Annotated in this window: 37 protein-coding genes and 2 tRNA genes; 17 read left to right on the plus strand and 22 right to left on the minus strand. The window is 41.7% G+C overall.

The window, feature by feature from the left end; genetic code table 11:
• Positions 1–33: 33 nt before the first annotated feature.
• From B3C94_RS00775 to B3C94_RS00790, 4 genes are all read right to left on the minus strand, one after another.
• Positions 34–846: a M48 family metallopeptidase gene (locus B3C94_RS00775; RefSeq protein WP_293897491.1), complete on the minus strand. Its 813-nt coding sequence runs from the start codon at positions 844–846 to the stop codon at positions 34–36.
• A gap of 127 nt (positions 847–973) precedes the next feature.
• Complete coding sequence (gene plsY / locus B3C94_RS00780; protein ID WP_293897493.1) at positions 974–1624, minus strand: glycerol-3-phosphate 1-O-acyltransferase PlsY; 651 nt, start codon at positions 1622–1624, stop codon at positions 974–976.
• Between the two features lie 15 nt (positions 1625–1639).
• Positions 1640–2497, minus strand: a complete 858-nt coding sequence (nadC, locus tag B3C94_RS00785) for a carboxylating nicotinate-nucleotide diphosphorylase (RefSeq protein ID WP_293897495.1) — start codon at positions 2495–2497, stop codon at positions 1640–1642.
• Positions 2498–2574: 77 nt separating this feature from the next.
• The gene (locus B3C94_RS00790; protein ID WP_293897497.1) at positions 2575–3033 is read right to left on the minus strand and encodes a DUF4783 domain-containing protein; all 459 of its coding nucleotides are present in this window, start codon (positions 3031–3033) and stop codon (positions 2575–2577) included.
• Positions 3034–3206: 173 nt separating this feature from the next.
• Here B3C94_RS00790 and gpmI point away from each other — a divergent pair, with 173 nt between their 5' ends.
• Entirely contained in the window at positions 3207–4739 is a 1533-nt protein-coding gene (gene gpmI, locus B3C94_RS00795) for a 2,3-bisphosphoglycerate-independent phosphoglycerate mutase (RefSeq protein WP_293897498.1), read from the plus strand.
• Complete coding sequence (locus B3C94_RS00800; protein WP_293897499.1) at positions 4720–5307, plus strand: hypothetical protein; 588 nt, start codon at positions 4720–4722, stop codon at positions 5305–5307. The genes gpmI and B3C94_RS00800 overlap by 20 nt, the downstream gene beginning before the upstream one ends.
• A 256-nt stretch (positions 5308–5563) precedes the next feature.
• On the opposite strand, the gene B3C94_RS00805 is transcribed toward B3C94_RS00800, so the two are convergent.
• Positions 5564–5719, minus strand: coding sequence for a hypothetical protein (locus tag B3C94_RS00805; protein WP_293897500.1), 156 nt, complete (start codon positions 5717–5719; stop codon positions 5564–5566).
• A 325-nt stretch (positions 5720–6044) separates the two neighbouring features.
• Between B3C94_RS00805 and B3C94_RS00810 the strand changes: the two genes are divergently transcribed.
• Complete coding sequence (locus B3C94_RS00810) at positions 6045–8339, plus strand: TonB-dependent receptor (protein ID WP_293897501.1); 2295 nt, start codon at positions 6045–6047, stop codon at positions 8337–8339.
• A gap of 42 nt (positions 8340–8381) precedes the next feature.
• Here B3C94_RS00810 and B3C94_RS00815 read toward each other — a convergent pair whose 3' ends face one another.
• The gene (locus tag B3C94_RS00815; protein WP_293897502.1) at positions 8382–8936 is read right to left on the minus strand and encodes a ferritin; all 555 of its coding nucleotides are present in this window, start codon (positions 8934–8936) and stop codon (positions 8382–8384) included.
• 194 nt (positions 8937–9130) lie between these two features.
• Complete coding sequence (locus tag B3C94_RS00820; RefSeq protein WP_293897504.1) at positions 9131–9787, minus strand: tetratricopeptide repeat protein; 657 nt, start codon at positions 9785–9787, stop codon at positions 9131–9133.
• Between the two features lie 343 nt (positions 9788–10130).
• On the opposite strand from B3C94_RS00820, the gene lon reads away from it, so the two are divergent.
• Complete coding sequence (gene lon, locus B3C94_RS00825; protein ID WP_293897506.1) at positions 10131–12608, plus strand: endopeptidase La; 2478 nt, start codon at positions 10131–10133, stop codon at positions 12606–12608.
• A 190-nt stretch (positions 12609–12798) separates the two neighbouring features.
• Here lon and dctA read toward each other — a convergent pair whose 3' ends face one another.
• From dctA to B3C94_RS00865, 8 genes are all read right to left on the minus strand, one after another.
• Positions 12799–14061, minus strand: coding sequence for a C4-dicarboxylate transporter DctA (gene dctA / locus B3C94_RS00830; RefSeq protein WP_293897508.1), 1263 nt, complete (start codon positions 14059–14061; stop codon positions 12799–12801).
• A 133-nt stretch (positions 14062–14194) separates the two neighbouring features.
• Positions 14195–16105 (minus strand): class II glutamine amidotransferase, encoded by a 1911-nt coding sequence (locus B3C94_RS00835; protein ID WP_293897510.1) that lies wholly within the window; start codon positions 16103–16105, stop codon positions 14195–14197.
• 120 nt (positions 16106–16225) lie between these two features.
• A complete protein-coding gene (locus B3C94_RS00840; RefSeq protein WP_293897512.1) occupies positions 16226–18103 on the minus strand; it encodes an Nramp family divalent metal transporter in 1878 nt (625 codons plus the stop codon).
• Positions 18104–18187: 84 nt separating this feature from the next.
• Entirely contained in the window at positions 18188–18790 is a 603-nt protein-coding gene (locus B3C94_RS00845) for a 2'-5' RNA ligase family protein (RefSeq protein ID WP_293897514.1), read from the minus strand.
• Positions 18791–18879: 89 nt separating this feature from the next.
• The gene (locus tag B3C94_RS00850; protein ID WP_293897516.1) at positions 18880–20835 is read right to left on the minus strand and encodes a gamma-glutamyltransferase family protein; all 1956 of its coding nucleotides are present in this window, start codon (positions 20833–20835) and stop codon (positions 18880–18882) included.
• Between the two features lie 121 nt (positions 20836–20956).
• Positions 20957–22633 (minus strand): sodium/sugar symporter, encoded by a 1677-nt coding sequence (locus B3C94_RS00855; protein ID WP_293897518.1) that lies wholly within the window; start codon positions 22631–22633, stop codon positions 20957–20959.
• 51 nt (positions 22634–22684) lie between these two features.
• Entirely contained in the window at positions 22685–24013 is a 1329-nt protein-coding gene (gene xylA, locus B3C94_RS00860) for a xylose isomerase (protein WP_293897520.1), read from the minus strand.
• A 1-nt stretch (position 24014) separates the two neighbouring features.
• Positions 24015–25499, minus strand: a complete 1485-nt coding sequence (locus tag B3C94_RS00865; protein WP_293897522.1) for a xylulokinase — start codon at positions 25497–25499, stop codon at positions 24015–24017.
• Between the two features lie 121 nt (positions 25500–25620).
• Between B3C94_RS00865 and B3C94_RS00870 the strand changes: the two genes are divergently transcribed.
• From B3C94_RS00870 to B3C94_RS00885, 4 genes are read left to right on the plus strand one after another with little or no spacing between them, the layout of a single operon-like run.
• A complete protein-coding gene (locus B3C94_RS00870; protein ID WP_293897524.1) occupies positions 25621–26643 on the plus strand; it encodes a LacI family DNA-binding transcriptional regulator in 1023 nt (340 codons plus the stop codon).
• A 27-nt stretch (positions 26644–26670) separates the two neighbouring features.
• Positions 26671–27228, plus strand: coding sequence for a hypothetical protein (locus tag B3C94_RS00875; protein ID WP_293897526.1), 558 nt, complete (start codon positions 26671–26673; stop codon positions 27226–27228).
• A 1-nt stretch (position 27229) separates the two neighbouring features.
• Positions 27230–27703, plus strand: coding sequence for a hypothetical protein (locus B3C94_RS00880; RefSeq protein WP_293897528.1), 474 nt, complete (start codon positions 27230–27232; stop codon positions 27701–27703).
• 13 nt (positions 27704–27716) lie between these two features.
• Positions 27717–28739 carry a WD40/YVTN/BNR-like repeat-containing protein gene (locus tag B3C94_RS00885; protein ID WP_293897530.1) on the plus strand — a complete coding sequence of 341 codons (1023 nt, stop codon included), beginning with the start codon at positions 27717–27719 and terminating at the stop codon, positions 28737–28739.
• Positions 28740–28837: 98 nt separating this feature from the next.
• On the opposite strand, the gene B3C94_RS00890 is transcribed toward B3C94_RS00885, so the two are convergent.
• Positions 28838–30913 carry a Na+/H+ antiporter gene (locus tag B3C94_RS00890; RefSeq protein ID WP_293897532.1) on the minus strand — a complete coding sequence of 692 codons (2076 nt, stop codon included), beginning with the start codon at positions 30911–30913 and terminating at the stop codon, positions 28838–28840.
• An 88-nt stretch (positions 30914–31001) separates the two neighbouring features.
• Positions 31002–32384 carry a phosphoglucosamine mutase gene (gene glmM, locus B3C94_RS00895; RefSeq protein WP_293897534.1) on the minus strand — a complete coding sequence of 461 codons (1383 nt, stop codon included), beginning with the start codon at positions 32382–32384 and terminating at the stop codon, positions 31002–31004.
• Between the two features lie 200 nt (positions 32385–32584).
• On the opposite strand from glmM, the gene B3C94_RS00900 reads away from it, so the two are divergent.
• The gene (locus B3C94_RS00900) at positions 32585–33166 is read left to right on the plus strand and encodes a phosphatase PAP2 family protein (RefSeq protein WP_293897536.1); all 582 of its coding nucleotides are present in this window, start codon (positions 32585–32587) and stop codon (positions 33164–33166) included.
• Positions 33166–33975 carry a ZIP family metal transporter gene (locus tag B3C94_RS00905; protein WP_293897538.1) on the plus strand — a complete coding sequence of 270 codons (810 nt, stop codon included), beginning with the start codon at positions 33166–33168 and terminating at the stop codon, positions 33973–33975. The genes B3C94_RS00900 and B3C94_RS00905 overlap by 1 nt, the downstream gene beginning before the upstream one ends.
• Before the next feature lie 5 nt (positions 33976–33980).
• Here the strand turns inward: B3C94_RS00905 and B3C94_RS00910 are convergent, their stop codons facing one another.
• Complete coding sequence (locus tag B3C94_RS00910) at positions 33981–34430, minus strand: MarR family winged helix-turn-helix transcriptional regulator (RefSeq protein WP_293897540.1); 450 nt, start codon at positions 34428–34430, stop codon at positions 33981–33983.
• A 129-nt stretch (positions 34431–34559) separates the two neighbouring features.
• Between B3C94_RS00910 and B3C94_RS00915 the strand changes: the two genes are divergently transcribed.
• The 4 genes from B3C94_RS00915 (at position 34560) to B3C94_RS00930 (ending at position 38878) form a co-directional block, all read left to right on the plus strand.
• Complete coding sequence (locus tag B3C94_RS00915; protein WP_286770105.1) at positions 34560–34799, plus strand: FeoA family protein; 240 nt, start codon at positions 34560–34562, stop codon at positions 34797–34799.
• On the plus strand, positions 34799–36901 hold the full coding sequence (feoB, locus tag B3C94_RS00920; protein ID WP_293897545.1) for a ferrous iron transport protein B: 2103 nt from the start codon (positions 34799–34801) through the stop codon (positions 36899–36901). The genes B3C94_RS00915 and feoB overlap by 1 nt, the downstream gene beginning before the upstream one ends.
• A 7-nt stretch (positions 36902–36908) precedes the next feature.
• A complete protein-coding gene (locus tag B3C94_RS00925; RefSeq protein WP_293897547.1) occupies positions 36909–37070 on the plus strand; it encodes a FeoB-associated Cys-rich membrane protein in 162 nt (53 codons plus the stop codon).
• Positions 37071–37288: 218 nt separating this feature from the next.
• Positions 37289–38878: an amino acid permease gene (locus B3C94_RS00930; RefSeq protein WP_293897549.1), complete on the plus strand. Its 1590-nt coding sequence runs from the start codon at positions 37289–37291 to the stop codon at positions 38876–38878.
• A gap of 127 nt (positions 38879–39005) precedes the next feature.
• Here the strand turns inward: B3C94_RS00930 and B3C94_RS00935 are convergent, their stop codons facing one another.
• The 3 genes from B3C94_RS00935 to B3C94_RS00945 are packed head-to-tail and all read right to left on the minus strand — an operon-like array spanning position 39006 to position 40431.
• A complete protein-coding gene (locus tag B3C94_RS00935) occupies positions 39006–40070 on the minus strand; it encodes a PA0069 family radical SAM protein (protein ID WP_293897551.1) in 1065 nt (354 codons plus the stop codon).
• 44 nt (positions 40071–40114) lie between these two features.
• Positions 40115–40285 (minus strand): hypothetical protein, encoded by a 171-nt coding sequence (locus B3C94_RS00940; protein ID WP_293897553.1) that lies wholly within the window; start codon positions 40283–40285, stop codon positions 40115–40117.
• A 2-nt stretch (positions 40286–40287) separates the two neighbouring features.
• Positions 40288–40431: a hypothetical protein gene (locus B3C94_RS00945; protein WP_293897555.1), complete on the minus strand. Its 144-nt coding sequence runs from the start codon at positions 40429–40431 to the stop codon at positions 40288–40290.
• Positions 40432–40774: 343 nt separating this feature from the next.
• Between B3C94_RS00945 and B3C94_RS00950 the strand changes: the two genes are divergently transcribed.
• Positions 40775–41518, plus strand: coding sequence for a hypothetical protein (locus tag B3C94_RS00950; protein ID WP_293897557.1), 744 nt, complete (start codon positions 40775–40777; stop codon positions 41516–41518).
• Positions 41519–41591: 73 nt separating this feature from the next.
• Here B3C94_RS00950 and mnmA read toward each other — a convergent pair whose 3' ends face one another.
• Complete coding sequence (mnmA, locus tag B3C94_RS00955; protein ID WP_209577862.1) at positions 41592–42683, minus strand: tRNA 2-thiouridine(34) synthase MnmA; 1092 nt, start codon at positions 42681–42683, stop codon at positions 41592–41594.
• A gap of 187 nt (positions 42684–42870) precedes the next feature.
• Here mnmA and B3C94_RS00960 point away from each other — a divergent pair.
• Both B3C94_RS00960 and B3C94_RS00965 read left to right on the plus strand, forming a co-directional pair.
• Positions 42871–42943, plus strand: a tRNA-Phe gene (locus tag B3C94_RS00960).
• Between the two features lie 42 nt (positions 42944–42985).
• A tRNA-Phe gene (locus B3C94_RS00965) sits at positions 42986–43058 on the plus strand.
• Positions 43059–43190 lie beyond the last annotated feature (132 nt).

Genomic DNA, 43190 nt, shown 5'->3' on the forward strand with positions numbered 1-43190 from the left:
GGCAGACGACTCTTTTTCTTTCGTATGGACTATCTATTTTTTATAATATTTCATTGCATTGGGAATCAATTTCTGAATATCCGCAATCCTTCGTTCGTCACTCGGGTGGGTACTCAAAAACTCAGGCTGCCCTTTTTGGCTACCGGATGCCATACGTTTCCAGAAATCGACCGCTTCGTTTGGATTGTAACCAGCCAAAGCCATAATGATCAAACCTGCAGCATCTGCATCTGATTCATCACTTCTCGAGAATTTCAATTGTGCTAAATTACCGCCCAAACCATAAAGATTGTTAAAAACACCAAGTGTACTATTCCCAGAAACCCCTGCGGCTGATCCTAAAATCTGTCCTCCTAGCTGTAAAGCGATCTGATTCGATGCCTGAGCAACAGAGTGCTCCTCAATAGCATGCGCGATCTCGTGGCCCATAACCGTTGCCAAACCTGCTTCTGTACGTGTTACTGGTAATATTCCGGTATATACCGCAACTTTACCGCCTGGCATACACCATGCATTGACATCATCGCTTTTTACAAGATTAAACTCCCAGTTGAAATTAAATTGATTTGCGCGGCCCGTGCTTTGCAAATATTGGTTAACCGCAGTAGCCAGCTTATTGCCAACACGTTTGACCATTGCAGCATCTGCAGTTCCGGTTACTACTTTTGCGCTATTCTTCGATAAAAAATCTTTATAAGCCAATGCAGCTTGTTGGTTCACTTGATCAGCACTGACCAATTTTAAATATTTTTTCCCGGTAACAGCTGAAGTTGCGCAACCTGACAGCCCCGATGCCAGTGCCACGCACGCTAATACCATAGCCGAATACTTAAACATTCCGTTCATATGTATATATTTTCTTTCAATGGCCATATGGAATATCCAAACGATGATTTGCAGCTCTACAGCTCTTCCAACATGGATATTTCACAATAAATTATTAAACACGCTTTAGAGAATGCAATTATTGTGCCTATTCTTTTTCCTTAGCCTTTTTCTTAAAGAGATAAATTTTGGATTCATGCCCCTTCAATAATCGCTCAATATTCTTTTGATGGGTAATTAACAATAGGATACAGATGGCTATTCCGTAAAGCAAAACAGAAGGTATCGTTGTTTTAAAAATAAATGCCAAACTAAAGGGAAATGCAAATCCTGCAGAAATGGAACCCAACGACACATAATGTGTGGTCAGTAAAATAATGACAAACACGGATACACAGACCAAAGCAGCGGGTGTATGGATCGCGAGAATCATACCACATAGTGTTGCTACCCCTTTTCCCCCTCTAAATCCGGCAAATACGGGAAATAAATGTCCCAGTACCGCGATAACACCTAACGCCAACTGAAAATTGACAAATTGTACGTCGCTTGTATTTTGCCCCAGCTCTATTAAATAGGCCAGGTTTGTTGCTGTCCACCCCTTAAATATATCGACAAACATTACGATCGATCCCGCTTTGGGGCCCAACACGCGAAAGGTGTTAGTTGCTCCAGCATTACCGCTTCCATACTCACGAACATCTACTCCATAAAATGCTTGCCCCAACCAAACTGCTGTCGGTATGGAACCAAACAAATAAGCTAGTAATACTGCAGTTACTAAATAAATCGATATCATTAATTAAATCAGTTCTTATATTAATTTGGCCTTTAGACTAAGATCCAAGCTCTTGACACTATGTGTTAAAGCGCCTACTGATATATAGTCTACCCCGGCCTCCGCATATGACCTAATGGTGTCAAAAGTTATCCCCCCAGAAGCCTCTGTCTTGAATCGATGGTCAATAATCTGAACAGCTTTGGCTACATCCTGCGGCGAAAAATTATCTAACATGATCCGGTCCACTTCGCCAAAGTTAAGAACTTCATCAAGCTCCGCAAAATTTCGGACTTCTATTTCTATCTCTATTGGCTTATTTAGGTTCTTTCTGTAATCATTTGCACGCGTTAAAGCCTGTACGATCCCGCCGCTATAGTCCACATGATTATCCTTGATTAAGATCATATCAAAAAGACCAAAACGATGGTTGGTCCCCCCACCTATCCGCACAGCTTCCTTCTCCAGCACACGCAATAAGGGTGTCGTTTTGCGTGTATCTAATACCGCTGTATTTGTCCCAGCCAAAAGATCTACATATTTTCGGGTAGTCGTCGCAATACCGCTCATGCGCTGCATTACATTCAATACCAAACGTTCAGCCAATAAAATACTCTGAATATTCCCTTTAACATAAAACGCAATATCCCCCACTTTAACCTGGCTTCCATCTTGGATAAATACCTCGCAGGACAACGTATCGTCAACATAAGCAATAATCGCCTGCGCCACTTCTACCCCTGCCAAAATACCGTTATCCTTAACAATCAATTTTGCTTCCCCCTGTGCTCCTTTCTCAATTGTAGAAAGTGATGTATGATCGCCATCTCCCAAATCCTCCGCAACTGCCTGCTTGACAAATTGGGCCAGATATTCCTTGATTTCCTTCTCCATAAATACTATTTATTGGGCTAAGATGTGGAATAATTTTTTAATCGAAAAATAGATTGATAAAAAAAGCGCCGTCAATATTAATTTTTATCGATTCGTAGCTCTTCAATAGAATGGTTATTATTTCCCACGCCTATCTTAATAAAGACACGGTAGTTGGCTTGTTCTGTTGCTAATGTAAAGGTAAAATATTGATAGCCATTGTTCGCGTTACTGGCTTGCATCAATTTAACGGTCTTGGGTTTATGCTGATTAAAAAATGTCCCCAGCATAATTTCAGATTGATATTTTGTATAGACGCCATTCTCACCCAAAATAGACAGGGTTAAATTTGAACTAAAATATTTGGCCATATTTTTCGCACTCCCTTCTTTTAGATACGATTTCAGTTCCTCCGATATACTTCCCAAAGAATCATCATCACCCGATAAAGTTACCTCCACTCCCGTATTCGCTTCTCTTAAAAAATGCCCAAAGGCCGCAGTGCTTACAAAAAGACTATTAATAAGTATAAATGCGCAATAGCTCAAAAATTTCATATAGCTCAACATATTATAGAACAGGCTCTATCATCCATATCAATCATTAGGTAGTTCCGATTTTTTACCGAACATAAATTATGCCACAAACCTATAAAATTATTGGAGATTAACAAGGGAAGTTTTTAAGATGCGTTGATAGATTCTAAAATTAAGATTATCTTTGTTATACGATGAATAAGAAAAAAGTTGCACTCATGATCCTAGATGGACTAGGATATGGAAAACATGATAAATCAAATGCAGTTGAAGCTGCAAACACTCCATTTTTAGATCATTTATTAGAAGCATACCCCAATTCAAGCTTAGAGGCTTCCGGTGAAGCGGTCGGCCTACCTGCTGGACAGATGGGTAACTCTGAAGTCGGCCACATGAATCTTGGTGCTGGACGGATAGTCTACCAAGAGTTGGGACGTATTCACAAAGCGGTAAATGATGGCGTATTCAACACAGATCCAATTATTCAAGATGCATTTAAATATGCCTTAGAAAATAATAAGAAGGTACATCTTATCGGATTGCTTTCCGATGGTGGTGTACACGCACATACAAAGCACTTAAAAGGCCTATGTGATGCTGCAAAACATGCTGGCTTGACAAGTGACCAGGTATTTGTACATGCATTTTTAGATGGCCGTGATACAGATCCAAACTCTGGTATTGGCTATGTCAGGGATCTACAAGACTATTTAAAAACGACAACGGGCACTTTTGCCTCTGCAATAGGCCGATATTATGCCATGGACCGCGACAACAGATGGGAACGTGTGAAATTAGCATACGATCTTTTAGTAAAAGCGGAAGGTGAAAAATCCACTGACCTGGTTGCCGCTATCCAAAAATCATACGACGAAGGTGTAACCGATGAGTTTGTGAAACCAATTGCATTGGTAGACACCAACGGTACTCCGGTAGCAACAATCCAAGAAGGTGATGTGGTCTTCTGTTATAACTTCAGAACAGATCGTGGCCGCGAGATTACCATCGCTTTAACACAAAAGGCTTTTCCAGAATATGATCTACAACCCTTGGATCTATATTATGTGACTATGACATCTTACGATGAAACATTCCAAAATGTCAGGGTGGTCTTCCAAAAAGATAACTTGACCAATACCCTGGGTGAAGTGTTGGAAGCAAATCATAAAACGCAAACGCGCATCGCCGAAACAGAGAAATATCCGCACGTGACATTTTTCTTTTCAGGAGGTCGTGAACAGCAATTTGAAGGTGAAAACCGCCTGTTGGTTCCATCTCCAAAAGTAGCGACCTACGATCTTCAACCGGAGATGTCTGCTCAAGGAATTACTGAAGCTATCGTCAACGATATGGAAACACTTCAACCTGATTTTATCTGCCTGAATTTTGCGAATCCTGACATGGTAGGTCACACGGGTGTTTTTGAGGCTGTTATAAAAGCAGTGGAAACTGTTGATCAATGTACAAAAACGGTTGTTGAGACAGGCCTTAAAAATGGTTACTCCTTTATTATTTTGGCCGACCACGGTAACTCCGAGTTTATGGTCAATGAAGATGGATCGCCAAATACGGCACATACAACCAATTTGGTTCCATGTATCTTGATTGACGATCATTATAAGAAAATAGCAGATGGTAAATTAGGTGATATTGCCCCAACCGTCTTACAGCTTTTAGGCGTCAATATCCCCGTTGAAATGACAGGAAATGTATTGGTATCAGAATAATAATTTACTTATAAATAGTGGCAGAGCACTTTCCCTTGTTATGGGCAGTGCGCTGCTTTTTTGGAGCTGTGGATCGCCCTCTGCTACAAAAAGCCCTCAAAAATCTTCAGACATATTTTCTGTTGATTCGTTCTTTACGGCCGAAGTCAGCCGCCTTCAGCAGCTCAACCCTGCCGTGCTGAAATCAGTCAAGAAAGATGGCGAAAAAGAAGAACGCGAACTAAAAATTGGAAGCTGGAAAAATGAACTATCGGCTTTTCAATCGGCCGACATCAGTAAAAACTTTGACCCCTCATTATATGAAGTCAAAGCTATCGACTGCGTGACAGAATTTACAGCTAAAAAGAAAGATCTGCAAATACAGAAACTACGAATCGAATTTGACAGAAACGAAAAGGTGAAGCACATCCATATCGACAAAAAAATTGCAAACACCTTGTACGATAGCCAAGAAAAATTAGATTACTACAGCGACTCGCTCTATCGGATTGTCAAATTGCAAGACGTCCAAGGCTTAGACGCCAACCAATATGAAATTGTAGGGAAGTTTATTTCTTCAAAAAAATAAACAACCTAATCAGCCCCATACACAAAGCCCTCGAGAATATTATTCATTTCGAGGGCTTTTGTTGTAAATCCATTTTATCTTTTAAGCGAACATTTGTGCAATGTCACAATAATAATAAATGCAACTCAATTGCTTTATATTTTATTTTGCTTATATTTGCCCAATTACAAAAATAACGCAAAGGACAAATAGGTTTAAACGTAGTGATTTCGGCGTGAAAGGTATCTCATTGAACAAACTGGCAGCTTTAGTGCTTTTAATGACCTTCCTCATAGGTCAGTTCATTGTGTATACCCATGCGCATCCGCAAACCGCTCTCAGCATTGTTGACAGTCATGCAAAAAAGCATCATGCAGATCATCCCAAGTGTTCCATTTGTGATCAAAACTCGCACCCTCAGATTGTTTTTCATTTTACTTTAGATGAGTTAATTCTTCCAGCACGCCAAATTGAATTTGGCTTATTTATTACGGGAGACCAAAGCATCAGAGCGTTGCTCTCAGGCAATCGTGGTCCCCCCACCTGTTAATTTTTACGCTGATTCAATAGCGCTGATGCGATTTGCACAACGCTATTGCCACAAAACGACTTCAATAAGAGTTTTAAGCATTCAACAATCATTGATCCATGCCATGAATTATTTAATTGCTAGGCCAAAGACTGGTACTTTAGGGTTCCACTTAGCAATGTAATTTATGTCATCCTTCACATTACATACGTAGAAATTATTCATACAGATGAAAATTAAAATTATAGGCTGCATTTTTATGCTTGTCTCCTATTTCTCTATACTTCCGGCCCTTGCTGCAACGATAAGCGGCAAGGTAACGGATGCCAAAACAAATCTTCCAATTGCTGGCGCAACGATCTCGTTGCAGCAGCTTCGTTCAAGCACATCATCCGACCAACAGGGCCACTACACCTTTAAATCACTTCCCTCAAGTGGACGTTACCTCGTTGAAGTTCGCTTTTTAGGCTATCAGTCCATTGTTAAGTCCGTCGATTTAACGTCAGAAAATATTACTGTTGATTTTTCTCTGACAGAAAGTATTATTGAAACCAATGAGGTTGTCGTTACGGGTACACTGGTCACTTCGCAGAGCCGTCGCAACAGCACTTCCGTTGCTGTAATATCCAAGGATGAACTACAGGGCAATGCAACAAACCTGATCGATGCGCTTGCTCGACAAGTCCCCGGACTGAGCCAGATCACCACAGGACAAGGTATTTCAAAACCTGTGATACGGGGCCTTGGCTATAACCGTGTCGTTACAGTGAGTGATGGGGTCAAACAAATGGGACAGCAATGGGGTGACGAACATGGTATTGAGATCGATCAAAATCAACCGGATCGTGTAGAAGTCCTTCGCGGTGCTGCATCGCTGATGTACGGATCTGATGCTATCGGTGGAGTCATCAATGTACTTGAGCCAAACGTTCCGACTGCAGGTCAAATAAAAGGTGAAATACTGAGCAGCTACTCTACTAACAACGGATTGACCAATAGCTCGGTCATGCTGACGGGTAATGAAAATGGATTTGTATGGCGTGGCCGCGGTTCTTACCAGAATGCCTATTCTTATAAGACCCCAGCAGGCCGATATGGCAATAGTGGCTTTAACAACAGCAATTTCAGTGGTATGCTGGGCCTAAATAAGCAGTGGGGCTATTCACATCTTAATTTTTCGTACTTAAAAAATAATATCGGTTTTTACGATGCCGAACCGGGTGATCCCCTTTACATCAATTCGAAAAGTCGTACGCTTGATTTTCCAAAACAGGACATCCGCCACTATAAGCTGGCTCTTAACAATAACTTTGTCGTTGGATCGGGCAATTTAAAAATCGATCTTGGCTATCAAAAAAATCAACGTCGGGAGCTTGAAGAAGCGACACCTTCCTTATTCTTCGATCTGAATACCTATTCACTTGATGCAAAATATTCTTTAAGTGAAAAAAATGGCTGGCAACATGTATTTGGCATTAGCGCTAGCCAAGAACACAGCGTAAATAAGGGGGTAGAATTCCTGATTCCGGCCTATGATCAGCTGGAGCTGGGTGCTTTCGGATATGCAAAGAAAAGCTGGGGGGAAAACACATTTAACGTTGGACTGCGCTATGACTACGTCAACAACAAGGGCAAGCAGCTCTTTATTGAAAACGAGGAGCAGTTCGCTGGTTTCAAAAATAGTTTCAGCAATGTCAGCGGGGCACTTGGATACACGCATATCTTCAGCGAAGACCTCAATTTCAAAGCAAATGCCGGTTCGGCCTTTAGAGCGCCCAATCCTGCCGAACTTGGTTCGAACGGTGTGCATGAAGGAACCTACCGCTATGAGGTCGGCAATGAAAACCTCAAACCCGAAAGAAGTTATCAAGCGGATGCTACCCTGGAGTTTGGACATAGCATCGTTACTGGAAGTATCGGAATCTATGAAAACTATATCCACAACTTTATCTACGCCTCAACCACAAAGGGCGATACCAAAACTGTCGTAGGTGAGGATGGCGATTCACATACTTACGATGTATACCGCTATGGTCAGGTCAATGCCAATCTATATGGTGTCGAAGGAAGTCTCAATTTTCATTTGCTAAACTGGATTCACCTGGACAATACATTCAGTTATACCCATGCACAGAACAATACATACGACAGACCGCTGGCATTAATTCCTGCCGGAGTCGTGCACAACACTTTACGTCTTGAACCTAAGATTACGGGATTAAATGCGTTCTACGTTTCTGTGGGTCTAGACAATTATTTCAAACAGAACCGCATCGACGAAACCTTTGAAACTCCGGCAGATTCCTACACCTTATTGAATGCTGGAATCGGTACAACCTTACATCTTGGATCCCAGCAATTAAAAGTATTTGCAGCCGCGTCCAATTTGACCAACAAACGTTATTACGATGCACTGAGCAGATTACGCCCGGGACGTCTTTCACAGGAAGATCCCAATTTTGGCGTCTACAATATGGGAAGAAACATCACTTTCGGTGTTTACCTTCCTTTTAGCATAAAGTAAATTAAAAAGGCGGAATTTTAAAGATTCCGCCTTTTTTAGCTATTATTTGGGGTCATCTGCTGTTGCCTCTCTTGCCAACGGCACGTCATCAGGCATTGCTTCCAAAGAGGAATCCAAAGCAAATAAGGATTCATCCGAAGCACGGTCGCCACCGGCAATTTTCAACTTGTCGATCAATTCCAATGCTAATTTCTCTTCTTCGATCTGTTCTTTGACAAACCACTGTGCAAAGTTCCAGGTTGCCCAGTCCTTTTCAGCCATTGCCAAATTGACAATATTATAGATTGCTTCTGTATTATCTACTTCGTGTCTAAAAACACGGTTGAAACACTCTGTTAAAGATTGTGGATCTGCTGGAGGCTGTGCAATGGCCTCTATTCTTGGCCGGCCACCCCGCTCCAGAATATAGCCCATAATCTTCGTCATGTGGTTACGCTCTTCCTGCGCATGCCGATACAGAAAGTTCGCGATTCCACCATAGCCCTGATCGTCTGCCCATATACCCAATGCCAAATATATCTGAGCTGCCTCAGCTTCTTTCGTCATTTGCTTGATTAAAGTTTCTTGCATGTCTTTTGACAATCGATTCGTTTCCATATGTCATCTGTTTGATTTAGTAAAGAACATCATTATCGGGCATTTCGTTTTGAAATTTATCGAACTAAAAATGGGCAAATCGCTGCGGTCGTAAGGCGGCAGTCCCTCGTTTTATCAGGCAAGTCCTTTGTTTTATATCGCAAAAAAAAAGGGAAAACCAGCTGGAATTCCCTTTTCTATGTTTAATAGTGATACTATTTTAAGTTATCTCTATATACTTTTGCTTTTTTGATTTCCGTTTGGATATCTTTCTTGGATGCATCAAAACTTAACACTTTTTCATAATCCTTGATCGCATTATTGTAAGCGTCAGTTGCCATCGCCTTATTGTAATTAGGCGTACCTTCTGTTCCGATTAAAATACCTAAGTCACGACTAGCAATCGCTCTATTTTGATAAAATTTAGCGTCACTTGGGTTGATAGTGATTGCTTTTGAATAATCCTCAATAGCCACTTTCAACAACTGTTCTTTGTTCGCAACGGATGTTTTGTTTGTTGCCTGAACAGCAAGATTGTTTGTTGCTTTCGCTTTAAAGTATAAAGCATTGGCATTTTTACCGTTTAATGCAACTACTTTTCCAAATGTTTCAGCTGATTTTTTATAATCACCATTTTGAAACTGAGAGTATCCCAACATATATAATACATCCGGATCTTTCCCTTCCTGCGGTAGGGCTTTGGTCAAGTATGACTCTGCATTCTTGAAATCACCATCCAAAAGAGCTTTTTGCCCCATTCTCACATTAGCGTTGCTATGCTCAGCCTGTTTTGGTTGTTGTGCATTTGCGCTTAAAGCGACTAAAGCAAAAACCCCTGTAAACAAACCCAATTTAAATGATTTTAAATTCATATCTAAATAGTTACGTTTTTATATTCTCTCTTTAATGATCACAACCGATCAATTTCATATCTGTGAAAAAGCTTCTGACACTGTCTCTTGTCATGATAAAGATGCCCTTAGCGTTGTTTCACAATCCAATATTACAATTATTATGCCTATTTCTCTAACAAATGGCAGATAAATTTTATTTAACCTGCCTTTTTTTCCTATTCTAGGAAATAGATTTGTAATTTTGCTCACTTTTAGCAATTGGCACTCCCCTTGCAATATAGGGGAAACAATAATAGAAGCTTAAAATTTGAGCGTCAGCCGTCAACATGTCAGCGACTGCCAAATACACAAAATAAATACTATGAGCAAATTCGAAACTTTTGATTTCAGTCAAGCAATTCCAATCGTTGCAGAGGATACCGAATTCTTCCCCTTACTCACCCAAGAGGATGAAGATAATATGGCGAATGCTGAAATTCCAGAAGCATTGTCTATTTTGCCTTTACGTAATACCGTATTATTTCCCGGTGTTGTCATTCCGATTACCGTAGGTAGAGATAAATCAATCAAACTGGTCAAAGAAGCCTATAAAGGCAGCAAGACTATCGGTGTTGTTTCTCAAAAGGACATGACAGTAGAGGACCCAGGATTTGAAGAACTAAACAAAGTGGGCACCGTTGCCCATATCATCAAAGTACTTCAAATGCCTGATGGTAATACCACCGTCATCATCCAGGGAAAACAACGATTCAACTTGTTGGAAATTGTCGATACAGAGCCTTATTTAAAGGCGCGTGTGGAGAAATTCAACGAAGCGAAGCCGAAGATGACCAAGCACTTTAAGGCGACAATTTCGACCTTAAAAGAAATGGCGCTGCAGATCATCCAACTTTCGCCAAACTTACCGAGTGAAGCTGGTATCGCGATTAAAAATATTGAAAGCCCTTCGTTTCTGATCAATTTCATTTCGTCGAATATCAATGTTGAAATGACCAAAAAGCAGGAACTGCTTCAAATACCTAAAGTAGAGAACCGGGCCAAACTTTTACTGGAACTGTTGACCACAGAAATCCAGATGCTGGAATTAAAACACCAGATACAAAATAAAGTACGTGTGGACCTCGACAAGCAGCAACGCGACTATTTCTTGAACCAACAGCTTAAAACTATTCAGGAAGAATTGGGCGGGAATACCCCCGACCTTGAATTGGAAGAGCTTAAAAAACGTGGTAAAACAAAGAAATGGAGTGTTGAAGTAGAAAAACATTTCAACAAAGAACTCGAAAAGCTCTCTCGTATCAATCCAGCAGCGGCAGATTACTCGGTGCAGCTCAATTACCTTGAGCTCCTACTCGATCTGCCTTGGAATGAAACAACAAAAGACAATTTTGATTTAAACAAAGCACAAAAAGTGCTCGATAAGGATCATTACGGGCTTGAGAAAGTAAAAAAACGTATCATTGAGTACCTTGCCGTATTGAAATTAAAAAATGATATGAAAGCCCCAATCCTTTGTTTGGTAGGCCCTCCGGGAGTCGGTAAGACTTCTTTGGGAAGATCTATTGCCAAAGCGTTGGGCCGTAAATATACCCGTATGGCTTTGGGTGGTGTACGCGACGAAGCTGAAATAAGAGGGCATCGCAAAACGTACATCGGCGCAATGCCGGGCCGTATCATTCAATCCCTGAAAAAAGCAGGCGCAGCAAATCCTGTTTTCATCCTGGATGAAATCGATAAAATGAGCGCTGACTTCAAGGGTGATCCTTCTTCTGCCCTGTTGGAAGTATTGGATCCGGAACAAAACACGCATTTCTATGATCACTATGTAGAAATGGAATTTGATCTTTCCAAGGTGATGTTTATCGCAACAGCCAACTCACTAAGTTCTATTCAGCCAGCTTTATTGGATAGAATGGAAATTATCGAAGTGAATGGCTATACTATCGAGGAGAAAATCGAAATCGCAAAAAAACACCTTTTGCCAAAACAGCGCGAAATGCATGGAATGGCAGCTAAAGATGTGGCCCTGAAGGGCAAGATCATCGAAAAGATCATCGAGGATTACACACGCGAATCTGGTGTACGGGGACTGGAAAAGAAAATCGGTTCGGTCGTACGTGGCATCGCAACGCGTATTGTTATGGAAAAAGATTACAACCCGAGTATCAATGAACAGGATCTGCTGGACATTTTGGGTGCACCGATCTTTGATAAAGACATTTACGAAAACAACAATGTTGCCGGCGTCGTTACAGGTTTAGCCTGGACTTCTGTAGGTGGCGATATTCTATTTATAGAATCTTCTTTGAGCCCTGGAAAAGGACGTCTGAGCCTGACCGGTAATCTTGGGGAAGTTATGAAGGAATCGGCATCGATTGCATTGGCCTACCTGAAAGCCCACGCTTCGGATTTTGGCATTGACTACCGTGTGTTTGACCATTGGGACATCCATATCCACGTTCCCGCAGGAGCTATCCCAAAAGATGGCCCTTCGGCTGGTATAACGATGCTTACAGCATTGACATCGTTATTTACACAACGTAAAGTGAAGGAGAAATTAGCCATGACCGGTGAAATCACCTTACGTGGAAAAGTATTACCTGTAGGCGGTATCAAGGAAAAAATTCTTGCTGCTAAACGTGCTAACATCAAAGATATTATCCTTTGTAAATCCAATGAAAAGGATATCCTCGAGATCAAAGAAGATTACATCAAAGACATGGAGTTTCACTACGTGACTGAAATGTCGCAAGTGATCAAACTCGCATTGTTGGAAGAAAAAGTCATTGGCGCCATTGATCTGGCACAGAATATAGAAAACACAAAAAAGGAAAGCTAACAGCTACCCGAAACGTTCTAAATGACAAAGGGGCTATCCAAAAAAAGTTGGGTAGCCCCTTTTTTATACAGTTTCATATGTCTTCCCTCATCCTTATCAGCTGGTCCCTAACGGTTTGAGTTGTCTTTTTGCGTCCTTCCTTTCGTTTTGAAACTAAGCGTCTTTTAGCCTGAGCTTCTGATAACGCATATCAGCGTTTAGACCCCAACTTTTCATGCAATAGCTCCTCGTCCAGGCTGTTTTCATATTTGGAGATCACCAATGTCGCCGCCGAATTTCCGATCAAATTTGTAATCGCCCTTGCTTCACTCATAAAACGGTCCACACCAAAGATCAAAGCAACGGATTCTACGGGTACATGTCCGACAACGGGCAATGTCGCGGCAAGGGTAACAAAACCGCTTCCCGTGACACCGGCAGCGCCTTTGGAAGTCAGCAGCAATACCAGCAGCAAGGTAATCTCCTGCTCCAGGCTAAGGTGCATATTCAGCGCCTGTGAAATAAATACCGCTGCCATGGTCAAATAAATACTTGTCCCGTCCAGATTGAAGGAATAGCCTGTAGGGATAACTAAGCCTACCACAGGTTTGGCACAGCCTGCATCTTCCATCTTCTGCATAATGCCCGGCAGTGCAGATTCTGAAGAGGAAGTCCCCAATACAATCAAAATTTCCTCCTTGATATATTTTAAAAACTTAAAAACATTGACCTTAAGATAAAAATGCAAGACTGCTCCAATTACAATGATCACAAAAATAAAACAGGTCAGGTAAAAACTCAGCATGAGCATGCCCAGTTTAGATAAAGCCTGGATGCCAAACTTGCCAATCGTAAAACCCATGGCGCCCATTGCCCCTAAAGGAGCTAGGTACATAATCATTTTGATAATGGAAAAGAGGACCTTTAGAAAAGACTGCAATACGTTGAGTACAGGTTCAGAAGCTTTCTGCCCTATCTTTGTCATACCGATCCCAAAAAGAACTGCAAAGACAAGCACCTGTAGCATATTGTCCGAAGCCACCGCCGCAATCACATTATCTGGGATGATCCCGATGATAAAATCCATAAAACTGTGGGGTTCCTTGGATTCTGAAATATAGTGTGATACCGAAGACACGTCTAGACTCGCAGGATCGGCATTCATACCGGTGCCCGGCTGTATCAGATTAACAAACACCAGACCGATGATTAGCGCGATCGTTGTCATGATCTCAAAATAGATAATGGAAGTCAGGCCGATTTTACCAACTTTTTTTGTATCCTGCATACCAGCGATGCCAATCACGATAGAACTGAAAATCAATGGCGCAATAACCATCTTGATCAGTTTAATAAAAGCATCTCCCAGTGGCTTTAGCTTGACCGCAAAGTCAGGATAATAAATCCCGCAAATAATCCCTATTAGTATCCCCAATACAACTTGAAAATAGAGGCTTTTAAAAATATGTTTCATGATCGGTTTATTTACTGACAGCAATTCCCTTTGCTATTCATCGGTTTTTTAATTTAGGATTCAGCCTTTTCTGAGTACGAATATAAAAAAAAGGGATGCATAAATGCATCCCTTCTTATGATATTTTCTAAACTTAATTGCTGAAATATGCTCTCACATTCTTTCCTTCAATCCAGTTCATATAAGCTTTATTGACAATTTTGTTTCCTCCAGGTGTAGGATAGTCACCCGAGAAGTACCAATCACCTTTATGTGCTGGACAAGCTTTATGCAGATTATCCAATGTCTGATAAATGACTTCAAGCTCTGCTTTCAGGTGGTGAGGTCTTACAATACGAGCAATTTCCTCCGAGATCTCCTCATCCGTAAAAGGTGCATAGATGGCTTTGACATAATTTTCGATATCGTTGACATCCTGGGTCATTGATAACACACATTTTTGATAAACTTCATCGATTATATGTGCCATACCACGTTGTTTCAACAGGTTAATTGCTGCTTCGAAGGCCACAAATTCGCCCATGCGTGACATATCAATACCGTAACAATCCGGGTAACGAATCTGAGGAGCAGATGAAACAATCACGATTTTTTTCGGATTCAAACGATCCAAAATTGTTAGAATACTTTGTTTCAATGTTGTTCCCCGAACGATTGAGTCATCAATAGCAACAATGGTATCTTCATGATCCTTGACAATACCGTAAGTCGTATCATATACGTGCTGTACCATATCTGTACGGTCTGCATCCTGCGTAATAAATGTGCGCAATTTTGCATCCTTCACGTTGAGTTTTTCAAAACGAGGTTTAATACTCAGGATTTCATCCAATTCTTCATCAGAAATTTTTTCTGAGCGATTCAACAAAGTCTCCTTTTGAAAATCCCGAACATAAGCATTGATACCGTCCATGAGGCCATAGTAAGATACTTCGGCTGTATTTGGGATAAACGAGAATACAGTATTTTTGATGTTATTTTTGACAGATTCCAATACCTGAGGTACCAGTAACCTACCTAATTCCTTACGTTCTTGGTAGATATCAGCATCCGATCCACGCGAAAAGTAAATCCGTTCGAAAGAACAAGAACGTTGCTCGACGGGCTGTCTAAACATCTCTTCGGTTACTGTACCATCTTTTTTCGCAATCAGGGCATGGCCAGGTTTAATTTCCTTCACAGCACCGATAGGAATATTGAATGCCGTCTGGATAACAGGTCTTTCCGATGCCACCACTAGGATCTCCTCATCCTGATAATAAAACGCCGGACGAATACCTGCTGGATCACGCATAACAAAAGCATCACCATGACCAAAGATACCTGCGATGGTATAACCGCCATCCCAAGTTTTGGCCGAACGCTTCAATATCTTGGTAACATCAATATTTTTAGCGATCAAAGAACTGATCTCAATATTAGAATGACCTTCTTTTTTGAACTGATCGAAAAGCTCTTGGTTTTCATCATCCAGGAAGTGGCCAATTTTTTCCAAAACGGTTACTGTATCCGCTTTTTCTTTTGGATGTTGCCCCAACTCATATAATTGTTGCAACAATTCATCCACATTGGTCATGTTGAAGTTACCCGCTACCACCAAATTACGAGACATCCAGTTGTTTTGTCTCAAAAATGGGTGACAGCTTTCGATACTGTTCTTTCCATGCGTTCCATAGCGCAAATGTCCTAAAAGTACTTCTCCGGTAAAACTTACATTATCTTTTAACCATTGTGTATCTTTTGATTCCTCCGGAAACGCTTTCTGAACAGAAGCGAATTTTTTCTGCACATATTCGAATATATCTGCCACAGCAGTCGAGCCCATAGCTCTGTAACGCGAAATGTAACGATTTCCAGGTTTAACATCAAATTTAATGGTGGCAATTCCAGCCCCGTCTTGTCCACGGTTGTGCTGTTTTTCCATTAATAGGTACAATTTGTTGATGCCATAAAATGGCGTACCATATTTTTCCTGATAATAAGATAAGGGTTTTAACAGGCGAATTAGTGCGATTCCGCACTCGTGTTTAATAGCGTCGCTCATATCTTGATTTGATGTCGCAAAAATAAGAATTATTTAGCACTTACCGATCCCTACCCTCACTTTTTCCGTAATAAAATTACAGTGAATAGACAGTGGCTCTTTGCGATAGCGCCTTAAAGCTTATTGAGCAATAAAAACAGGTACCTTCACTGCATGCCGCAGCTTGTTGACCGTCTCACCGAAAACAAAATCCTTCACGCCGCTATGCCCATGGCTCCCAACAACCAGGAGATCGGCCTCATATTTCTCACAGACCTCAGCAATGCTCTTGATCCGGTTATTGTAACCCAATTCATATTCCGTTTGATGTCCTTGCGACAATAGAAAATCAGCATATAATTTTAAACGCTCCAGATCCTGACGTGATTCAAAATCATCTGTCGACTCCCCGGTATATTTGACGGATGCACTTTCCACGATATGGACAACCACAAATCTGGTATCTTCATGCGAAAGCTGCAGGGCATATTGAATGACTTTCTGGTCAGAATTTGAAAAATCTAAGGCAATTACAACTTTCTTAAAGGAGCCTTTATGTTCAAAATGCAATGCTTCAAATGGTGGATGGACCTCCAGTTCAATGGGTTTCGATTTCAATAGAAATGGATATAATACCGTCATCACCAGCAAAGCGAACAAACCAACTGCGCCTAATATCAGCAACACCGTTACCAAAATATTATTTGCTTCTCCAATCCAACCGACCACTTCGTCGTAGACCAATTTAAAATTCAGCACCGCGATAATGGCCGCTATCAACCAAGCAAATGCCTTTGTTAATGGTTTGATTGCAAAAACGCCCATCTTGACTTTATCGCTCACAAAATGGATCAACGGAATAACGGCGAAGGCAAGCTGCATGCTCAAGATCACCTGACTAAAGATCAGCAGTTGTCCAACACGGCCTTCACCCGAAATCAGAATCACCAATACAGCCGGAATAATAGCCAATAGCCGGGTTATAATCCTTCGTAGTGTCGGACTAATCCGCAATCTAAGATAGCCTTCCATCACAATCTGTCCGGCGAGGGTACCGGTCACCGTTGAGCTCTGTCCCGCAAGAATCAATGCCACCGCAAACAGCTTGGATGCCCATTCAGTCCCCAGCAGGTTGCCCAGTAGATGATAAGCATCTTCGAGTTCGGCTACATCGTGCATTCCATTCTTATGAAAAACAGATGCTGCAAGGATCAATATCGCGGCATTCACCAAAAATGCCAGATTCAGGGCAATAGCACTATCCCAAAAGTTGTATTTGAGTGATTTTCGGATAGAAACCTCATTTCGGTCAATTTTCCGTGTCTGAACCAGGGCCGAATGCAGATACAGATTGTGCGGCATCACGGTCGCTCCTATAATTCCGATGGCGATATACAGGGCGGCGCTATTGGGGATACTAGGTATAAATCCTGTGGCCACCTCCGCAAAATCGGGTTTCGCCAGAAACATTTCTACCATAAAACACATGCCGATAAGGGCGATCAGTCCGATGATAAAAAGCTCCATTTTTCGCATCCCCAGCTTCTGAAGATAGAGCAGCAGGAAGGTATCTGCAAAACTAATCATGACGCCCCAGAGCAGATCGATACCGAAAAGTAGATTAAGACCGATGGCCATCCCCAGTACCTCGGCCAGGTCACAGGCAGCAATCGCAATTTCAGCGAGCACATACAGCACAAAATTCATCCGTTTAGGATACGTTTCACGGTTACATTGTGCAAGATCTTTACCACGTACAATACCAAGGCGTGCACATAGATTCTGCAGCACTAAGGCCATGATGTTACTCATCAACAAAACCCAGATCAGGGCATATCCAAATTGGCTTCCGCCGGCAAGGTCCGTAGCCCAGTTGCCCGGATCCATATACCCGACACTAATGAGATAAGCAGGACCAAAGAAACTAAGTATCTTTTTGAATTTGGATTTTCCTTGATTGACATCGACACTTTCGTGGATATCAGATAGTGATTTATGATGGGATTCGTCGTAATGCATAAGTTGCTGTAAGTACAATATCGTCAATTGTCAGCCTTAAAGATAAAAAGCTTTACATTATTTGGCAATTTAAACCCGATATAATTAGAATTTAAATGCCAGCTGGCCAGAATTTTCCTTTGACTGATTGCCAAATTGTATAAAATCGATGATCTCATATTGACCTAAGTCAGGTTTAAACTGCCGCACATGAACACCCTTGCACATAAAATTCAGATCGACCGACCGCAATTGTTCTTTTGCGATCTCAAGACGTTCTGGCTCCAGCTGTCGCCCAATTGAAATATGGGGTTCATCGCTGATATCCATCAGATCAAACTGCGACAACGTATGTACCACCTTTCTCGCACGATCTTTCAGATAACTTCGGGCATGTACTGTCGGCGCTATATAGAAAGCACCGCCTGCGAAAGAGGAGAAATGATCAAAATAAACATACTGGCTGCGTTCGTAGGCCAAAGCTTCCCGCAAAGCCTCAACAGCCGAAGCCAGTTTATACTCATCTGCTTCAAAAGCACATATGGTCACATGGGCCTTGGAATTGCAGCTGGGGTACCAACCTTTGTTTTTGTCAGGAAACAGTTCAGCCAATGACGCACGTAATCGCCGCTTCAAGCCATCTACCAAAACAATACCAGCTTCATCAGGTTGAAAAACAAACGAATATTTATTGACACTATCCTCCATAACAAAAATCAGTTTTCGATCAGTAGGTAAGATAACAAATACAGCGGAGATAACAAAACCCAATTCCTGCGTTTAGTCCGTAGCAGAGGCTACCATCCGATTCCATAATCTTCACCATTATTGCTACTGCCGCCCCAGAGCGTATGATGCTGCTGATCGAAATAAATGGCATTGATCGGTCCACTGGTACGATCTCCTAACTGTATGCTATAGCCCATTTTTTTCAGCTGCTCAATAACAGTAGGTGCTGTATTTTTATCGAGCAGCAGGCTACCTGATCGGGGTTTTCGGTCGTCGATTTTCGTTCCCCCCAAAGATAGCCAAAGCTGATTGCTATTGATGTTGGCTGCTTCACTGGCCTGCTGGGGTGTCATGCCAAATTCGACCATATTCAAGAAAAACTGCAGTAAATTCTGATCTTGTGTATCTCCGCCTTGCACAGCAAAAGAAAGGTAAGGTTTTCCGTCTTTCAAAGCCATCGAAGGGGTGAGTGTAACTCGCGGCCGTTTACCCGGCTCAACCACATTGAAGGGATTTATCAATGAATCCAACACAAAGCTCTGTAAGCGCTGGCTCATACCTACTCCGGTATTCCCCGCAATACAAGCAGGCAACCAGCCACCACTCGGTGTAATCGAAACGACCCATCCTTCTTCATCGGCTGCTTCAACACTTGTCGTCCCCCGAAGGAGCCGATCGACATAAGCACTATCCACCGCTAAAGATGCCAAAAGAGCTGCCTTCGGCAATTCCATTAAAGAAGAACTTGAACGGGCATCATGTTTAGGAACAAAATCATTTTTCAGTTCCGTATTTGGCGTAAACTCCTGCTTACGCTGCTCCAGCAGCGACAGATACGGGTTCCGTTTACCTTCATAGGGATAAGGGTCTCCGGGAAGTACATTCGGGTTATTTTGCTGAAGATCAATTGTTGCGGCACGCGCCTTGGCATAGGATTCGTTTAAAAGACCTCGAATAGGCGTTTTGGGCTTTCCGTAGGGATCGCCATAATAAAAATCCCGATCGGCAAAGGCCAAGTTCATGACCTGATAGAGTGTGTGAATATAGGAAGCGGAATTATAGCCCATTGCCTTTAGGTCAAAGTTTTTCAACATTTGCAGGCTCTGCAGCATGGCTGGACCTTGAGTCCATTCCTGCAATTTATACACATCAACACCTTTGTAATTCATATGCAAAGGCTCCTCTTCAATAGGCTTCCAGTTGGCCAGGTCTGCTTTTGTAATCAAACCGCCTTGCTCTTGACTACCGCGCACAAATTCATCGGCAATGTCGCCTTTGTAAAAGCGGTCATAAGCAGCCATAATTGCCGCTTTTCGATCTTTGCCAGAAGCAAGAGCCTGCTTTTCGGCTTCAACCAGCTTGGATAATGTCCGAAGCAAATCCTGCTGTACAAAAAGCTCACCCGCTTCGGGTGCTTCCCAGGATTTACCTGCATGCACTAAAAACACCTTTTTGCTGTAGGGCCATTCCTTTATACGGTCTTTGCCCCGCTCAATACTTGTTGCTGTTTGGGCATCCATGGGATAACCTGCAGCCATTTCAAGAGCAGGTGCCAGTACCTCAGCCAAGCTTTTGGTTCCATATTGGGCCAGCATATAACATAATCCGCCGGGTGTACCCGGAGTGACAGCCGCTAAAGGACCATATTCAGGGGGGAATTCATAACCTTTTGACTTAAAAAAATCGACTGTCGCTCCAGTTGGTGCTACTCCCAGCGCATTGATGGCAATGACCTTCTTTAATTTCGGATGGTAAATTAAAGCTTGGGTCTCACCGCCCCAGCTCAGGACATCCCACATTGTACAAGTTGCTGCGAGCATCGCGCAAGCGGCATCCACCGCGTTGCCGCCCTGCTGGAACAGCTGGGCACCCGCAGTTGCCGCCAGGGGTTTACCTGTAATGGCCATCCAATGTTTACCATGTAAGGGCGGTTTTTGGGTGCGCTGAGCTGAACTCAGCATGGGTATACAAGTCGTAAGCAATCCAAACAGCGTAATCAGTAGCGAGGGGCATCTTCTTTTCATAGCAGCAATCTTTCGTTAAGCAATTGTTTTAGTAAAACCAAGATAGGTATTTTTAAAACAAACAAAAAACTCCTATCAACCGAGATTGATAGGAGTTTTTAAAATCTTATTTACTATTGGATTACCAATAAATAGAATATAAGGCTGTAACCAATAACGCTACAATCAATGCGATGACCAAAAACGCCCGGTGTGGTTTAAACATCGTGGTATCAACTTCCAATCCAGCTGGCACAACACCACGCTTATTGTCGATCATACTGATGAGAATCATACCGATAATACAAATCACGAAAACAAATCCCATTCTATCCAAAAATGGTATCTCGTAGACTCCGGTTGTCGGATTTGGAACGGAGAAACCTGTCGATGACAAGAAAGAAAGATCGACCCAATCCGGTAATTTTTTGAAGATAATGGAGAAAATAAAACCACCAATTGTTGCAAATAAAGCCGCATTTGAAGTTGCTTTCTTCCAGAAGAATCCTAAAATGAACATGGCAAAAATACCTGGAGACACAAAGCCTGTATACTCCTGAATATATTGGAAACCACCTTTTTTATCAATTCCCAAATGTGGTGCAATCAGCACGCCCAAAATCATGGCAACAACAACGGTAAGCTTACCAATATTGACCAATTTTTTGTCTGATGCTTCGGTATTGAATACTTTCTTATAAATATCCAAGGAGAAGATTGTTGCGATACTATTTGCTTTACCGGCCAAAGAAGCGACTACCGCAGCTGTTAATGCTGCAAACGACAAGCCCTTTAAACCTGCTGGCAATAAATTCAATAAAACTGGATACGCATGGTCTGGATTCACCTCACCATGTTGCATCATTTCATTTTGGAACAAACCATCTTTCCACATCACGTACGCTGCAATACCCGGCAATACTACGATGATAGGCATTAACAACTTTAGAAAGGCAGCAAACAAAATTCCGTTTCGCGCTGTTTTCAAATCTGCTCCTAATGCACGCTGTGTGATATATTGATTACATCCCCAGTAATTTAAGTTGACGATCCACATCCCTCCAATCAATACGGTCAATCCTGGTAAATCAAGATAATTCTCGTTTTTACGATCCAGAATCATATGGAAATGATCGGAAGCTTTCTCGGTCATTAAGTGATAGCCTTCCAGTACCCCGGAGCCACCATAGTGCTCCGAAACAAGATTTAAGGCCAGATAAGTTGTCGCCAAACCACCAAGAACCAAAAAGAAAACCTGAATAATATCCGTATACCCAATTACCTTCATACCGCCCAGCGTAATGATAACAGCAAAAATCGCTATAGCATACATACACGCTTCCAGGCTGATACCAGAAATACTGCTTACCGCAATGGCGCCCAAATAAAGAATGGATGTCAAGTTGACCACCACATAAAGCAGCAACCAGAAAACGGCCATGATCATCGCAACAGTTCCATTGTAACGTTTATGAAGAAACTGTGGCATGGTAAAGATCTTATTCTTTAAATATACCGGTATAAAAAATACCGCAACGACAATCAGCGTGATGGCAGCCATCCACTCATAAGTTGCAATAGCCAATCCCATCTTAAATCCGGAACCGCTCATACCGATAAATTGCTCAGCAGAAATATTGGATGCGATAAGTGATGCTCCAATAGCCCACCAGGTCAATGAACCCTCAGCCAGAAAATAATCTTTGGAACCGACAGATTCAGATTTCTTTCGATAATATACCCATAATCCGTAACCTGCTACAATAACAAAGTAGATCAGGAAAACGATGTAATCTTTTGTGCTTAAATAATTATTCATGTATTGGTAATTGGTTTAATTTGATCGCCTAATATAGAAATATTTTTAGAACTATATATATCTATTGACCAAATTTTCTAAATACTCCTGTTTACCACTGATGGTTTTAGGCTCACCCAATTCCACTGCTAAATCCCTTAAGTTTTCCAAAGTTAATTTACGATCTTCAAACGATGCGCCATGACCCGCGTCAAACGAAGCATAACGGTCTGTCCGAATTTTTTTGTAGTCCGAGTCCTGCAGGATACGATCTGCCGTAATTAGAGCGCGTGCAAAAAGATCCATCCCCCCAATATGTGCATAAAACAGATCTTCAGGATCTGTGGAATTCCGGCGGATTTTGGCATCAAAGTTCACACCGCCCCCTTGGAAACCACCACCTTCTAAAATAATCAACATGGCTTCGGTCAATTCATTGATGTCATTCGGAAATTGATCCGTATCCCATCCATTTTGATAATCACCGCGGTTAGCATCGATGGAGCCCAATTTACCGGCATCGACAGCAACCTGCAGCTCGTGCTGGAACGTATGGCCGGCCAATGTAGCGTGGTTTACCTCCAGGTTTAGTTTAAAATCTTCCAAAAGATCATACTGACGAAGGAAGCCGAGCACGGTAGCGGCATCATAATCGTACTGGTGTTTTGTAGGCTCGCATGGTTTAGGCTCGATAAAGAACGTTCCTTTAAAGCCGTTTTTACGGGCATAATCCTTGGCCATATGTAAAAACTGTGCGAGATGCTCCTGTTCACGTTTCATATTGGTGTTTAAGAGGCTCATATACCCTTCTCTTCCGCCCCAGAACACATAGTTTTCACCACCAAGAGCAATCGTTGCATCCAATGCGGCCTTCACCTGAGCACCACCATGTGCAAGGACATGAAAATCTGGATTGGTCGCCGCCCCGTTCATATAGCGCTTATGGCTAAACAGATTGGCTGTCCCCCAAAGCAATTTGATTCCGCTCGCCTGTTGTTTTTCCTTCGCATAATCAACAATAGTTGAGAGACGTTTTTCATTTTCGAGGACATTATCTGAATAATCGACCAAATCTACATCATGGAAGCAGTAATAAGGTATATTCAATTTACTGATAAATTCGAATGCCGCATCCATTTTATCTTTTGCCCTTGTAATTACGTCGCTGCTTTCGTCCCATGGAAATTGATGTGTCGGTCCACCAAATGGATCAGATCCATTGCCATTAAATGAATGCCAATATGAACAGGCAAATTTGAAATACTCTTCCATTGTTTTTCCAGCAACAATCTGCTGCGGATTGTAATAACGGAAAGCCAATGGATTTGTACTGTCTTTTCCTTCGAACTGAATCTGGCCAACGCCTTTGAAAAATTCTTTTTTCCCTTTGATAATATTCATCTTATTTTTTATTTATATTTTTATTTAACAATTCTTTCCACTGCTGATAATGCTCTTCATACTGCGCTACAAATTGAGGTTCAACCGTGTACACGGGTTTCAAGGTGCGAAAAGCTTCGACAAAATCCGTGTAATAGCCGCTACCGATCCCTGCCCCCAGCGCTGCCCCCACGCTGCCGTCGTGATTAAAAATTTCTACCGGGACATCTGTGGCTCCTACAAAAGACTCGCGAAAAACGGAGCTTAAGAATAAATTTGCATATCCCGCACGGATCATATTCGGATACAAGCCATTTTCACGCATGATATCCAGTCCATAACGAAAAGCATAAGCAATCCCCTCCTGTATCGCACGCAGTATATCGCTTGCATCATGCCTATTTAAATCTATTGCTGTAATTGAAGCGCCCACCATCTGATTATTGAGCATACGCTCGGCGCCATTCCCAAATGGAATAACCTGCAGGCCTTTGCTTCCTATAGGTGATGACCCAGCCATGGTATTGATTTGTTCATAGGATAAATCGCGTCCTAGCAACTTCCGTCCCCAACTATTCATAATACCTGTTCCATTGATGCATAGTAGTACCCCTGTCCGAATATCATCTTCACGGTAATTCACATGTGCAAATGTATTGACACGTGATTCGCGGTCCGCAATCAGCTGATCGCTCACCCCATAGATAACCCCAGAAGTACCTGCGGTCGCAGCGACCTCTCCAGGTTGTAAAACATTCAAGGAAAGCGCATTGTTGGGCTGATCGCCAGCCTTATAGTTGATGGTCACCGTACCAGACAGGCCGAGTTCCTCGGCAATAGCTGCTTTAATCTGTCCATGGGTCGAAAATACAGGTAAGATCTCTGGAATAAGATGATCGGCAAAGCCATAGTAATCCATAATGGTATCTGACAGGGTATTGTTTTTGAAATCCCAAAAGATACCTTCCGATAAGGCCGATATGGAAGTTGTCACTTGACCCGAAAGTTTCATGGCAATAAAATCGCCGGGGAGCATGATCTTATCTATCTTTTCGTAAATAGCCGGTTCATTAGCCTTCACCCAGGCCAGCTTCGACGCTGTAAAATTCCCAGGAGAATTCAAGTGATGGCTTAGATTTAAAGACCTTCCGATTTCATCAAAAGCGGTATTCCCCAACTCTACGGCTCTGCTATCGCACCAGATAATCGCATTTCGCAGCACCTGTTGATCTTTATCGACTACCACTAAGCCGTGCATTTGGTAAGCGATTCCAATAGCCGAAATTGCTTTGGGATCGTACAGCCCTAGCGCATTTGCTTTCAACAAGGCCTGTTTAAAGTAATCCCACCAATCCAGCGGATTTTGTTCGGCCCAGTTGGGCTCCACAGTAATTATGGGCGCTTCTATATCCGGATATTGTACCGAACAAACCTTACGCTGCGAAGATGCCTCAACGATCGAAACTTTTACGGAAGAAGTACCTACATCTATACCTAACAAATACATGGTAATTAATTGTAACTGGTTATTAAAACAAAGCCGGAAGCAAGCGCTGCAACCGGTTGCATAAAAGTAGGATATGTTTCTGAATATTCAAAATATTAAATAAAATTATTTACTTTGGAGCGTGAATAAAAAAACGACAATTTATGATATTGCCCGTGCGCTTGGTGTGACAGTCTCTACTGTATCACGCGCATTGAACAATGTGCCTACGATCAGCGAGGCGACACGAAAACTAGTGCTCGACAAAGCCAAGGAATTGAATTATAGCGTCAATAAACTTGCATCGTCCCTTTCCTCGGGCAAATCCAATACAATTGGCGTTATTGTTCCGACCATGCAAATTCATTTTTTTGCGGAAGCCGTCCACAGTATTGAAAAAGAGCTGAAGAAACACAATTACAGCCTGTTGCTTTACCAGTCAAATGAATCGTTTGAAGATGAGGTCAATGGTGTAAAGACTTTGCTGGAGGCTCAAGTGGATGGCATCATTGCTTCACTATCCTTGGAAACCCAACAAACAAGCCACTTCCGGGAAGTCATCAACCAGCGCAAGTGCTTAATTATCTTTGACCGTACCCACAAGAATATTCCCGCTCCTGTCGTAAAACTCGACGATTTTAAAGCCGGCTATCTTGCAACGCAGCATCTGATCGAACAGGGCTATAGAAACATTGCTTTTATCACGACAGACAAAGAAATTTCTATTTTCCAGGATCGTTTTCATGGCTTCGAAGCAGCACTAAAAGAGGCTCAACTTCCCCAGCAGGAAGACTTTATTGTGCGTGGCGACTTATCTATTGAAGCCGGCATCAAAGGCACCGAACAGATTCTAAAATCTGCAATCCAACCAGACGCCTTTATTGGTGGCGATGACTTTACAGCCGTGGGGATTATACAGGCACTCAAATCGGCAGATATCGCTATTCCGGCGACAGGTGTGATCGGTTTTGCAAACCAGACCTTTTCCTCTTTTATCACGCCTACACTATCAAGTATTGATCAACAGGCCAATAAAATGGGGGAAGAATGTGCCAAGCTCTTTCTCAAAATGGTTAAACAAAAAAATCCCTACGAAGCAATCGAACAAATTGTCCTTGATCCTTTATTGGTAAAAAGAAAATCTACCAACAGAATAGACAAATAATCAGTACCTTTGCCTAAATTTACTTCAATGCAAGCCCGGCAGAAATTTAGGACAGTAAGCATCTGCTTATTATTTGTCATTCAGGCCCTTTTTTTAGTGGCCATCTTTGTAGAAAATACGCATTCATATATTGTATTAGCCTTTATCGGCCTATTATCCTTACTGATCCTATACAGTTATCTCAGGTCGCCCATTCATCATCACAGGCATGAATATGAATCGATTAAAATTGCTATTTGGGTACCTATAGGAGCAATTACATCCTACTATTTCAATCAGATCTTCGGTTTGGGTCCTGTTTTGGGGGCTGCGCTTACAGGCACCATCGCCTCGTTTATTCCCAACATCAACAAAAATTCAACCTATCTACCCCACCTTCCGGCAGCAATTTATTGCGGTGCATTTGTAGGGATGTCCAATGCGCAGGTGGCCCATGGTTTCTCTTTTATTTTAGCAGCCAGCATTTTCACCGCGATCTTTCTCATTGTATCGAAGAGTCTCTTAAATGGCGTTGGCGGTAAACTGGGCACATTGGCCTTCCTGGGCGTTTCACTTACCTACTTATTGTTGTACCTTTTTAAGTAATATGGAAACATTTATTTTATACCTAGTTGGCATCATCGGGAGCACGGCGACATACTATGTTAACACCAAGTTTCACCAAGGGGCAGTGCGTTCGTCGGCATTGCTGACCTTACTTGTCGCAGGTTTTCTACATTTCTTCCCACAAAGTGTTTCTCCTCATCTCGCACAGTACATTCCCCCTATTTTTATAGGCGCGTCATTTATAGGCATGGTATCAAAAAATCAGCTATCCACTTATTTCGGCCTTGCCCTTGCCGGCATTATCTTTACGACGATTCTGCTTAACACAAGTAAGTTTTTTACAGGCTATGGTGGAGCACTGGGGACGTCGGCCTGTATTGCACTTTTGGTTGTCTTAAGCATTCCTTATTTCAAATCACCACGAAAAATGACCGTTGGATTTCTGCAGCTTCGCAAAACAATCTTAAAAAAACCACGGAAAGTTTCAAAAAGACGAGTAGATTTGTTTAAATAAACAGCATACCCACATGAAACCTTCATATCTGATCTTCATTATCCAAATCTTCTTTCTGAACCTCCTAAATGCTCAGCAAGCTACGATTAATATTGTCAATCAAGAACGCAACAGCAGCTATCGGGGGCTAAGTGTCGTCGATGATGAAACCGTTTGGGTAAGTGGCAGCAACGGTACTGTAGGCTTAAGTACGGATGCCGGAAAAAACTGGCAGTGGGTCAATCCCATAGGTTATGAAAAAATCGATTTTAGAGATATCGAAGCATTTGATGAGAATGAAGCCCTTATTATTTCGGCCGGTTCGCCTGCCATTATCTTAAGTACACAGGATGGTGGCCGAAGCTGGAAGGAAGTATTCAGTGACAAACGACCGGAGATATTTTATGATGGATTTGCATTTACATCAAAAGGTGTAGGAATTGCTTTTGGAGACGCCATTCATGGAAAAATGCCTTTATTGAAAAGCGTTGATTTCGGAAAGTCTTGGAAAGATATATCTGCGAATATGCACTTTGCCATCGCCGATGGGGAAGCAGGCTTTGCGGCGAGCGGAACATCCATCTACTGCGATGACCATGGCACCTACTGGATTGCTACCGGTGGAACTGTAGCCAATATATACAGCAGCGCAGATCAGGGCAGCACATGGAAGCGTTACAGTTGCCCCATGATTCAGGGAAAAAATAGCACGGGTCCTTTTTCGGTCGCATTTTACACATCAAAAACCGGCATTGTGGTGGGCGGCGATTACAAGGAAGATAAAAATAAAGACAAAAACAGCCTTTTGACCAACGACGGCGGCAAGACATGGTTTGCACCAGAGACAGCCCCTGCTGGCTTTAAGTCGGCAGTCATTTATCTCTCCAAAAAACAACTGATCTGCACAGGTACCTCGGGTACAGACCACTCGAATGACGGGGGTAAAAACTGGACAGCTATCGGAAAGGAAAGCTTCAATGCCGTTCAAAAAGCCAAAAAAGGTCAAGCCATATTTCTGGCAGGAGATAAAGGAAAAATAGCGAAATTAGCATTATAGGCTAATTCGCTATTTTTTGCACCTCTGCACGCTATTTCTTACAACACTGGAGCTAGGTTTCGCAGTGCAAAAACCGAGATATACTCACTTATCAACAACTACTTGCGCGACAAACGCGATTCCTCCAAATCCAAGGAATACTCCATTTCTTTGATAACATCACTATCGTAAGCCTTACTTTCTTTGATTTTGTACAATCCATCGCGACGTAAAGCTAAAAGTTCCAGCATAATTTTATTGTACAAGCCTCTAACAGCAGAAAGCTGAGCACGCGTGTCCTCCTCCTTGGCACGCTCGGATGCATTTACACTCCGGACAATCTGCTCTTTGACGCGGGCAATTGTCTCATATTCCAGCATTTCCTTTCCATAATGCTTATCTAAATAAGCAATAGATTCTTTGCCAAGACGGACACGGATCTCATCTATCTGTTCTTCCATCGAAGCTTGTTCATCGACCTCTTCAATTTTAATCAGTTTGATCAGCAATGGCAGGGTAAGCCCTTGAAAAACAAGTGTCACCAAAATAACCACAAAAGTAATAAACAAGATCAGGTTACGGTGCGGAAAAGCAGTTCCATCGTATAAGGTTAAAGGGATCGCCAAAGCTGAAGCCAAAGAAACCACACCTCGCATGCCGGCCCAGCCTACAACCAAAGGCAACTTCCAGCCTGGACTCTTTTCCTTGATACGGACGCGTTTGAACAATATTCTAGGAACAAAGGCGGAGAGGTACACCGCAATTAATCGCAATACAATCACGATCACACAAATAGCCAATGCATAGTCAATCGCTTCCTCCATGGAGTATTCACCCAAACCATTGATGATCACCGGGAGTTCAAGTCCAATTAAAATAAAGACAAATCCATTTAATAGAAAACCCACTGTCGCCCAAACCTCCTTCGTTTGGATGCGTGTATGGTAATTGAGGTAATCACCTGCTCGGAAGGAAAGAAACAGTCCCCCACTGACTACAGCTAAAACTCCGGACCATTCAAAATGCTCCGCAACAATATACATCAGGTACGGCGCAATAAGGGTTATGGGTGTTGAAATACTCGACGACTTAGCAACATAACGTAGGAATATATAGAGGATGTGACCGATAACCAGACCAACGACAACACCCATGACCGATAACATCAGAAACTGCGTCGTCGCATTGCTCATCACAAACTGGCCTGTAAGAATCGCAATGGATGCAAATCTAAATACCGTCAATGAGGCTGCATCATTCACCAGGCTTTCCCCTTCCAATATCGCAATTCCCCGTTTAGGAATGCTTACCCCTTTCAGGACAGAACTCGCTGCCACCGCATCCGGAGGAGAGATAATGCCTCCCAGCAGAAAGCCTAGCGCTAATGTAAACCCAGGAATAATACTGACCGAAAAGTAGGCAATCGCCAGCGATGTAAAGAACACTAAACCAAAGCCCATGATAAAAATAGACCGTCGCCACTTCAGAAAATTCCCCCAATTGGTATACCAGGCTGCTTCAAAAAGTAAGGGTGGCAAAAATACCATAAATACGATATCAGGATCAACACTTATGACAGGAGCCCCGGGGATCAACGAGATCACAAGTCCGCCAATAACCAACAGAATGGGGTAAGAAATTTTTAAGCGCTGGCTCAGCACAAATAACATGGCCATAAAGAAAAACAGCACCATCACCAATAAGAGGTTGCTATGAATTTTCTGGCCGGCCTTTCCGCCCACTGCTGCCTTTACATCCGCATAGGGAGCCGACATGGACATGCTATATTGACGAAGCTTCCACTCACTGCCCAGCTTGCTCAACACGCCCACGCCACGAAAAGACTTGGTATTGATCTTAAAAGTTTCATCAAACCAAGCTATTGTGCTATCTGCATTAAAACTGATATGCCGTTTATCATAGCTGTAAGTCCAGGCATTTTTGGGATTAAAATATTGGTCAGAAAACTTATCAATATGCGCTTTATCCCATCGCTCGTCATGATCCGTCCCCAAAATAATACCATCCGAAGCAATGACATTCAAGAAAGGGCCATACTTTACCTCGCCCGAAGATTTGTGCCATTGATCTAACACCCTATTGATTTCTTCTACAGGTTGCTGGGCACTTGTTGGCAAGGCAAATAAAATTAAACTAAGAAAACAATACGTACTTAAAATGATCGTTCTAATCATAAATTCTAAAACATCTTAATATCTAGGACTATGTTATACTACTCAGATTAGTCCTAAAACAAAAAGCTGCAGATGCAGCTTTTTGTTTCTATTTAATTATTTCTTCAATTTCTCTGATAATCTTCTGCGCGATCTGCTCAGCAGCTTCGGGCGTCGGTCCCTCAGAATAGATCCGAATAATCGGTTCGGTATTCGACTTGCGCAAATGGACCCACTCATTTTCGAAGTCTATTTTCAGTCCATCAATTGTTGAATGGTCTTCATTTTTATATTTTTCCTCCATTTTGGCCAATAGATTATCAATATCCAATTCCGGAGTTAAGGTGATCTTGTTTTTCGACATAAAATACTGCGGTAAAGAAGCACGGTACTCTGATGCTTTTTTACCTATTTTGGCCAAGTGTGTCAAGAAGATAGCCACACCAACCAACGCATCACGGCCGTAGTGGGATGCAGGATATATGACACCGCCATTTCCTTCGCCACCGATGACAGCATCGACTTCTTTCATTTTTGTCACCACATTTACTTCACCAACAGCCGCCGCATAATACTCACCACCATGCGCATGCGTTACATCGCGCAATGCACGTGTGGAAGACAAATTGGAAACTGTATTTCCTTTCTTATGCTGCAATAGGTAATCCGCTACAGCAACTAACGTATATTCTTCACCAAATAACTCACCATCCTCCATCATGAAGACCAATCGGTCTACATCCGGATCCACAGCAATACCCAAGTCAGCTTTGTTTTCAAGAACTGCAGCGGATAAATCCGTCAAATGTTCTTTCAATGGTTCTGGATTATGCGGAAATTGACCATTGGGTTCACAATGAATTTTATAGACTGTCTGTACACCGAGCGCATCCAACAGAGCTGGTATAAATGTACCACCGGTACTGTTGACGGCATCCAGAGCAATTTTAAAATTAGCCGCTTTGATCGCTTCTTTATCTACATATTCTAAGGCCAATACAGCGTCAACATGTTTCTGTAAATAAGAATAATCTTTATGAACCTGCCCGATCTCTTCTACTTCCGAGAAGTCGAAGTCTAAGGATTCGCCAAGCGCCAATACTTCTTGTCCTTCAACATCTGAAATAAACTCTCCCTTTGCATTCAACAACTTCAGCGCATTCCATTGGCCCGGGTTGTGTGAAGCCGTTAAAATAATACCACCGGCTGCCTTTTCCATAGGCACAGCAATTTCTACCGTCGGAGTTGTTGAAAGACCTAAATCAACTACATCAACACCGATACTTTGCAAGGTACCAATCACCAAATTACTGACCATCTCTCCGGAAACGCGTGCATCTCTTCCTACCACAATTTTTTTGATGCCACTCTGTTTGACAATTATTTTGCCGTATGCGGCTGTAAACTTAACGATATCTATCGGGGTAAGTGCCTCTCCAGCACGCCCACCTATCGTACCACGTATTCCTGATATTGATTTAATTAAAGTCATTTCTCTTGAATTGATTAACGTGTAAATTTAGCACAATGCCAATAAAATATCGAATTAAAATTATAATTAATGAATATTTAACGTATATTTGTTGCAACAAAGTTGTTTTTAAAAGAAACAACCGTTTGCAATGAAATTATTTTTACTTTTGAAAAACGAGTTTTTTAAAGTTTGGGATTTCATTGTCATCAGCAACATTTATGATTCAACAATTAGTACACATCGATCAAGAGATTTTTCTGGCCATTAATCAGGGCTTGAGTAACCCTGTGTTTGATTGGCTATTGCCTATTTTGCGCAATCCATATACCTGGGCACCTTTGTATTTATTTTTGATCATCTTTTTCATTAAGACTTATGGAAAAACAGGTATCCTAATTGTTGTCATGACCTTGGTTACTTTCGGTATTTCCGATGGTATATCATCTCATTTGATCAAAAAGACTGTAAAAAGGATACGACCATGCAATGACGTGGAGTTTAAAGAAAATGTCAACATCCGCGTACGCTGTGGTTCGGGCTTTAGCTTTACCTCCTCCCATGCGGCCAATCATTTTTCTCTTGCTTTTTTCTGGATTGTACTTTTCCGGAGGAGATGGAAATATGTACTATGGCTTTGTATTGCCTGGGCGACCCTAATTTCAGTCTCTCAAATTTATGTTGGTGTTCATTACCCGTTTGATGTGCTCTGTGGTTCGGCCTTAGGTATCCTGGTCGGTTTGGCTACAGGCTACTTATTCAAACGCTTTGTACCTAGCTTTTTTAAAACTGAACAAGTATAATGAATTCAATTTTATTGATTTTAATTTTATTCATACCTGCATTTGCAAGTGGAATTGCCGTATTTTTTGTACAGAAGAAAGGAACGAATTTTCTTAAGCTCATCCTTTCTTTCAGTGGAGCCTATTTATTCTCCATAACCGTACTTCATCTTATTCCACATGTCTATCAATCCAACAATACTTCACCTGAAGTACTAGGCATATATGTGCTTGCAGGATTTCTCTTTCAGCTCTTTCTTGAGCAGTTTTCGCAAGGGATAGAGCATGGCCATATTCATGCGGACAATGAGCATGGTCACCACAGCCATCGTTTTCCAATCGGTATTATGTTCAGCCTCTGTCTACATGCATTTCTGGAGGGGATGCCACTTGCAGCGACGCATCAGACTGAACTCGCACTAGGCATATCGATTCACCACATCCCAGCTGCATTCGCATTGGGAAGTATCTTAATAAGCACGCATTTAAAGAAAAATACCATCCTTATTACACTGGCCTTATTTGCCGCTATGACCCCCTTTGGGTTTTTACTGAGCAAGGCCATCAGTGCGGGAGAAGTAGGCAATATTCAGCAGTATTTTGATAAAATCATGGCGGTGGTTATCGGTATTTTCTTGCACATCTCCACGACGATACTTTTTGAATCTGGCTCCATTGACCACCATAAATTCAATAAAAAGAAAATGATTGCTGTTATTGCCGGTGTGGCTATAGCACTTGGAAGTTTCTTATTTGTAGGGGAACATGATCATGGGCACGATCAGCATCAACAACCGCATGATCATGAACATCATGACCATGCGCATTAATTTCTTTAGCCGCGAAGTTTATCCAGCAGTGTACTTAACGTTATTGCCTCTTCTTCGCTAATTCGATTGGGTAAAAGGTCCTGCATCAGCATATCCTCATCCAGATCTTTAAGAATCTCTAAGCCCTTTTCTGTGATAACCAAATCCACGGCTCTTTTATCTCCATCAGATTGACAGCGTGAAACCAATCCTTTGGAAACCATGCGATCAATCATCCGGGAGATATCCGGCGTTGTACTTAGCATTCTTGATTTAATGAGATTATTGGTTGCAGGCTTAGGATATTGCCCCCTTAAAATGCGCAAGACATTAAACTGTTTCAAAGTGATCCCTTCTTTGGCAGCTCGCTGTTCAAGCTCATTGTTAATCCAATTGTACGTATATAGAATATTTACCGTACAACGATGCCATTCATTACTGAATTTACTTACTTTGATTTCGTCCTCAATCTTCATTCTGGTTGATAATTAATCGTTCTGAGTAGTAAAGATAGCTGTTTTTTACTAAATACATAACTATGACATTAGAATCATTCTAAATGGTAGAAATTCTGTATATTTGAAGAATTCAAAAAAAACAGGTAGATGCGTAATAGAACTAGCTTAGATAAGCTAAAAAAAGGGGAAAAGGCGGTAATAATAGATTTTGATTCGCACGATATTCCAGCTAAATTTTTCGAATTGGGGTTCATCCCGGGTACTGAAATAGAAGTGAAACACATCGCTCCTTTGGACGGTCCTATATGTTTAAATATTAGTGCTAATAACGCCTTGATTGCCATCCGCAAATCAGAAGCTAAAGTCATCCTTATTGATCAGAAATAATGAATAACCCGATTATTGCACTTTTGGGGAATCCAAATGTGGGTAAAACATCTCTATTTAACCGGATTACAAAATTAAATCAGAAAGTAGGAAACTATCCCGGAATTACTGTCGAGAAACGTGAGGGGCAAGTAAAAGCTAACAACAAGACTTATCGAATTATTGATTTACCGGGAACATATACCTTGTTTCCTAGCTCAATGGACGAAGAAGTTGTTTTCAACACCTTAGTTGACAAAGAAAACAGTTTCAGACCCAACCTGGTTGTTGTCGTCGCTGAACCGACCAACTTAAAACGGTCAATCATCCTTTATCAACAGGCCCGGGAGCTTGGCCTACCTGCTATTTTCGTCATCAATATGATCGATGAAGCCAAAGAAAAAGGCATTACAATAGATATTCAAAAACTTGAGCATTTATTAAATACAAAAGTATACGAGACCAACGCGCGTACCGGGCAGGGTATAGATCAACTGATCAAAAACTTTGATGCTGTTCCGCCCATGTATATCAGCAAATTCAGCCTACCGGAGGAAGCTGATGCTGCATTGGAAGAAGCAAAACGCCTTTTCCCTTTAGATACAGAATACCATACCTGGCAATATTTAGCCAAGGGCGAAGTGTCCTTTTTATCAAAAGAAAAAAATCAGTCTATTCAGCAAATCCGTGACAAACATCAATTGCGGGCCGAAAAGCTGCAAAAAGACGAAGCTATATTACGCAGTAAAGCATTAGATAGCAGTCTTGCCGAGCTCTATGTAAAAGATGAGACTTCCAATAAAAACAAGACCAATACGATCGACAGCATCCTGCTGCACCCGATCTTTGGCTATGTCATCTTCTTTGGAATCCTTTTTCTGATCTTTCAGGCAATTTATACCTGGTCTGGACCAGCCATGGATTTTATTGACGGTTTGTTTGGTGATCTTGCGGCCTATACACAAACAGTATTGCCGGCGGGGCCATTGACCGACTTGCTCAGCAATGGTATTATCAAAGGTATCGGCGGGATCGTTATCTTCATTCCACAAATCGTCATCTTATACATTTTTATCTCGATTATGGAAGAAACGGGCTATATGAGCCGCGTAGTTTTCCTAATGGACCGATGGCTTCGCCCTTTTGGGCTGAATGGAAAATCAGTGATTCCTTTGATTTCGGGCGTTGCCTGTGCTGTTCCTGCTGTCATGTCTGCACGTAACATCGAAAATAGCAAAGAAAGACTCGTCACTATTCTGGTAACACCTTTTATGACCTGCTCTGCACGTCTTCCTATTTATATCGTTCTGATCGGACTGGTGATACCGGACACGAAATTAGGGGGCTTTCAAATACAAGGTATTGTATTGTTTGTGATGTACCTGCTTGGAATATTCGCAGCCCTGCTATCCGCAATTATTCTGACGAAGGTCATCAAATCAAAACATAAATCATTTTTAATCTTTGAACTGCCGACCTATAAAACTCCGGATTGGAAGAATGTTGCTTTAAATGTATGGGAAAAAGCATCAAGCTTTGTGTTCGGTGCAGGTAAAATCATTCTGGCAATCTCTGTGATACTATGGGCATTAGGTAGCTTCGGGCCAAATGATAAATTTAGCCAAGCAGAAGAATACGTGACAAAAAACAACCCCAACTTATCCGAAGCGGACTTAGATCACGAAATTTCGTCTTACCGGTTGGAGCACTCTTTCTTAGGCTATCTTGGCATGGCTATTGAGCCTGTTGTTGAACCATTAGGTTACGACTGGAAGATGGGTATAGGTCTTATCTCTTCCTTCGCCGCTCGTGAAGTATTTGTGGGAACCATGGCCACTGTGTACAGCCTTGGTGACGAAGTGGACATCGAAGATGAAGCCTCTAAAACAACGGTATTAGGTAAAATGAAAAGCGAAATTAATCGAAATACCGGTTTACCTGCTTACAATCTGGCTTCTGGCGTATCCTTATTACTATTTTACGCATTTGCTATGCAATGTATGAGTACAATTGCGGCTGTAAAAAGGGAAACAGGCTCGTGGAAATGGACTTTAATACAGCTTGGTTTTATGACAGGCTTGGCCTATTTCAGCGCTTTAATTGCTTATCAACTTTTAAAATAAAAAAGCTATGGATAATTTAACAGTACAATATCTCATCGTAGGAATTCTCGTTTTGGCGGCTGTGTGGTATGTCGTTAAAAACGTCCGAAAATCACTACAGGGCAAGTCGAGCTGCTCGAAAGGCTGCGGATGTGACTGCAGCGTGGAAAAAACACAAAAAGCAAATTAATCTGTCTTTTTGAGTAGCATTTACAAATAAGATTTCGTTATTAGTTAGAGTGGCCAAAAATCACACTAGCTACTAATTCATAAAGCGCCGTATTTCCAAATTACGGCGCTTTCTAATTCCTAGTCAAACATGGACTCCGCCATTGTTTTTAAAAAACAACGAAATAGAGTAAAACCGCAACGGAATGTGCATAAATACCTAAGTGTTTTATTAACTTTATGCGCTTAGGACAAAACATGTGCTGGGAGAGCTACGCCGATCAAAGGTATATCAGCTTAACAGTACCGATTTTGGTCAATCCGATTCTGGCTTGGAACTATCAATATGGCCTCAGGCTCTCCAATCCAAGAATCTGTCAAAATAAACTAGAAACCGTATTAACCATTCACATGGAGAAACAAAACAATAAGGAAGAATTAAAAAGAGGACTTCAAAATAGACATATTCAATTAATTGCACTGGGAGGTGCGATTGGCACAGGTTTATTTCTGGGTATTGGAAAGGCTGCTACATTAGCAGGGCCTGCCGTTATCCTTGGCTATGCATTTGCTGGGATCATTGCTTTTTTCATTATGCGCCAATTGGGAGAAATGGTGGTTGAAGAACCTGTTTCAGGAAGCTTCAGTTATTTCGCCAATAAATACTGGGGTTCCTTTGCCGGTTATGCTTCGGGCTGGAACTATTGGGTTCTCTACATCCTCGTCAGTATGGCCGAATTAACGGCTATCGGTGTTTATGTTCAATTTTGGTGGCCAGAAATACCGCTATGGGCGTCGAGCTTATTCTTCTTCTTTGCAATCAACGCCTTAAATCTTGCCTCTGTCAAAATTTATGGCGAGACGGAATTTTGGTTTTCCATTATCAAAGTTGTTGCGATCATCGCCATGATTGTTTTCGGTGTTTACTTACTTATAAGCGGTACCGGAGGTGAACAAGCAAGCCTTAGCAACCTGACTTCACATGGCGGTTTTTTCCCAAAAGGTTGGTTTAGCCAAACTGCAGAGGGTAATTTTGAAGGTCTTCTTTCGGCTATGGCTTTGATCATGTTTTCTTTTGGTGGTCTGGAATTGGTTGGTATTACTGCTGCAGAAGCCGAGCACCCCGAAAAGAATATACCGAAAGCGACCAATCAGGTGATCTATCGGATTTTGATCTTTTACGTCGGCGCTTTGATCATTCTTTTCTCCTTGACGCCATGGACAAATATCACCGCAGATACGAGTCCCTTTGTACTTGTCTTTGACAAGCTTAATGGATTTGAATTTACCATCTTTGGAAAGACCTTTTATTTCACAAAAATTATCGCAAATGCCTTAAATCTTATTGTGCTTACAGCAGCATTGTCTGTTTATAACAGCAGTGTGTATAGTAACAGTAGAATGTTATATGGTCTAGCGGAACAGGGTAATGCACCTCGTTTTCTTTCAAAACTCAATAAAAATCACGCACCAATCAATGCTATTTTGGTCTCGGCATTGTTTGCAGCTGTCTGTGTATTTATCAATTATGTTGCACCAAAAAATGCCTTGGAGATCTTGATGTCGCTTGTGGTATCTTCACTGATTATAAACTGGGTGATGATTTCCATTACACATTTGTATTTCAGAAAGAATAAACTCGATGCCCACTTACAGACCAAGTTTCCATCTTTTCTATATCCCCTAAGTAACTATATCTGTCTGATCTTTTTGATCGCTGTACTTGGCATCATGTGGATAACAGGAATGAAACTTCCGGTAGAATTGATCCCTGCTTGGCTTATATTACTCTATGTGAGTTATGTTTTGATCAAAAGAAAGAAATCTTAGTTCATTGAACCTCGATCTGAAAAATAAAAAAAGCCTGATTCATTGCATGAATCAGGCTTTTTTGCTAAAATTTAATGTAGATATTCCTCCTCGAGAATAGCGAATTCATAATTGTCGCTCCAGCCATCTAAAACAATCCTAGCTGCGTTCCTGCATCGGGTAAGCGGAAAAGATCCCTTCTCAAGGATGGAAGTGTCCCATTATTCATATATTTTTTGACGGATAGCTTGAATAAATGCTGCAAACTTTCGGCCATATGACCATCCCCTTTTATCCTTCGTCCGAAATCAGTATCATTGATCTTACCGCCATGACAGGCCTCGATCCAGTGCAGCACTTTCTCTGCCCGATCAGGATAGTTTTGATAAAGCCAATCCTTAAAAATAGCACCGATCTGTCCATTGAGCCTCACGATTGTATATGAGGCCGTAATTGCTCCCGCATCTGCTCCCGAACGAATCAAATCTGAAATCTCATCACTATTGATTCCCGGAACGATGGGCGCCATCATCAGCATGACTGGAACGCCTATCCGTGTCAACCCCTCGATTAGTTTCAATCGGGCCGATGCCGTAGCAGTCCGGGGTTCCATTTTCTGGCGTACCTCCTCCCGCAACGAGTTGATGGTCACGGCAACGGAAACCAGATTTAGTGCCGCAAGTTCGCGCAAGAGATCAAAATCCCGTCGCATCAGTACATTTTTGCTGATGATAGAAACAGGATGCTGGTATTTGACCATCAATTCTAAAAGCGAACGTGTGATACCCAGCTTCCGTTCAATAGGTTGATAACAGTCTGTATTGCCTGAAAGCATAATCAAATCGGGTTGATAGCTCGATTTTCTAAACTCCTGTTCGAGAAGCTGAGCCGCATTATGTTTTACTAAGATCTTACGTTCAAAATCCAATCCCGCACTGAAGCCCCAATACTCATGTGAATTACGCGCGTAGCAATAAATACAGCCATGCTCACAGCCCTGATAAGGATTAATAGATCTTTCGAAACGCAGGTCGGGGCTATTGGATTTGGATATAATCGATTTCGGATGTGTCGGAATAAACTGCGTTTTCTCGGCACCCAAAAATTCCTCATCCAGCCCCTCCACGTGCTCCTGCACGTATTGGTTTACAAAAAACTTGTTATTGGGATTAATCTGAGCCCCTCTACCCTTGAAATATTCTGACGAATTCATAGGTTAAAATTACTAAAATTATTAGTAAAAACAACAAAAATATATCATTTTAACAAAGTTTCATATACCACATTCCATTCATCGAGATGATCGCTCCAAGCCCGAAAATTCTCCCAGCCAAAGAAAAGATTAATTACATCAAACGAATTCCCTATCTCCTGCGGATGCAATCTCCGCGGAAAATAGTCATAAGGTGTAGGGTTTGCAAATGGCATCGTTATTCTTCATCTATTAGTCCATTATTCTCATCCCCATCATCTTTCATAATCTCATGAATACGATTTTCCAATACAGCTTTATGCCATTCGTCAACGATGTTGTAAACTTTATTCAAGGCTTCTTTCTTTGCGCTGGATAACACGGTCTACTCCCCCAAAACATTTACAGAATATGCACGGCACATGATTACGTTAAGGCCCTTCAATCCGACTTGAGTCCGTGTTCACTCCATGTTGACAGCGACTATATCACGCTTACAAATCGGTATGATCACCGAAGCACCCCGCACACACTCCCTTTCTTAACCGAATCTATACTATATCTCAACTAGCGCTACAGCGAACAATAATGATATCCATTACCAATTTAATAATCGTGAAGTATGCTAAATTTCAAAATTCATAAAACACAGTAAATCACTATTTTAAATCTCGTAAAAGTTGTGAAAAATTACTTTTCAGCAATTTAAAAGACTAACTTTAACTATGGCAATAATTGAAAATGGATATTTGAGAGGCCAAACAGGGAATTTGGTCAATCGTAAAGTCGGAGACAAAAATGTCGTACAAACTAAACCTTCGGACAAGATGCGTCAGACGATATGGACTGAAGCCGCCGCTTCTGATTTTGGAGCAGCAAGCGCAGCAGGTGCAATAATCCGTCGAGCTTTCGATGTTGTACATCAAAAACTACATGACAGCGAAATGCACAACCGACTAGTTAAACGTATGCAGCGTGTATTATTTGGCAATGGAAAACACAACCCCGGCTATCAAAGAGTTAGCCGAGGAAATATCCAGCGATTGGTCGACTTTCAGTTCAATAAGAATTGCCATATCTATGATTACCTTTATTTCGATACTACCGTGAATTTCGCAACTAAAGGGACCATATTAATCCACATGCCCGAATTAAAAGGGGAGGAAAATTTTTATTGGCCTAAGGCGTGTAGCCATATCGTTCTAAAAATTGAAATCATTGGCTTTTCTTTTGATAAAAGACAGGCTCGCACAATCGGTTCCCACGAAATCGAATTAACACGGTACAATAGTGAATCACAAAAGGCAAAGACACTTACTTTTGATTCAACTGGTAATGATTACGATATAATTTTAGTATCGCTTTCGACCCTCTATCTTGACAAAAGAACTAATTATACATTTCTTCTAAATTCGATCGACTTAAATCCGGCAGGGATCATAGCCGCACACAATCTCAGCAATTTTTAATTAAAAAATCCCTATACTGTATCTACAGCATAGGGATTACAACTCTTATTCTAAATCTCAGTCCAGCTTCTTGTTATTTCATTAAGAAACCACCACCGAGTAGATCATTTCCTTCATAGAACACGGCCGACTGTCCAGGGGCAATACCTTTTACATTATGCACAAAGTCAATGCGGACTTTGTCATCTTCTTGGGAGATGGTCGACAGAGCACCGGAATCTTTATAACGTACCTTTGAAATTGCTTCCATCGGTTGATCCAATCCTGCATATTTGACAAAGTTCACATTACGAACGTAAGCGTGTGACTTTTCAAGTTCATGTTCTTCTCCCAAGACCACCGTATTACTCTCTGGAAGGATTTCAATCACAAACATCGGTTTACCCAAAGCAATACCTAAGCCTTTACGTTGACCGATGGTGAAATAAGGGTAGCCAATATGTTTACCTACTACTGTACCATCGGAAAGGATAAAATTACCGGGACCAATCTGTTGATCCAAAGTAGGCACCTTATGTCTCAAGAATGCGCGGTAGTCGTTGTCAGGAACGAAGCAGATCTCATAACTTTCAGATTTATTGGCCAATTCTTTTTGCCCCATATCCAAAGCCATTTGACGAATCTCCTTTTTTGTGAAAGATCCTAACGGAAATTGTGTCCGCGCAAGGTTTTCCTGTGAAACTCCCCACAAAACATAAGATTGATCTTTATTTTCATCCTTACCTTTGGAGATCACATAACGGCCATTATCGTGCATTCGGATATTTGCATAGTGTCCGGTAGCGATAAACTCACAATCCAATTTGTCAGCACGTTTCATCAAAGCCTCCCACTTGATGTGGGTATTACATAATACGCATGGGTTAGGCGTGCGCCCAGCAATATATTCTTCTACAAAATTGTCAATCACAAAATCTCCAAACTCATCACGTATATCTAATATATAATGAGGGAAACCATAGTTTACGGCTAATGTACGAGCGTCATTGATACTATCAAGGCTACAACATCCGGTTTCTTTCGACGAACCACCTGCGGATGCATAATCCCATGTCTTCATCGTGATACCGATAACCTCATATCCTTGTTCGTGGAGCATGACAGAAGCAACGGAGCTATCTACCCCTCCACTCATTGCAACTAAAACTCTTCCTCTTTTACTCATCTCTAATTATTGAAATGCAAAGATACAGCTTATTCCTTTTCCTGTATGTTAGTTTCTTGTAATTTTATCTCGATCAAAATCAACACGTTCGAAAAAAGTGAGAAAATAATCTACATAAAAGTTTTAGAATTCAAATTATCGGACTATATTTGCATCGCAATAGGGGAACAAACCCATAGCAGAAAGCGGTGCCATAGCTCAGCTGGTAGAGCAAAGGACTGAAAATCCTTGTGTCCCTGGTTCGAACCCAGGTGGCACCACGCTTCAATCTGATGATCACAGATTTAAATAAAAGGTCAACTGGTGCCATAGCTCAGCTGGTAGAGCAAAGGACTGAAAATCCTTGTGTCCCTGGTTCGAACCCAGGTGGCACCACAAAAAAAGCTTGTTCAATGAACAAGCTTTTTTTGTTTTAGCTAACCTTTTTTATCATCAGCAATCCCTTAAATACGACAGTATAGCTTCTACACCACTATAGCGATTCTAAAAAAAATGGAGCTTTAGCCT

The organism is Sphingobacterium sp. UBA5670, from assembly GCF_002420705.1.
Taxonomy (GTDB): Bacteria; Bacteroidota; Bacteroidia; order Sphingobacteriales; family Sphingobacteriaceae; genus Sphingobacterium.

What these genes read in the sequence shown, in the direction of transcription:
- B3C94_RS00775 (WP_293897491.1), bottom strand. Translation starts at nt 846, where the DNA reads ATGAACGGAATGTTTAAGTATTCGGCTATGGTATTAGCGTGCGTGGCA.
- plsY (WP_293897493.1), bottom strand. Translation starts at nt 1,624, where the DNA reads ATGATATCGATTTATTTAGTAACTGCAGTATTACTAGCTTATTTGTTT.
- nadC (WP_293897495.1), bottom strand. Translation starts at nt 2,497, where the DNA reads ATGGAGAAGGAAATCAAGGAATATCTGGCCCAATTTGTCAAGCAGGCA.
- B3C94_RS00790 (WP_293897497.1), bottom strand. Translation starts at nt 3,033, where the DNA reads ATGAAATTTTTGAGCTATTGCGCATTTATACTTATTAATAGTCTTTTT.
- gpmI (WP_293897498.1), top strand. Translation starts at nt 3,207, where the DNA reads ATGAATAAGAAAAAAGTTGCACTCATGATCCTAGATGGACTAGGATAT.
- B3C94_RS00800 (WP_293897499.1), top strand. Translation starts at nt 4,720, where the DNA reads ATGTATTGGTATCAGAATAATAATTTACTTATAAATAGTGGCAGAGCA.
- B3C94_RS00805 (WP_293897500.1), bottom strand. Translation starts at nt 5,719, where the DNA reads ATGAAAAACAATCTGAGGGTGCGAGTTTTGATCACAAATGGAACACTT.
- B3C94_RS00810 (WP_293897501.1), top strand. Translation starts at nt 6,045, where the DNA reads ATGAAAATTAAAATTATAGGCTGCATTTTTATGCTTGTCTCCTATTTC.
- B3C94_RS00815 (WP_293897502.1), bottom strand. Translation starts at nt 8,936, where the DNA reads ATGGAAACGAATCGATTGTCAAAAGACATGCAAGAAACTTTAATCAAG.
- B3C94_RS00820 (WP_293897504.1), bottom strand. Translation starts at nt 9,787, where the DNA reads ATGAATTTAAAATCATTTAAATTGGGTTTGTTTACAGGGGTTTTTGCT.
- lon (WP_293897506.1), top strand. Translation starts at nt 10,131, where the DNA reads ATGAGCAAATTCGAAACTTTTGATTTCAGTCAAGCAATTCCAATCGTT.
- dctA (WP_293897508.1), bottom strand. Translation starts at nt 14,061, where the DNA reads ATGAAACATATTTTTAAAAGCCTCTATTTTCAAGTTGTATTGGGGATA.
- B3C94_RS00835 (WP_293897510.1), bottom strand. Translation starts at nt 16,105, where the DNA reads ATGAGCGACGCTATTAAACACGAGTGCGGAATCGCACTAATTCGCCTG.
- B3C94_RS00840 (WP_293897512.1), bottom strand. Translation starts at nt 18,103, where the DNA reads ATGCATTACGACGAATCCCATCATAAATCACTATCTGATATCCACGAA.
- B3C94_RS00845 (WP_293897514.1), bottom strand. Translation starts at nt 18,790, where the DNA reads ATGGAGGATAGTGTCAATAAATATTCGTTTGTTTTTCAACCTGATGAA.
- B3C94_RS00850 (WP_293897516.1), bottom strand. Translation starts at nt 20,835, where the DNA reads ATGAAAAGAAGATGCCCCTCGCTACTGATTACGCTGTTTGGATTGCTT.
- B3C94_RS00855 (WP_293897518.1), bottom strand. Translation starts at nt 22,633, where the DNA reads ATGAATAATTATTTAAGCACAAAAGATTACATCGTTTTCCTGATCTAC.
- xylA (WP_293897520.1), bottom strand. Translation starts at nt 24,013, where the DNA reads ATGAATATTATCAAAGGGAAAAAAGAATTTTTCAAAGGCGTTGGCCAG.
- B3C94_RS00865 (WP_293897522.1), bottom strand. Translation starts at nt 25,499, where the DNA reads ATGTATTTGTTAGGTATAGATGTAGGTACTTCTTCCGTAAAAGTTTCG.
- B3C94_RS00875 (WP_293897526.1), top strand. Translation starts at nt 26,671, where the DNA reads ATGCAAGCCCGGCAGAAATTTAGGACAGTAAGCATCTGCTTATTATTT.
- B3C94_RS00880 (WP_293897528.1), top strand. Translation starts at nt 27,230, where the DNA reads ATGGAAACATTTATTTTATACCTAGTTGGCATCATCGGGAGCACGGCG.
- B3C94_RS00885 (WP_293897530.1), top strand. Translation starts at nt 27,717, where the DNA reads ATGAAACCTTCATATCTGATCTTCATTATCCAAATCTTCTTTCTGAAC.
- B3C94_RS00890 (WP_293897532.1), bottom strand. Translation starts at nt 30,913, where the DNA reads ATGATTAGAACGATCATTTTAAGTACGTATTGTTTTCTTAGTTTAATT.
- glmM (WP_293897534.1), bottom strand. Translation starts at nt 32,384, where the DNA reads ATGACTTTAATTAAATCAATATCAGGAATACGTGGTACGATAGGTGGG.
- B3C94_RS00900 (WP_293897536.1), top strand. Translation starts at nt 32,585, where the DNA reads ATGATTCAACAATTAGTACACATCGATCAAGAGATTTTTCTGGCCATT.
- B3C94_RS00905 (WP_293897538.1), top strand. Translation starts at nt 33,166, where the DNA reads ATGAATTCAATTTTATTGATTTTAATTTTATTCATACCTGCATTTGCA.
- B3C94_RS00910 (WP_293897540.1), bottom strand. Translation starts at nt 34,430, where the DNA reads ATGAAGATTGAGGACGAAATCAAAGTAAGTAAATTCAGTAATGAATGG.
- B3C94_RS00915 (WP_286770105.1), top strand. Translation starts at nt 34,560, where the DNA reads ATGCGTAATAGAACTAGCTTAGATAAGCTAAAAAAAGGGGAAAAGGCG.
- feoB (WP_293897545.1), top strand. Translation starts at nt 34,799, where the DNA reads ATGAATAACCCGATTATTGCACTTTTGGGGAATCCAAATGTGGGTAAA.
- B3C94_RS00925 (WP_293897547.1), top strand. Translation starts at nt 36,909, where the DNA reads ATGGATAATTTAACAGTACAATATCTCATCGTAGGAATTCTCGTTTTG.
- B3C94_RS00930 (WP_293897549.1), top strand. Translation starts at nt 37,289, where the DNA reads ATGCGCTTAGGACAAAACATGTGCTGGGAGAGCTACGCCGATCAAAGG.
- B3C94_RS00935 (WP_293897551.1), bottom strand. Translation starts at nt 40,070, where the DNA reads ATGAATTCGTCAGAATATTTCAAGGGTAGAGGGGCTCAGATTAATCCC.
- B3C94_RS00940 (WP_293897553.1), bottom strand. Translation starts at nt 40,285, where the DNA reads ATGCCATTTGCAAACCCTACACCTTATGACTATTTTCCGCGGAGATTG.
- B3C94_RS00950 (WP_293897557.1), top strand. Translation starts at nt 40,775, where the DNA reads ATGGCAATAATTGAAAATGGATATTTGAGAGGCCAAACAGGGAATTTG.
- mnmA (WP_209577862.1), bottom strand. Translation starts at nt 42,683, where the DNA reads ATGAGTAAAAGAGGAAGAGTTTTAGTTGCAATGAGTGGAGGGGTAGAT.